Source organism: Streptomyces sp. NPDC033177 (assembly GCF_055577715.1).
Genome location: NZ_JBVIPS010000002.1, coordinates 966035 through 1020489 on the forward strand (window position 1 = coordinate 966035; position 54455 = coordinate 1020489).

Annotated in this window: 58 protein-coding genes, 1 tRNA gene and 2 riboswitches (2 of these 61 running past the window's edge); of the genes, 21 read left to right on the forward strand and 38 right to left on the reverse strand. The window is 69.3% G+C overall.

Translation table 11 applies throughout. From position 1 onward, the window contains the following. The 4 genes from ACZ5U5_RS10320 to ACZ5U5_RS10335 all read right to left on the reverse strand — a co-directional run. Positions 1 to 343, reverse strand: the 5' portion of a protein-coding gene (locus tag ACZ5U5_RS10320) for a hypothetical protein (protein ID WP_469018919.1). Its footprint begins 194 nt before the window's first position; 343 of the gene's 537 nt are visible here — the first part of the coding sequence; the start codon lies at positions 341 to 343; its stop codon lies off the left edge, out of view. Positions 344 to 458: 115 nt separating this feature from the next. Further along, positions 459 to 1460 carry a GlxA family transcriptional regulator gene (locus ACZ5U5_RS10325; RefSeq protein ID WP_469018921.1) on the reverse strand — a complete coding sequence of 334 codons (1002 nt, stop codon included), beginning with the start codon at positions 1458 to 1460 and terminating at the stop codon, positions 459 to 461. 22 nt (positions 1461 to 1482) lie between these two features. Continuing rightward, positions 1483 to 2985 (reverse strand): MFS transporter, encoded by a 1503-nt coding sequence (locus ACZ5U5_RS10330; protein ID WP_469018924.1) that lies wholly within the window; start codon positions 2983 to 2985, stop codon positions 1483 to 1485. Positions 2986 to 3188: 203 nt separating this feature from the next. Next, positions 3189 to 4400: a DUF445 domain-containing protein gene (locus tag ACZ5U5_RS10335; RefSeq protein WP_469019408.1), complete on the reverse strand. Its 1212-nt coding sequence runs from the start codon at positions 4398 to 4400 to the stop codon at positions 3189 to 3191. Positions 4401 to 4857: 457 nt separating this feature from the next. On the opposite strand from ACZ5U5_RS10335, the gene ACZ5U5_RS10340 reads away from it, so the two are divergent. Continuing rightward, a complete protein-coding gene (locus ACZ5U5_RS10340) occupies positions 4858 to 6177 on the forward strand; it encodes an SGNH/GDSL hydrolase family protein (protein ID WP_469018926.1) in 1320 nt (439 codons plus the stop codon). 45 nt (positions 6178 to 6222) lie between these two features. Here ACZ5U5_RS10340 and ACZ5U5_RS10345 read toward each other — a convergent pair whose 3' ends face one another. From ACZ5U5_RS10345 to ACZ5U5_RS10360, 4 genes are read right to left on the reverse strand one after another with little or no spacing between them, the layout of a single operon-like run. Then, positions 6223 to 7032, reverse strand: coding sequence for a DUF1707 SHOCT-like domain-containing protein (locus ACZ5U5_RS10345; protein ID WP_469018929.1), 810 nt, complete (start codon positions 7030 to 7032; stop codon positions 6223 to 6225). 10 nt (positions 7033 to 7042) lie between these two features. Beyond that, positions 7043 to 8008 carry an ABC transporter ATP-binding protein gene (locus tag ACZ5U5_RS10350; protein ID WP_469018932.1) on the reverse strand — a complete coding sequence of 322 codons (966 nt, stop codon included), beginning with the start codon at positions 8006 to 8008 and terminating at the stop codon, positions 7043 to 7045. 6 nt (positions 8009 to 8014) lie between these two features. Continuing rightward, positions 8015 to 8857 carry an ABC transporter permease gene (locus ACZ5U5_RS10355; RefSeq protein WP_469018934.1) on the reverse strand — a complete coding sequence of 281 codons (843 nt, stop codon included), beginning with the start codon at positions 8855 to 8857 and terminating at the stop codon, positions 8015 to 8017. Further along, on the reverse strand, positions 8850 to 9671 hold the full coding sequence (locus tag ACZ5U5_RS10360) for an ABC transporter permease (protein ID WP_469018937.1): 822 nt from the start codon (positions 9669 to 9671) through the stop codon (positions 8850 to 8852). The genes ACZ5U5_RS10355 and ACZ5U5_RS10360 overlap by 8 nt, the downstream gene beginning before the upstream one ends. Positions 9672 to 9889: 218 nt before the next feature. Here ACZ5U5_RS10360 and ACZ5U5_RS10365 point away from each other — a divergent pair, with 218 nt between their 5' ends. Further along, a complete protein-coding gene (locus ACZ5U5_RS10365) occupies positions 9890 to 12427 on the forward strand; it encodes a transglycosylase domain-containing protein (RefSeq protein WP_469018940.1) in 2538 nt (845 codons plus the stop codon). Positions 12428 to 12471: 44 nt separating this feature from the next. Here ACZ5U5_RS10365 and ACZ5U5_RS10370 read toward each other — a convergent pair whose 3' ends face one another. From ACZ5U5_RS10370 to ACZ5U5_RS10380, 3 genes are all read right to left on the reverse strand, one after another. After that, positions 12472 to 12792 (reverse strand): DMT family transporter, encoded by a 321-nt coding sequence (locus ACZ5U5_RS10370; protein WP_190080238.1) that lies wholly within the window; start codon positions 12790 to 12792, stop codon positions 12472 to 12474. A gap of 47 nt (positions 12793 to 12839) precedes the next feature. Beyond that, positions 12840 to 12901: riboswitch (guanidine-III (ykkC-III) riboswitch) on the reverse strand. 63 nt (positions 12902 to 12964) lie between these two features. Further along, a complete protein-coding gene (locus ACZ5U5_RS10375; protein ID WP_363309366.1) occupies positions 12965 to 13321 on the reverse strand; it encodes a GroES family chaperonin in 357 nt (118 codons plus the stop codon). Between the two features lie 43 nt (positions 13322 to 13364). Continuing rightward, entirely contained in the window at positions 13365 to 13694 is a 330-nt protein-coding gene (locus ACZ5U5_RS10380) for a DUF3618 domain-containing protein (RefSeq protein WP_365816567.1), read from the reverse strand. Positions 13695 to 13866: 172 nt separating this feature from the next. Here ACZ5U5_RS10380 and bcp point away from each other — a divergent pair, with 172 nt between their 5' ends. The 5 genes from bcp (at position 13867) to ACZ5U5_RS10405 (ending at position 17556) form a co-directional block, all read left to right on the forward strand. Next, complete coding sequence (gene bcp, locus ACZ5U5_RS10385; protein ID WP_469018949.1) at positions 13867 to 14334, forward strand: thioredoxin-dependent thiol peroxidase; 468 nt, start codon at positions 13867 to 13869, stop codon at positions 14332 to 14334. A 147-nt stretch (positions 14335 to 14481) separates the two neighbouring features. Then, entirely contained in the window at positions 14482 to 15978 is a 1497-nt protein-coding gene (gene proP, locus ACZ5U5_RS10390) for a glycine betaine/L-proline transporter ProP (RefSeq protein ID WP_469018951.1), read from the forward strand. A gap of 144 nt (positions 15979 to 16122) precedes the next feature. Beyond that, entirely contained in the window at positions 16123 to 16770 is a 648-nt protein-coding gene (locus ACZ5U5_RS10395; protein ID WP_469018953.1) for an HNH endonuclease signature motif containing protein, read from the forward strand. After that, on the forward strand, positions 16767 to 17459 hold the full coding sequence (locus ACZ5U5_RS10400) for an HNH endonuclease signature motif containing protein (RefSeq protein ID WP_469018956.1): 693 nt from the start codon (positions 16767 to 16769) through the stop codon (positions 17457 to 17459). Before ACZ5U5_RS10395 ends, ACZ5U5_RS10400 begins: the two co-directional genes overlap by 4 nt. 13 nt (positions 17460 to 17472) lie before the next feature. Further along, positions 17473 to 17556, forward strand: a tRNA-Leu gene (locus ACZ5U5_RS10405). Between the two features lie 66 nt (positions 17557 to 17622). Here ACZ5U5_RS10405 and rdgB read toward each other — a convergent pair. From rdgB to ACZ5U5_RS10425, 4 genes are all read right to left on the reverse strand, one after another. After that, complete coding sequence (rdgB, locus tag ACZ5U5_RS10410; RefSeq protein ID WP_469018958.1) at positions 17623 to 18228, reverse strand: RdgB/HAM1 family non-canonical purine NTP pyrophosphatase; 606 nt, start codon at positions 18226 to 18228, stop codon at positions 17623 to 17625. A 37-nt stretch (positions 18229 to 18265) separates the two neighbouring features. After that, a complete protein-coding gene (locus tag ACZ5U5_RS10415) occupies positions 18266 to 18661 on the reverse strand; it encodes a hypothetical protein (RefSeq protein ID WP_469018960.1) in 396 nt (131 codons plus the stop codon). Positions 18662 to 18794: 133 nt separating this feature from the next. Further along, a complete protein-coding gene (rph, locus tag ACZ5U5_RS10420; RefSeq protein WP_469018963.1) occupies positions 18795 to 19571 on the reverse strand; it encodes a ribonuclease PH in 777 nt (258 codons plus the stop codon). Between the two features lie 107 nt (positions 19572 to 19678). Continuing rightward, a complete protein-coding gene (locus tag ACZ5U5_RS10425) occupies positions 19679 to 19981 on the reverse strand; it encodes a PTS sugar transporter subunit IIB (RefSeq protein ID WP_469018965.1) in 303 nt (100 codons plus the stop codon). Between the two features lie 178 nt (positions 19982 to 20159). On the opposite strand from ACZ5U5_RS10425, the gene ACZ5U5_RS10430 reads away from it, so the two are divergent. Both ACZ5U5_RS10430 and ACZ5U5_RS10435 read left to right on the forward strand, forming a co-directional pair. Beyond that, a complete protein-coding gene (locus tag ACZ5U5_RS10430) occupies positions 20160 to 21473 on the forward strand; it encodes a PTS transporter subunit EIIC (RefSeq protein WP_469018967.1) in 1314 nt (437 codons plus the stop codon). A 265-nt stretch (positions 21474 to 21738) separates the two neighbouring features. Further along, complete coding sequence (locus ACZ5U5_RS10435) at positions 21739 to 23004, forward strand: PTS transporter subunit EIIC (RefSeq protein ID WP_451204089.1); 1266 nt, start codon at positions 21739 to 21741, stop codon at positions 23002 to 23004. Positions 23005 to 23072: 68 nt separating this feature from the next. Here the strand turns inward: ACZ5U5_RS10435 and ACZ5U5_RS10440 are convergent, their stop codons facing one another. Then, positions 23073 to 23825, reverse strand: coding sequence for an MBL fold metallo-hydrolase (locus ACZ5U5_RS10440; RefSeq protein WP_469018970.1), 753 nt, complete (start codon positions 23823 to 23825; stop codon positions 23073 to 23075). A gap of 224 nt (positions 23826 to 24049) precedes the next feature. On the opposite strand from ACZ5U5_RS10440, the gene ACZ5U5_RS10445 reads away from it, so the two are divergent. Further along, positions 24050 to 24511 carry a type II toxin-antitoxin system PemK/MazF family toxin gene (locus ACZ5U5_RS10445; RefSeq protein WP_469018973.1) on the forward strand — a complete coding sequence of 154 codons (462 nt, stop codon included), beginning with the start codon at positions 24050 to 24052 and terminating at the stop codon, positions 24509 to 24511. An 85-nt stretch (positions 24512 to 24596) separates the two neighbouring features. Here ACZ5U5_RS10445 and ACZ5U5_RS10450 read toward each other — a convergent pair whose 3' ends face one another. The 10 genes from ACZ5U5_RS10450 to clpS form a co-directional block, all read right to left on the reverse strand. Continuing rightward, entirely contained in the window at positions 24597 to 25550 is a 954-nt protein-coding gene (locus tag ACZ5U5_RS10450; protein ID WP_469018976.1) for a PLP-dependent cysteine synthase family protein, read from the reverse strand. A 6-nt stretch (positions 25551 to 25556) separates the two neighbouring features. Next, positions 25557 to 25835 (reverse strand): MoaD/ThiS family protein, encoded by a 279-nt coding sequence (locus ACZ5U5_RS10455; protein ID WP_363211437.1) that lies wholly within the window; start codon positions 25833 to 25835, stop codon positions 25557 to 25559. Between the two features lie 145 nt (positions 25836 to 25980). Then, a complete protein-coding gene (locus tag ACZ5U5_RS10460) occupies positions 25981 to 26082 on the reverse strand; it encodes a putative leader peptide (RefSeq protein WP_336605789.1) in 102 nt (33 codons plus the stop codon). Between the two features lie 69 nt (positions 26083 to 26151). Then, a complete protein-coding gene (locus tag ACZ5U5_RS10465) occupies positions 26152 to 26934 on the reverse strand; it encodes an ABC transporter ATP-binding protein (protein ID WP_469018979.1) in 783 nt (260 codons plus the stop codon). After that, positions 26931 to 27950 carry a FecCD family ABC transporter permease gene (locus tag ACZ5U5_RS10470; RefSeq protein WP_469019410.1) on the reverse strand — a complete coding sequence of 340 codons (1020 nt, stop codon included), beginning with the start codon at positions 27948 to 27950 and terminating at the stop codon, positions 26931 to 26933. The genes ACZ5U5_RS10465 and ACZ5U5_RS10470 overlap by 4 nt, the downstream gene beginning before the upstream one ends. Before the next feature lie 89 nt (positions 27951 to 28039). Then, a complete protein-coding gene (locus ACZ5U5_RS10475; protein ID WP_469018982.1) occupies positions 28040 to 28999 on the reverse strand; it encodes an ABC transporter substrate-binding protein in 960 nt (319 codons plus the stop codon). A gap of 44 nt (positions 29000 to 29043) precedes the next feature. Further along, a riboswitch (cobalamin riboswitch) is annotated at positions 29044 to 29161 on the reverse strand. 2 nt (positions 29162 to 29163) lie between these two features. Further along, the gene (locus tag ACZ5U5_RS10480) at positions 29164 to 29586 is read right to left on the reverse strand and encodes a M67 family metallopeptidase (protein ID WP_361836495.1); all 423 of its coding nucleotides are present in this window, start codon (positions 29584 to 29586) and stop codon (positions 29164 to 29166) included. Between the two features lie 102 nt (positions 29587 to 29688). Next, positions 29689 to 31164 carry an amino acid permease gene (locus ACZ5U5_RS10485; RefSeq protein WP_469018985.1) on the reverse strand — a complete coding sequence of 492 codons (1476 nt, stop codon included), beginning with the start codon at positions 31162 to 31164 and terminating at the stop codon, positions 29689 to 29691. A 395-nt stretch (positions 31165 to 31559) separates the two neighbouring features. Continuing rightward, positions 31560 to 32156, reverse strand: coding sequence for a DUF2017 domain-containing protein (locus tag ACZ5U5_RS10490; RefSeq protein WP_451204106.1), 597 nt, complete (start codon positions 32154 to 32156; stop codon positions 31560 to 31562). 11 nt (positions 32157 to 32167) lie between these two features. Continuing rightward, positions 32168 to 32482, reverse strand: coding sequence for an ATP-dependent Clp protease adapter ClpS (gene clpS / locus ACZ5U5_RS10495; protein WP_160505277.1), 315 nt, complete (start codon positions 32480 to 32482; stop codon positions 32168 to 32170). An 80-nt stretch (positions 32483 to 32562) separates the two neighbouring features. Between clpS and ACZ5U5_RS10500 the strand changes: the two genes are divergently transcribed. Together ACZ5U5_RS10500 and ACZ5U5_RS10505 are read left to right on the forward strand one after the other, a co-directional pair. Continuing rightward, on the forward strand, positions 32563 to 33891 hold the full coding sequence (locus ACZ5U5_RS10500) for a nicotinate phosphoribosyltransferase (RefSeq protein ID WP_469018989.1): 1329 nt from the start codon (positions 32563 to 32565) through the stop codon (positions 33889 to 33891). A gap of 127 nt (positions 33892 to 34018) precedes the next feature. Beyond that, positions 34019 to 34603, forward strand: coding sequence for an isochorismatase family protein (locus ACZ5U5_RS10505; protein ID WP_469018992.1), 585 nt, complete (start codon positions 34019 to 34021; stop codon positions 34601 to 34603). 65 nt (positions 34604 to 34668) lie between these two features. Here the strand turns inward: ACZ5U5_RS10505 and ACZ5U5_RS10510 are convergent, their stop codons facing one another. Continuing rightward, positions 34669 to 34998 carry a hypothetical protein gene (locus tag ACZ5U5_RS10510; RefSeq protein ID WP_469018995.1) on the reverse strand — a complete coding sequence of 110 codons (330 nt, stop codon included), beginning with the start codon at positions 34996 to 34998 and terminating at the stop codon, positions 34669 to 34671. A 147-nt stretch (positions 34999 to 35145) separates the two neighbouring features. Next, the gene (locus ACZ5U5_RS10515) at positions 35146 to 37560 is read right to left on the reverse strand and encodes an immune inhibitor A domain-containing protein (protein ID WP_469018998.1); all 2415 of its coding nucleotides are present in this window, start codon (positions 37558 to 37560) and stop codon (positions 35146 to 35148) included. Between the two features lie 497 nt (positions 37561 to 38057). Between ACZ5U5_RS10515 and ACZ5U5_RS10520 the strand changes: the two genes are divergently transcribed. After that, on the forward strand, positions 38058 to 38351 hold the full coding sequence (locus ACZ5U5_RS10520; protein ID WP_469019412.1) for a hypothetical protein: 294 nt from the start codon (positions 38058 to 38060) through the stop codon (positions 38349 to 38351). 57 nt (positions 38352 to 38408) lie between these two features. Here ACZ5U5_RS10520 and ACZ5U5_RS10525 read toward each other — a convergent pair whose 3' ends face one another. Both ACZ5U5_RS10525 and ACZ5U5_RS10530 read right to left on the reverse strand, forming a co-directional pair. Next, a complete protein-coding gene (locus ACZ5U5_RS10525; protein ID WP_469019001.1) occupies positions 38409 to 39089 on the reverse strand; it encodes an RDD family protein in 681 nt (226 codons plus the stop codon). 75 nt (positions 39090 to 39164) lie between these two features. Further along, entirely contained in the window at positions 39165 to 40658 is a 1494-nt protein-coding gene (locus ACZ5U5_RS10530; protein WP_469019004.1) for an RDD family protein, read from the reverse strand. Between the two features lie 221 nt (positions 40659 to 40879). On the opposite strand from ACZ5U5_RS10530, the gene ACZ5U5_RS10535 reads away from it, so the two are divergent. Next, positions 40880 to 41359 carry an SsgA family sporulation/cell division regulator gene (locus tag ACZ5U5_RS10535; protein ID WP_469019007.1) on the forward strand — a complete coding sequence of 160 codons (480 nt, stop codon included), beginning with the start codon at positions 40880 to 40882 and terminating at the stop codon, positions 41357 to 41359. Positions 41360 to 41413: 54 nt separating this feature from the next. On the opposite strand, the gene ACZ5U5_RS10540 is transcribed toward ACZ5U5_RS10535, so the two are convergent. Then, positions 41414 to 42793, reverse strand: a complete 1380-nt coding sequence (locus tag ACZ5U5_RS10540; protein WP_469019010.1) for an FAD-binding oxidoreductase — start codon at positions 42791 to 42793, stop codon at positions 41414 to 41416. 97 nt (positions 42794 to 42890) lie between these two features. Between ACZ5U5_RS10540 and ACZ5U5_RS10545 the strand changes: the two genes are divergently transcribed. Then, on the forward strand, positions 42891 to 44450 hold the full coding sequence (locus ACZ5U5_RS10545; protein ID WP_469019013.1) for a tetratricopeptide repeat protein: 1560 nt from the start codon (positions 42891 to 42893) through the stop codon (positions 44448 to 44450). Positions 44451 to 44458: 8 nt separating this feature from the next. Here ACZ5U5_RS10545 and nthA read toward each other — a convergent pair whose 3' ends face one another. The 4 genes from nthA to hppD are packed head-to-tail and all read right to left on the reverse strand — an operon-like array spanning position 44459 to position 46845. Further along, positions 44459 to 45046 carry a nitrile hydratase subunit alpha gene (gene nthA / locus ACZ5U5_RS10550; protein ID WP_469019015.1) on the reverse strand — a complete coding sequence of 196 codons (588 nt, stop codon included), beginning with the start codon at positions 45044 to 45046 and terminating at the stop codon, positions 44459 to 44461. Continuing rightward, positions 45046 to 45333: an SH3-like domain-containing protein gene (locus tag ACZ5U5_RS10555; protein WP_469019414.1), complete on the reverse strand. Its 288-nt coding sequence runs from the start codon at positions 45331 to 45333 to the stop codon at positions 45046 to 45048. The genes nthA and ACZ5U5_RS10555 overlap by 1 nt, the downstream gene beginning before the upstream one ends. Next, positions 45326 to 45625 (reverse strand): hypothetical protein, encoded by a 300-nt coding sequence (locus tag ACZ5U5_RS10560; protein WP_469019017.1) that lies wholly within the window; start codon positions 45623 to 45625, stop codon positions 45326 to 45328. Before ACZ5U5_RS10560 ends, ACZ5U5_RS10555 begins: the two co-directional genes overlap by 8 nt. A 50-nt stretch (positions 45626 to 45675) precedes the next feature. Beyond that, entirely contained in the window at positions 45676 to 46845 is a 1170-nt protein-coding gene (hppD, locus tag ACZ5U5_RS10565; RefSeq protein ID WP_469019020.1) for a 4-hydroxyphenylpyruvate dioxygenase, read from the reverse strand. A gap of 133 nt (positions 46846 to 46978) precedes the next feature. Here hppD and ACZ5U5_RS10570 point away from each other — a divergent pair, with 133 nt between their 5' ends. From ACZ5U5_RS10570 to ACZ5U5_RS10595, 6 genes are all read left to right on the forward strand, one after another. Then, positions 46979 to 47449 (forward strand): Lrp/AsnC family transcriptional regulator, encoded by a 471-nt coding sequence (locus ACZ5U5_RS10570; protein WP_399387004.1) that lies wholly within the window; start codon positions 46979 to 46981, stop codon positions 47447 to 47449. Between the two features lie 37 nt (positions 47450 to 47486). Then, complete coding sequence (locus ACZ5U5_RS10575; RefSeq protein WP_469019416.1) at positions 47487 to 48134, forward strand: ABC transporter permease; 648 nt, start codon at positions 47487 to 47489, stop codon at positions 48132 to 48134. Next, complete coding sequence (locus tag ACZ5U5_RS10580; protein ID WP_469019023.1) at positions 48127 to 49392, forward strand: betaine/proline/choline family ABC transporter ATP-binding protein; 1266 nt, start codon at positions 48127 to 48129, stop codon at positions 49390 to 49392. Before ACZ5U5_RS10575 ends, ACZ5U5_RS10580 begins: the two co-directional genes overlap by 8 nt. A 5-nt stretch (positions 49393 to 49397) precedes the next feature. Beyond that, positions 49398 to 50297: an ABC transporter permease gene (locus tag ACZ5U5_RS10585; protein ID WP_469019419.1), complete on the forward strand. Its 900-nt coding sequence runs from the start codon at positions 49398 to 49400 to the stop codon at positions 50295 to 50297. Beyond that, on the forward strand, positions 50294 to 51265 hold the full coding sequence (locus tag ACZ5U5_RS10590; RefSeq protein WP_469019026.1) for a glycine betaine ABC transporter substrate-binding protein: 972 nt from the start codon (positions 50294 to 50296) through the stop codon (positions 51263 to 51265). Before ACZ5U5_RS10585 ends, ACZ5U5_RS10590 begins: the two co-directional genes overlap by 4 nt. 85 nt (positions 51266 to 51350) lie before the next feature. Further along, a complete protein-coding gene (locus tag ACZ5U5_RS10595) occupies positions 51351 to 51950 on the forward strand; it encodes an ArsR/SmtB family transcription factor (protein ID WP_469019028.1) in 600 nt (199 codons plus the stop codon). A gap of 148 nt (positions 51951 to 52098) precedes the next feature. Here the strand turns inward: ACZ5U5_RS10595 and ACZ5U5_RS10600 are convergent, their stop codons facing one another. From ACZ5U5_RS10600 to ACZ5U5_RS10610, 3 genes are all read right to left on the reverse strand, one after another. Further along, entirely contained in the window at positions 52099 to 52905 is an 807-nt protein-coding gene (locus ACZ5U5_RS10600) for a S16 family serine protease (RefSeq protein WP_469019031.1), read from the reverse strand. Positions 52906 to 53054: 149 nt separating this feature from the next. Further along, on the reverse strand, positions 53055 to 53696 hold the full coding sequence (locus tag ACZ5U5_RS10605; RefSeq protein ID WP_249589655.1) for an IclR family transcriptional regulator: 642 nt from the start codon (positions 53694 to 53696) through the stop codon (positions 53055 to 53057). Between the two features lie 312 nt (positions 53697 to 54008). Next, on the reverse strand, positions 54009 to 54455 hold the final stretch of the coding sequence (locus ACZ5U5_RS10610; RefSeq protein ID WP_469019033.1) for a DEAD/DEAH box helicase. 1353 nt of this gene lie beyond the right edge of the window; the window shows 447 of its 1800 coding nt (coding positions 1354–1800); its start codon lies off the right edge, out of view — the gene reads right to left on this strand; its stop codon occupies positions 54009 to 54011.

Here is a 54455-nt window from a genome sequence, read left to right on the forward strand (position 1 = left end):
GGAAGCCGAAGTAGGCCGCCAGGGCCAGCATCGAGACGGTCAGGGCGGCTATCCCGAGCCCCGTCACCGGTGACGTCTCGTTGATCGCGCCGGGCGTCTCGGGGCGGTTGCGCAGGTCCCAGGGCAGGCACAGGAGGTACGCCGCCACCGCGAGGCCCGCGCCCAGCAAGCGCGTCATCCAGCGCCGCAGCGGCGGGCTGCCGGGCAGGGACGTCAGCAGGTTCCGCGGATTCATGAAGCTCAGCCCATGGCGCGGGCTCATCCTCATGCCCGTACGCGGGCTCATCCGCACGCCCATGCGTCGGCTCATCCGCGGGCTCATGTTCATCGACTTTGCCGTCATGCGTACGAGCCTGCCGACCTCCCCAGGGGCGCGACAGAGTACGCGTACTCATACCGAGCACACGTACTAAGACCGAGTACGCGTACCCAGACCGGTCCCTGGGGACGTCCGCCCCTCAGGCCGACCCATCCCGCTGTGCCCGCCCCCTGAACGTCACCCGATAAGCCCCCGGCGACACCCCGAGCCCCGCCTGGAAGTGCTGTCTCAGCGACGCTCCCGTGCCGAAGCCCGCCTCCGTCGCGATGCGGTCGACCGTGCGGTCCGTCTCCTCCAGGAGCTCGCGGGCCCGGTCCACGCGGCGCTGCGTCAGCCACTGCATCGGCGTCAGGCCCGTCTCCTCGCGGAAGCGGCGGCTGAAGGTGCGGACGCTCATCGCCTCTTGCCCGGCAAGATCGGCCAGCGTCAGGGGCTCCTCCAGACGCTCCTGGGCCCACTCCCTGGCCCGGCCCGTCGATGTCAGGCGTGGCTCCGCCACCGGGCGGCGGATGTACTGGGCCTGGCCGCCCTCGCGATGCGGGGGTACGACGGTGCGGCGGGCCACCTCCGCCGCCACCGCCGCGCCGTGGTCTCCGCGGATCATGTGCAGGCAGAGGTCGATGCCCGCGGCCTCGCCCGCGGAGGTGAGGACCGGGCCCTCGTCCACATACAGGACATCCGGATCGACCGTCACGGCAGGAAACGTACGGGCGAAGAGGTCCGCCGACAGCCAGTGCGTCGTCGCCCTGCGGCCGTCCAGGAGGCCCGCTGCCGCGAGGACGAAGGCGCCGGTGCAGATGGAGGCGATACGGGCGCCGGCGGCGGACCGCAGCGCGTCCGCCAGGGCCGGCGGCAGCTCGCCCGGCCCCAGCGACTCGTCCTCCTCGTGGGAAGCCGGGACGATCACCGTGTCCGCGGCGGCCAGCACTTCGGGGCCGTGCTCGGCCTGGACGGGGAAGTCGGCGTCCGTGCGGATGAGACCGGGGGTCAGGGCACAGGTCGTCAGGTCGTAGAGGCGCGCGCCCTGTGCCGAGCGTGCGCTGCCGAACAGCTGGTGGACCAGGCCGAGTTCCATGGGCAGCACGCCGTCGCGCACGAGGACGGCCACCCGGTGGCCGCCCACTGCTTCCTCTCCGCTCATGCCCCGGATCTTCCCATCCGCGTCACCCGGAGGCCTTCGCCTCCGACAACGGCCTCGCGATGTCCTCCAACGACCGCCGCTCCGCCTTCACCGCGAACACCGCCGCGACGAGCCCCGCCGCGCACATCAGCCCCGCGCCGATCTGGAAGGCGAGGACCGTGTCGCCGACGACGCCCGACTCGGTCAGCTTGGCGAAGATCAGCGGGCCGCTGATGCCGCCGGCCGCCGTGCCGATGGCGTAGAAGAAGGCGATGGCCATGGCACGGGTCTCCATGGGGAAGATCTCGGAGACCGTCAGGTAGGCGCTGCTCGCGCCCGCCGACGCGAAGAACAGGACCACGCACCAGCAGGCCGTGAGCGTCGCCGCGCTGAGCGAACCGCGGCCGAAGAGCCAGGCCGTGCCGAAGAGCAGGACACCCGACACGATGTACGTCGACGAGATCATGATCCGGCGGCCGACCGTGTCGAAGAGCTTGCCGAGGAAGAGCGGGCCGAGGAAGTTGCCCGCGGCGATGACCGCGAAGTAGTAACCCGTGCTGCCCGAGGGGATGTCGAAGAACTTGGTGAGGATCGCGCCGAAGCCGAAGGTGATCGCGTTGTAGAGGAACGCCTGGCCGATGAAGAGCGACAGGCCGAGCACCGCGCGCTTGGGGTAGTCGCGGAAGACGGTTTTGGCGATGAGCCCGAAGCCGATGCTCTTGCGCTGGTGGATGGTGATCTCGCGCGCGGGCGGCGGCAGGCGTTCGCCCTTCTCCTCCTCGATCTCCCGCTCCACCGCCGTGACGAGGGCGTCCGCCTCCTCGCCGCGGCCGTGGATGAACTGCCAGCGCGGGCTCTCCGGGACGTGGCGGCGTACGAGGAGGATCACCAGGCCGAGTACGACGCCGAGGGCGAAGGTGAGCCGCCAGCCGAGGTCCTTGGGAAAGATGCTGGTGTTCAGCATGACGACGGAGAGCAGCGAACCGCCGATCGCACCCAGCCAGTAGCTGCCGTTGATGATCAGGTCCACGCGCCCGCGGTACTTGGACGGGATGAGTTCGTCGATGGCCGAGTTGATGGCCGCGTACTCGCCGCCGATGCCGAAGCCGGTGAGGAAGCGGAAGAGGAAGAACCACCAGGCGTCGAAGGAGAGCGCGGTGAGGGCGGTGGCGCCGAGGTACACCGCGAGGGTGACCATGAAGAGCTTTTTCCGGCCGTACTTGTCGGTGAGGCGGCCGAAGAAGAGGGCGCCCGCGCAGGCTCCCGCGACGTACAGGGCCGCCGCGGTGCCGGTGATCTGGGCGGAGCTGATGGCGAGGCCGCTGCCCTCCTCGGAGATGCGGCTCGCGATGTTGCCGACGGTGGTGACTTCCAGGCCGTCGAGGATCCAGACCGTGCCGAGGCCGATCACGATCATCCAGTGCCAGCGGGACCAGGGCAGCCGGTCCAGGCGGGCGGGCACGGCCGTGGTGACGGTGCCGGTCTCGCCGTCGGTGTGCTTCCGGTCGGGCGGCGGTGGCGGGGCGGGCGCGGGCGACGCGGTCATGGCGGGCGGCTCCTTCCGCTGCTCCCACGTCGCCGGGCTCCGGCTCCCCGCTGCTGGCGGATCGCAGCTCACGGCTCGGGCGACGGCTCTCTCGGCATCGGGAGAGCTCCTCCAGAGTGCCCGCCAATGGCGCACTCACGCGCGCTGAAACCGCGGCAGGGCCCCCTCGGCCCCGTAAACCCCGTAAACCCCGCAGACCGCCCTTACGCCCCCAGCAGCCGCGACACCGAGTAGATCGCGAGGCCCGCCAGCGCCCCCACCACCGTGCCGTTGATCCGGATGAACTGGAGGTCGCGGCCGATGTGGGCCTCGATCTTCTTCGACGTCTGCTCGGCGTCCCAGCCCGCGACCGTGTCGGTGATCAGGGAGGTGATCTCGTCGCGGTACGTCGTCACCACGTACACCGCGGCGCCCTCGACCCAGCCGTCGACCTTCTGCTGCAGCCGGCCGTCCGTAGCCATCCGCGAGCCGAGCGAGAGCAGCGCGGCCCGGACCCGAAGGCGCAGCTCGCTGCGTTCGTCCTCGGCGGCGGCCACGATCATTCCGCGTACGGCCGACCAGGCGGAGGCGATCAGGTCCTGCACCTCGCCGCGGCCGAGCACCTCGCGCTTGAGGCGCTCCACGCGCTCGCGGGTGTCCGAGTCGGACTGGAGGTCGTTGGCGAAGTCCGCGAGGAAGCGGTCGACCGCTCCGCGCGCGGGGTGCTCGGGCATGTCCCGCATCTCGGTGAGGAAGCGCAGGAGTTCCTTGTAGACCCGCTCGCCGACCTTCTTGTCGACGAACCGCGGGGTCCAGCCGGGGGCGCCGCCCTGCACGGCGTCCATGACCGACTCGTCGTGCTCGACCAGCCAGTCGTGGGCGCGTACGCAGATCAGGTCGACGACCCGCTTGTGGCCGCCGTCCGCGACGACCTTCTCCAGCATCTTGCCGATGCCGGGGGCGATCTCCTGGGCGTCGGCGCGGCGCGTGATGGCCTCGCCCACGACCGCCTGGACGTCGGAGTCGCGCAGGACCGTCAGGGCGCCGCGCAGGGCCGTGGCCAGCTCGGCGGTCACCCGGTCGGCGTGATCGGGGTCCGCGAGCCAGGTGCCGAGGCGGCTGCCGATGCCCACGGCGCGCAGCCGACCGCGTACGACATCGGAGGAGAGGAAATTCTCACCCACGAAGTCGCCGAGGGACGCTCCCAGTTGGTCCTTCTTGTTCGGGATGATCGCCGTGTGCGGGATGGGCAGGCCAAGCGGGTGGCGGAAGAGCGCCGTCACGGCGAACCAGTCGGCGAGCGCGCCGACCATGCCGGCCTCGGCCGCCGCGGCGACATAGCCCGCCCAGGCTCCGGCGCCGGAGTTCTGGGCCCACTTGGCGAGGACGTAGACAAGGGCGACGAAGACGAGGAGGCCCGTCGCGGTGATCTTCATCCGGCGGACGCCGCGCCGCTTCTCCTCGTCGGCGGGGCTGTACGTGAAACCGCCCCCACCGCCGACCGGAGCGGAGCCGGAGCCTCCCGTTCCGGAGTCCGCGCCGGAGCCCGCGCCGGGACCTGCGCCGGAGCCCGTCAGGACGCCGCTTGAAGGGCCCGGCTCACGGGAATGCTGCCCGGAAGCAACCCCTTCGGACGCATCCTCCGGAATTGAACGATTCGTACGTTCCACTCACTCCACCTGACCCGTTCGCGTGGTTCGCGGCGTCCTCATACGTATTGTCCCCGCCGCTCTGCGTCCCTTCCTGACCGACTCCTGGAACGGACCACAAGTTCCCGGCGTCTGAATGGTCGGAGGGGGGCAGTGTCGGCCGCCTCACGGCCCATGACGCATCATGGGGTGATCACATCGGAGCCTCGATCAGGCTCCCCCTGCTCGAGGAGACACAGCCCGCATGACCAAGCGTCACGGTTATGCCCTGCTTGCCGCGGTCCTCGCGGTAATAGTGGTGATTTCCGCCGCCATATACCTCGGTGTATCCACCGACGACGGATCTCAGGACACCATCAGCGCGGGGCCCCGCGGCCCGCGCAACTCCGCGGCGCCCGCCTCGGCCGGCACCTGGGTCGGCTCTTGGGCCGCATCCCCCGCGGCGGCCGAACCAAACACGCACCGCAACGGCTTCGCGGGCCGCTCCATCCGCAATGTCGTGCACACCAGCGTCGGCGGCGACAGCGCCCGCATCACCCTGTCGAACCTGTACGGACAGCAGCCGCTGAGCATCACCCACGCCTCCATCGCCGTCGCCGTGGGGTCGAACAACCCGGCGGCCGCCCCCGGCACCCTGCGCCGCCTGGCCTTCAACGGCAACACCTCCGTGGTGATCCCCGCGGGCCAGCAGGTCATGAGCGACGCGGTCAGGCTGCGCGTGCCGCACGACGGCGACCTCCTGGTCTCGACGTACTCGCCGACCCCTTCGGGGCCGGTCACCTTCCACCCGCACGCCCGCCAGGTCAGCTACGTCGCCGAGGGCGACCGCACCGAGGACCAGAACGGCACCGCGTACACCCAGCAGAGCACCTCCTGGCGCTACCTCTCGGCCGTGGACGTCCTGAGCAACGAGTCGGACGGCACCGTCGTCGTCTTCGGTGACTCGCTCACCGACGGCATCTCCTCCACGATGGGCGCCAACGCCCGCTGGACCGACAACCTGGCCGACCGCCTGCGCGAGGAGTCCGGCGCCCCGCGCTACGGCGTCGTGAACGAGGGGATCAGCGGCAACCGCGTCCTCTCGGACGGCAACGGCACCCCCGCCGACAATCCGAGCGGCCTCTCGCGCTTCGACCGCGACGTGCTCGACCGGACGGGCGTCAAGGCCGTCGTCGTCGCGCTCGGCGTGAACGACATCCTGCGCAACCCGCACCAGAACGACCCCGACCGCATCGTGGAGGGCCTGCGCGAACTGACGCGCCAGGCACACACACGCGGCCTGCGGGTCGTCGGGGCGACCCTGATGCCGTTCGGCGGCCACCGGGGGTACGAGCCGCAGCTGGAGAACGTGCGCCAGGCGGTGAACGAGCAGATCCGCGACGGCAAGGTCTTCGACGAGTTCGTCGACTTCGACAAGGCCCTGCGCGACCCGTACGACCCCCGCAAGCTGCGCGGCGCGTACGACTCGGGCGACCACCTGCACCCGAGCGACCTGGGCTACCGCAAGATGGCCGAGACGTTCAACCTGGCGCACCTGCGGGGCTCCGCGGCCGCCGAGCTGTAGCGGCAGAGGTAGCAGTAGCGGTAGCCCGCAGCGCTGTGGGCGGCGCTAGTCGCCGCTCCCGGGGCCGTAGTCCCCCGGCGCCGGGTGCGAGGAATCCGACCCCCGGTGGTGGCCCCCGTGCTGCCCCCGGCGCCGCTCCTTGTGCCGCTCCCCGCGCTCCAGCTGCGCCGCACGCCGTTCCTCGCGCCGCTCAAGACGCTCACGGCGGCGCTCCTCCTTCAGACGCAGCTTCTCCATCCGGCGCATCTTGCGGTCCACGCCGACGCCGCCCATCAGGGCGAAGCCCTTGACCACGACGCGGGGCGAGCCGGGGGTTCCCTCCCCGGTCGCCTTGTCCTCGAAGCCGCCCATGAAGCCGAAGCCCTTGACCACGACGGTCATCTCGGGCGGGACGATGACCTGCATGCCGCCCATGATGGTCCAGCAGCGGATCTCCACGTCGCGTTCCGTGAAGCGCGCCTCGCGCAGGTCGATCTCGCCGCCGCCCCACATCGCGAACCCGTCGAACTGCCGGCCGACCACCCAGCCGCCCTTGCGGCTGAACCCGCCCCAGAACGCGAAGCCGAGGGTCGACGACGGCTCGCCCCTCACCATCCGCTCGGCCCAGTCGATGGCGGCGGGATCGTCCACCGGGCCCTTCACCATGGACACCTTGGCGCCCACCGTCGGCAGATCCCGCGTGATCGGCTCCAGCTCGCCGTACGTACGCGCCTTGTACGTCGCGTCCAGCCGCTCCTCGAACTCCTCCATGTCCAGGCGGCCCTCGGCCACGGCGTCACGGAGTCGTTCGGCGACGCGTTCACGGTCGGCGTCGGCGGCCCGGAGATCCGGGAGATGAGGTTGCTCGTCGGTCATACGCAGCAGCCTACGAGGTCGCCTTCTCCGCGTACATCTTGGCGATGACCGCCTCGATGTCGGGCTCCCTGACCGACAGGTCGACCATCGGATATCGGGCCGCGACCCGGGCGACAAGCGGAGCTGCCGACTCCGCCGCGGGGAAGGCGAGCCACTGCCGCGGGCCCTCCACCTTCACCACCCGCGCCGACTCCACCTCGATGGGCGGCAGTTCGCGCTCCAGGTCGACGACCAGGGTCCGCTCGCTCTCACCCACCTCGTGCAGCCCCGCCAGCGGCCCGTCGTACATCAGACGGCCGTGGTCGATGACCATCACCCGCTTGCAGAGCTGCTCGATGTCGGTCAGGTCGTGCGTGGTGAGCAGGACCGTCGTGCCCGCCTCGGCGTTCAAGTCCCGCAGGAACCCCCGGACCTTGGCCTTGCTGATCACGTCCAGGCCGATCGTCGGCTCGTCCAGGTAGAGCACCTCCGGATCGTGCAGGAGCGCCGCCGCGATGTCGCCGCGCATCCGCTGGCCGAGCGAGAGCTGGCGTACGGGGACGTCCAACAGGGCGCCCAGTTCGAGGAGTTCGACGCAGCGCTCCAGGTTCTCCTTGAAGCGGGCGTCCGGAATCCGGTACATGCGGTGCATCAGACGGTACGAGTCGATCAGCGGCAGGTCCCACCACAGCGTCGTGCGCTGCCCGAAGACCACACCGATGCGCCGCGCGAGGCGGGTGCGCTCACGGGAGGGATCGATCCCCGCGACCCGCAGCCGGCCTCCGCTCGGCGTCAGGATGCCCGTCAGCATCTTGATCGTCGTCGACTTGCCGGCGCCGTTCGGGCCGATGTAGCCGACCATCTCGCCGCGCGGCACGGTGAAGCTGATGCCGTCGACGGCACGCACCTCGTGCTTCTCGCGCCGCATGAAGCCGGTCTTCTTGCGTACGTCGAAGACCTTCTCGACGCGGTCCAGCTCAATGAGGTCGGTCTCCACGGCGGTTCAGCTCCCTGTGCTGCGGTACGAACGAAGGCCCGCGCGCCAGACGAGGCCCGCGAGCGCGAGAAGAAGGGCGGCCACGATCGGCGGCGTGAACGCCACCCACGTCGGCAGGTCCAGCGGATAGGGACGCCCCAGGACGTACAGCGCGGGGATCCAGTTCACGAAGGCCAGCGGCAGGATGAAGGTGACGCCCCGCACCAAATCCTTGGCGAAGACCGTCGGCGGGAACTGGAGCAGCGTGGTCCCGCCGTACGTGAAGGCGTTCTGCACCTCCGCCGCGTCCTGCGCCACGAACTGGAAGGCCGCGCCCCCCACGAACACGGCCGCGAAGATGCCCGCGCCGCAGAGCAGCATCAGCGGGACCATCAGCACCTTCAACGGGGTCCAGTCGATGTCCAGGACCACCAGGGCGTACACGAGGACGAGCGCGCCCTGCAGCAGGCGCCCGACCCGGTGCAGCCCGAAGCGGTCGGCGGCGACCTGCGCGATCACCGGGGCGGGCCGCACCAGGAGCGTGTCGAGCGTGCCGTCACGCACCCGCTTCCCGAGCCGGTCCATGGACCCGAGCGAGAGGTCGGCGAGCCCGAACGAGGTGCACGTGGCCCCGTACAGGAAGGCGATCTCGGACAACGAGTAGCCGCCGAGCCGGTCCACCTGGGAGAACATCAGCAGGATCGCCGCGAAGTCGAAGGCGGTCACCGCGAAGTTGCCGAACGCGGTCATCACGAAGGACAGCCGGTAGGCCATCAGGGAGCGGATCCACATGGCGGAGATCAGCCGGTAGGCCCGCAGCCCGTCCCGCACCTGCGAAAGCCCTCCCCGCACGCGCGTCAGCTCAGCCACCCTGCACCACCACCCGACGCGTGGCCACGGCCTGAAGAAGCCGCCCAGCAGTGAGCAGCGCCGCCGCCCAGCCGATCTGGAAGGCGTACGTCCGCCACAGGTCCACGCCCGTGTGCTTGCCGAGGAACACATCCGCCGGCACCTGGAGCAGCGCCGACCAGGGCAGCGCGCGGGCGAACTCACCGAGCGCGCCCGGGAAGACGTTCAACGGGAGCAGCATCCCGGAGAAGAACGTGCCCGCGAGCATCGCCACCTGCGTGGTGCCCGCCCCGTCCATCAGCCAGAACGCGGAGAGCGCCACCAGGAAGCGGATCGCGAAGCTGACCAGCGCGCCCAGGACCACGGCGAGCACGAAGGCCAGCCAAAGCAGCGGTTCGGCGGGCAGGGCCAGGTCGAAGATGAGCGCGCCGACCACCATCGGCACGACACCGCGCCCGAGCAGCTGGAACAAGGCGCGGCCCAGGTCGGTCGCCAGCCACCAGAGCTGCAGGTCGGCGGGGCGGTACAGGTCGACGGCGATGTCCCCGGTGCGGATCCGCTCGATCAGCTCGCCCTCGAAGCCGCCGCCCATCAGCGCCATCACCGTGAGCAGCGCCTGCCCCAGCCAGACGAACGTCAACGCCTGCGACTGGTCGTACCCGCCGAGCCCCGGCCGCTCGTCCCACAGCGCGATGTAGGTGTACGCGAGGATCAGCCCGAAACAGGTGTTGGTGAACACTCCCGCCAGGGTCGCCGTCCGGTAGGTCGCGTACCGTCTGAAGCCTCCCCGGGCGACGGCCGCGTACAAGCGGAACCGTCCTGTACGCACACGCATCCCCTTTAACGAGAGCCTTGACGAATTTGCGAGAGCCTTGACCGAAGCCCCTGCCCGGCCTGGGCCAAAGGGACGGAGCCTAGTGCGGACGTCATCGCTCGTGCCAGGCATTTTCCGCACGCGGCGCGTGCCTGGCGGGGAACGCATGAAGCGACAGTGTGCAATGGGTCGTACGAGGCGTACGTGACGTACGACGCGAACCGGGAGTTCCACGAGACATGAGCAGCGACGAGCCGCAGCAGCAGGGCGCCAAGAAACCCGAGGGATGGGCGCCCCGCGAACCCGTGGAGACTCCGGCCGATCCCCCGGCTGCCGCATCGGCCGACACTCCGGAGGCCGCCCCGGCCGCCGCATCGGAGGCGCCGGACGCCGAAGGCACCGGCAAGAAGGGCAAGAAGAAGCGCCCCAAGCGCAAGGGCTGGCGGCGGATCTTCCCCACCTGGCGCATGGTGCTCGGCGGTTTCATCCTGCTGATCCTGCTCTGCGTCGGCGGCTTCGTCGCCGGCTACATGATCGTCGAGATCCCGCCCGCCAACGCGGCGGCCACCGCCCAGAGCAACGTCTACCTCTACGCCGACGGCAGCCAACTGGCCCGCGACGGCGAGGTCAACCGCGAGAACGTCCCGCTGAGCCAGATCCCCAAGGAAGTCCAGCACGCCGCGCTCGCCGCCGAGGACCGCGACTTCTACAGCGAGTCGGCGGTCGACCCCAAGGCGATGATCCGCGCCGCCTACAACACCGTCACCGGCAAGGGAAAGCAGTCCGGTTCGACGATCACCCAGCAGTTCGTGAAGAACTACTACCTCGGCCAGGAACAGACGGTCACCCGCAAGGCCAAGGAGTTCTTCATCTCCATCAAGCTGGACCGCGAGGTGAGCAAGGACGACATCCTCGCCGGGTACCTGAACACCAGCTACTTCGGGCGCAACGCGTACGGCGTACAGGCCGCGGCCCAGGCCTACTTCGGCGAGGACGTCAAGGACCTGGACACCGCCCAGGGCGCCTACCTCGCGACACTCCTCAACTCCCCCAACGCCTACGACGTGGCGACCCACCCGGAGAACAAGAAGCGCGCCGAGGGCCGCTGGAACTACGTCCTCGACGGCATGGTCAAGGAGGGCTGGCTCAGCGCCGCCGAACGCGCGAAGACCAAGTTCCCCGCACCCAAGGAGGCCAAGGGCGCCTCCGGCCTCTCCGGCCAGCGCGGCTACCTCGTACAGGCCGTCGAGGACTACCTCACGGCCAACGACATCGTCGACGAGGACACCCTGGCCAAGGGCGGCTACCGCATCACCACCACCCTCCAGAAGGACCGCCAGGACGCCTTCAAGGAAGCCGTCGACGACCAGGTGATGTCCAAGATCGACAAGGACGCCCGCAAGGTCGACCGCAACGTACGCGCGGGCGGCGCCTCGATCGACCCCAAGACCGGCAAGGTCGTCGCGATGTACGGCGGCATCGACTACACCAAGCAGTACGTCAACAACGCCACCCGCCGCGACTACCAAGTGGGCTCCACCTTCAAGCCGTTCGTCTTCACCTCGGCCGTGGAGAACGGCTCCGTCACCCAGGACGGCCAGCTCATCACCCCCAACACGATCTACGACGGCACCAACAAGCGCCCCGTGCAGGGCTGGGACGGCGGGGCGTACGCCCCCGAGAACGAGGACGACGTCGACTACGGCGACATCACCGTCCGCACCGCCACCGACAAGTCCGTCAACTCCGTGTACGCGCAGATGGCCGTCGACGTCGGCTCGGACAAGGTCAAGGACACCGCCGTCGCCCTCGGCGTTCCCGAGAGCACCCCCGACCTGACCGCGTCCCCCTCCATCGCACTCGGCCCGTCCACGGCCTCCGTCCTGGACATGACGGAGGCGTACGCGACGCTCGCCAACCACGGCAAGCACCCCACGTACACGATGGTCGAGAAGGTCACCAAGGGCGGCCAGCAGGTCGAACTGCCCGAGCCGACGACCGCGCAGGCCGTCAGCCGCGAGGCCGCCGACACCACCACCTCGATCCTGCAGAGCGTCGTCGACGGCGGCACCGGCACGGCCGCCCAGGCCGCGGGCCGCCCCGCCGCCGGCAAGACCGGCACCGCCGAGGAGGACAAGGCGGCCTGGTTCGCGGGCTACACCCCCGAACTCGCCACCGTCGTCTCCGTGATGGGCCAGAACCCCGACACCGGCGCGCACACCCCGCTGTACGGGGCGCTCGGCCAGGCCCGCATCAACGGCGGCGGCTACCCCGCGCAGATCTGGGCCCAGTTCACCAGGGACGCCCTGGAGGGCAAGCCCGTGCAGGACTTCGACCTGGAGCTGGAGGACGGCGCCGACGTGCCGCCGGTCCCGGACCCCTCGGACGCCGAGGAGGACCCGGCCACCGGCGGGGCCGCCACGGGCGGCGACGACACCACGCAGGGCCAGGACCAGGGCCAGACCCAGGGGCAGGATCAGGGCCAGACCGAGGGCCAGGACCAAGGGCAGACCGAGGGCCAGGACCAGGGCCAGACGCAAGGCCAGGACCAAGGGCAGACACAGGGCGGTCCGACGGACGGCGGCACCACCGACGGCTCGACGGCCGACGGAGGCGCCACCGCCGACGGAGGCACCGCAGCCCAGGGCGGCCAGACCGACGGCTCCACCGCGGACGGCGGAACAGGCGCCGACGAAGGCGCCCTGGGCGGCGGCATCACGGAAGGCACAGCGGCCAGAAGGAAGGGCGAGGGCAACCAGGCGTACTACGACTACTAGTGCCCTGAAAGCCGGTAGTGCCCTGCAAGCCGGCGCCCCGCGTACTAGTGCCCCGAGGTCGCCTTCAGGCCCACGACGGCGACCAGCAGCAGCACCACGAAGAAGATCCGGGCGGCGGTGGCCGGCTCACCGAGCACCATCATCCCGACCACCGCCGCACCGGCAGCGCCGATACCGACCCACACGCCGTACGCCGTACCGATCGGCAGCGTCTTGGCGGCTTGCGAGAGCAGCATCATGCTCGCGACGATCCCGAGGCCGGTGAACACGCTCGGCCACAGCCGCGTGAACCCCTCGGTGAACTTCATCCCGATCGACCAGCCCACTTCGAGCAGACCGGCGACGATCAACAGAACCCAGGCCACGACGGCACCTCCGACACGTGAGACGCGAAATCGCGTCACTGAATGGGGGTGCGTCGTCTTTGCGGAAACCCGGTACGGCGCGTCTCGTCGGGGTCCTTCCAAGGTAGCAAACGACACGCGTAAGGGGCTGGTGACCATGGTCACCAGCCCCTTACCGACACCTTCTGAACGGCTACAGATAAAGCCCCGTCGAATCCTCGGAGCCCTCGAACCGGTCGGCGGCCACGGCATGCAGATCACGCTCGCGCATCAGCACGTACGCCACACCCCGCACCTCCACCTCGGCCCGGTCCTCCGGGTCGTACAGCACCCGGTCACCCGGCTCCACCGCCCGCACGTTCTGCCCCACCGCGACGACCTCCGCCCAGGCGAGACGCCTGCCGACGGCAGCGGTCGCGGGAATCAGGATGCCGCCGCCGGACTTGCGCTCACCCTCGGCGGTGTCCTGCCGCACGAGCACACGGTCGTGCAGCATCCGGATGGGCAGCTTGTCGTCGTGGGGGCTGTGTCCCCGGCTCTTGGCGCTCACGCCCCGAACCTACCTGCCGACGGCCCGCCCGGACGATGCCGGGTCAGCCCTTCCGGCGCCGTGTACTCACCGCGAGCATCCCCACGAGACCCACGACCACCAGCGCCACCGGCACGATGCGCTCCAGACGCGGCGCACCGTCCTCGCGCACCAGCTGGCCCCGCACATCGGACACCACGCGGTTCGCCCCCACGTACGCCCGCCCGAGGGAGTTGTCCACACTCGCGACGACCTTGGCCTTCGCGTCACCCACGATCGTCTTCGGGTGCACCCGCACCCCGATCTCGTCGAGCGTCTCGGCGAGCGTCACGCGACGGCGCTTGATGTCCGCCTCGATCTGCGCCGGGGTCCTGATATCCGACGTGTCCGACACCGCGCTGCCTCCGTGGTCGTATCCGGCTGTCTGATCCTTCTGTACGTGCTGCCGCCGACAGTCTGTCAGCTCCGGGCGCACAGCACCCCACGGCACCCCTATTACGCTCGACTCCGTCACCACACGTTTCACGAACATCCTGTTACGAGCACCCTGCGCGAGGAGACCGAAGATGAGCGAGCGACTCACCCCCGGCGACACGGCCCCGGCCTTCACCCTGCCGGACGCGGACGGCAACGAGATCTCCCTCGCCGACCACAAGGGCCGCAAAGTCATCGTCTACTTCTACCCGGCCGCCCTCACCCCCGGCTGCACCAAGCAGGCCTGCGACTTCACGGACAACCTCGACGCCCTCGCCACCGCCGGCTACGACGTCATCGGCGTGTCCCCCGACAAGCCCGAGAAGCTGGCCAAGTTCCGCGAGCAGGAGAACCTCAAGGTCACGCTCGTCGGCGACCCCTCCAAGGAGACCCTGGAGGCCTACGGCGCCTTCGGCGAGAAGAAGCTCTACGGCAAGACCGTGACCGGCGTCATCCGCTCCACGGTCGTCGTCGACGAGACCGGCAAGGTCGAGCACGCCTTCTACAACGTCAAGGCGACGGGTCACGTAGCCAAGATCATCAAGGACCTGGGCATCTGACCTGGACTTCTGACCTGGGCTTCTGGCAGCACCCCCACCTTCCCGACAACTGTGACGAACGCCCCCTTCAAGGGGGCGTTCGTTTGCGTCGGCCAAGTTCGAGCAAGTGATCCAAGGAGGATTGTTCGCAGAACGGAAGGACTACCCATGGCGGCCCACGACGAGGCACCGGCCGACGCCGATGCGGTCAAGCGGCACCGCAACCTTTTCCGGGCCGCCAAACGGCGCAAAGACCCCCCGCTGCGCCGCACCGACATCACGGTCACGGACGAAGCCGCAGTCAAGCGAGCGGTCAAAGCCGCATCGCTCGGCAACGCCATGGAATGGTTCGACTTCGGCATCTACAGCTACCTCGCCGTCACCATCGGCCACGTCTTCTTCCCTTCCGGGAACGACACGGTCCAGCTGATCTCGTCCTTCGCGACCTTCGCGGTGTCCTTCCTCGTCCGCCCCATCGGCGGCATGGTCTTCGGCCCCATGGGCGACAAGATCGGCCGCAAGAAGGTCCTCGCCCTGACGATGATCCTCATGGCCATCGGCACCCTCGCCATCGGCCTGATCCCGTCCTACGCCACCATCGGCTTCTGGGCCCCGGTCCTGCTGATCTTCTTCCGCCTCGTCCAGGGCTTCTCCACCGGCGGTGAGTACGGCGGCGCGTCCACCTTCATCGCCGAGTACGCCCCCGACAAGCGCCGCGGCTTCTTCGGCAGCTTCCTGGAGATGGGCACCCTGGCCGGCTACACCGGCGCGGCAGGCCTCGTCCTCATCCTGAACAGCGCGCTCGGCGCGGACACCATGGAGCAGTGGGGCTGGCGCGTCCCCTTCCTCGTCGCGGGCCCCCTCGGCCTCGTCGGCCTCTACCTGCGGCTGAAGCTCGACGAGACACCCGCGTTCCAGAAGATGGAGGACGCCACCTTCCACTCGGCGTCCGAAGGCGCATCCACCGTCGAGACGACGGCCAAGGGCGACCTCGCCAAGATCTTCCGCGAGCACTGGCCCACGCTGATCCTCTGCATCGCCCTGGTAGGCGCATACAACGTCACCGACTACATGCTCCTCTCCTACATGCCGACGTACCTCTCCGACGAACTCGGCTACGACGACTCGCACGGCCTGCTGATCCTCATCGGCACCATGATCGTTCTGATGCTGCTCATCACCCAGGTCGGCAAGCTGTCCGACCGCTTCGGCCGCAAGCCGCTCCTCATGACGGGCATGGTCAGCTTCTTCGTCATCTCCATCCCGGCGTTCCTCCTGATCAAGCAGGGCAGCCTGATCGCGGTCTCCGGCGGCATGCTCCTCCTGGGCCTCTCGCTGCTGTGCCTCCTGGGCACGATGTCGGCGACGCTCCCGGCCCTGTTCCCGACCTCGGTCCGCTACGGCTCCCTGTCGGTTGGCTACAACATCTCCGCCTCCCTCTTCGGCGGCACGGCTCCCCTGGTCATCACGTCCCTGATCAGCGTCACGGGCACGGACATGGTCCCGGCGTACTACTCGATGGCGGCGGCGCTGGTCGGCATCATCGCGGTGTCCTGCATGAAGGAAACGGCCCAGAAGCCGCTGTCGGGCTCGCCCCCCTCGGTGGGAACGAAGGAGGAAGCAGCGGAAATGGTCGAGGCCGCGGCCCCCACCCCGCGCTTCTGACTTCCCTCCCCCTCTCCGGTCCGGAACGGCCCGCCCCACGTGCAAGTGGGGCGGGCCGTTCCGCATTCCGGGCGTAACTGTCCGATAAGCGGTTCGTTAGCCCGTACGAGGCTGCGAACGCGTGGCCGGATGGGGAGGGGAACGATGCCGGTCAGTCCGTACACCAAGGAGCGCTTGGGGGAGGCCGCCATATCGTCACGGACACTGTCCGAGGCGTTGCGAAAACTGGGGGTGGACCCGAAGAGTTCGACGCGGCGGTACGTCCACGAGCGGATGAAGAAGCTGGGGGTGGATACGTCGCACTTCGAGCGGGAGACGGGTGCACGGTGGACGAGAGAGGTACTTGAGCCCGCGGTGGCCGCGTCGACCACCGTGAACGATGTTCTACGGTACTTGGGCATCGAAGTCGTGGGCGGCCATCACACGAACATCAGCCGCCGCATCAAGGCGTACGGGATCGATACCTCACATTTCCGGAGACCTTCACGGGCGGGCCTCCCCAGACAGCGCCGCTCTCCGGAGCAGCTCCTCGTCAGACAAGAGCCGACAAACGCCCGGCGCATGCAAAGTGACCGGCTCAAGCGCGCCATGGCCAAGTTGGGCATCGTCGAGCGCTGCGCCATGTGCGGAACGGAACCGTTGTGGCGAGGGCATCCACTTCCGCTGGAGGTCGACCACATCGACGGCGACTGGCGCAACAACCAGATCGAGAACCTACGGCTGCTGTGCCCGAACTGCCACTCCACCACGGGTACTTACCGAGGTCGTGCCAAGGGGCGGCAGTCGTCGTGAGCGAGCCGGTCCGCTATACGCCGGAGCTGCTCACGAAGGCTGCCGAGAGCTGTTCGAGCATCGACGAAGTCATCGCGTTCCTAGGTACGCGCCCATACGGCAACCTCGGCCGTCATTTGTTCCGGCGGTTCGACCAGTTCGGAATCGATGTCTCCCACTTTCCACGTCCACGGCGCGGCCCCGCGTGCCAGAGACCTTCTCCCGACGAACTGCGGCGGGTGGTCGCTCAGTCCTCGTCCATCGCACAAGCACTGCGCACCCTGGGCAAGGCGCCGACCGGCGGCCCGTACGCGCATTTCCACCGGTGGGTGGAAGAGGACGGACTCGACACGTCTCATTTCCTGGGCCAAGCCCACCAACGGGGCAAGCCGGGATCGACCCCCTTGAGGACGGCAGCGGATCTGCTCGTCAAACACGACGGTGAGCGCCGCACCAAAACCGTCCTCCTGCGCCGAGCCCTACGCGAGGTCGGCGTACCTGAGCACTGCGACAAGTGCGGGACCCCGCCCAGGTGGAACGGGAAACCCATGACGCTGGAGATCGACCACATCAATGGGGACTGGAGTGACGACCGCCGCGAGAATTTGCGACTGTTGTGTCCCAACTGCCATGCGGTCACGAACACCTGGTGTCGCGGCGGACGCCGTGCACCCTCAGGGGCCGGAGACGAAGCAGCGTCCGCCCGGTAACATGACTGGCCATGCGGCCGTGGCGGAATCGGCTTACGCGCAACACTTAGGATGTTGTGGGAGAAATCCCTTGAGGGTTCGAGTCCCTCCGGCCGCACGCCTTCGTTTCCAAGGCCCGCCTCGCGTACCCCGCGAGGCGGGCCTTCGGTGTACGTGCGGGGGCTCAGGCCAGTAGTTCCCGGACCACCGGTACCAGTGCTCGGAACGCCTTCCCCCGGTGGCTGATCGCGTTTTTCTCCGCTGCGGAGAGTTCCGCGCAAGTGCGCGACTCCCCCTCCGGCTGGAGGATCGGGTCGTAGCCGAAGCCGCCCGTGCCGGATGGGGTGTGGCGGAGGGTGCCGCGGAGTTGGCCCTCCACCACCCGCTCCGTGCCGTCCGGCAGGGCGAGGGCTGCCGCGCAGGCGAAGTGGGCTCCGCGGTGGGTGTCCGCGTCGATGTCGCCCAACTGGGCAAGCAACAGAGCCAGGTTCGCGGCGTCGTCGCCGTGCTTGCCTGCCCAGCGGGCGGAGAAGATGCCGGGGGCTCCGCCGAGGACGTCGACGCAGAGGCCGGAGTCGTCGGCGACGGCGGGGAGGCCGGTGGCCTTGGCGAGGGCGTGGGCCTTGAGGAGGGCGTTCTCGGCGAAGGTGACGCCGGTTTCCCTGACGTCGGGGATCTCGGGGTAGGCGTCCGCGCCGACGAGCTCATGGGTGAGGCCTGCGTCGGCGAGGATCGCCTTGAGTTCCGTGATCTTGCCGGCGTTGCGGGTGGCGAGGATGAGGCGGGTCATGGCGTCCAGTATCGACCAGCGTCCCGGCCCCCGGACGTCACGGGGTGCAGACCTTGGTCAGCTCGCTCGTCGCGTCCACGATCGGCTTGAGGTCGGGTGTCGCGTCGCCGTTGTTGACGGAGTCGCGGACGTTGCCGACGGCCTTGTCGAGGTCGTCGACGGCCTTGTTCACGTCGGTGTTGTCGGTCTTGTCACCGATCTCGTCGATGTTCTTGTCGATCTTGTCGAGTGCTTCGTCGGCCTGCGTGGGGTCGTCCCCGGCCTTTTCGAGGGCCTGCTGCAGGTCGGTGACGCTGTCGGCGATGGCGTCGGCGGTCTGGACGCAGTCGAGGGCCTTGTTGACGGCGTCGCAGCCGACGAGGCCGATGCCCGCCGGTACGGCGATCAGAATTGCGGTGATGGCGGTGGCTGTACGGCGGTGACGCGCGGCCATGCTTGAGTCCCTCCCCGGGTGCTGTCACGGGCGCACGGCTTTGCCCGTGCGCCCGTATCCGTAAGAACGCTTGTGGAGGGCTTGATGGTTGCTTGCCGCGCCGTCCGGTTGGCGGCCTCGCCGGGGGGCTGTCCTACTTGGTTGCTTCGAGTGCTTCGCGCTGGAACGCGGCGAGGTCCTCGCAGCCGCCGACGGCGAGGTCGAGGAGTGCGTTGAGTTCCTTGCGGTCGAAGGGCTCGGCCTCGGCGGTGCCCTGGACCTCGACAAAGCGGTCGTCGCCGGTGCAGACGACGTTCATGTCGGTGTCGGCCTTGACGTCTTCCTCGTAGCGGAGGTCGAGGAGGGGTACGCCGCCGACGATGCCGACGGAGACGGCGGAGACGGTGTCGGTGAGGGGCTTGCGGCCGGCCTTGATGAGCTTCTTGCCCTGGGCCCAGGCGACGGCGTCGGCGAGGGCGACGTAGGCGCCGGTGATGGCGGCGGTGCGGGTGCCGCCGTCGGCCTGGAGGACGTCGCAGTCGAGGACGATGGTGTTCTCGCCGAGTGCCTTGTAGTCGATGACGGCGCGCAGTGAGCGTCCGATGAGGCGGCTGATTTCGTGGGTGCGGCCGCCGATCTTGCCGCGTACGGATTCGCGGTCGCCGCGGGTGTTGGTGGAGCGGGGGAGCATGGAGTATTCGGCGGTGACCCAGCCTTCGCCGCTGCCCTTGCGCCAGCGGGGGACGCCTTCGGTGACGGAGGCGGTGCAGAAGACCTTGGTGTCGCCGAAGGAGATGAGGACGGAGCCTTCGGCGTGCTTGCTCCAGCCGCGTTCGATGGTGATCGGGCGGAGCTGTTGGGGGGTGCGGCCGTCGATTCGGGGCGCGGTGAGTGGCGTGGTGAGCGGCGTGGAGAGAGGCGTGGAGGACATGCGGTCGAGCCTATCGGCACATGGCTGAGGGCCCTGACCGGTTGTCGGCAGGGCCCTCGGCGCGGTGAATCCAGCTGGTTCAGCTGAGTTCAGTTGAGTTCAGCTGTTCACATCATGTCTTCGATGTCGGCGGCGATGGGGTCGGCGTCGGTGCCGATGACGACCTGGATCGCGGTGCCCATCTTGACGACGCCGTGGGCGCCGGCGGCCTTCAGCGCGGCGTCGTCGACCAGGCCCGGGTCCTTGACCTCGGTGCGGAGGCGGGTGATGCAGCCCTCGACCTCTTCGATGTTGTCGATGCCGCCGAGCCCGGCGACGATCTTCTCAGCCTTGCTGGCCATGGTGTTCTCCCTGTTCTTAAAGGACGCGGCCTCACCACACCGTAGGTCCGCTTCGTCACGGTAACGCACGGTTGGAGCATCTTCGCGGGCGGCTACGGCACTCGTACCCAATGATGGCGATCAAGGTGCCTTCCCCCACGGCGATCCTCATGCCACTCCTGCCGGGACGGCACCGCACTCGTTCCGCAACTGGTCTACACCAGTTTTCAACGCCCGCCAAACCTGGCTTGTTCCGGAGGGGACGCCGATGAGTACCGACGCCGCAGCGGTGCCGCAGAAGAAGTGGTGGAACGGCCTGTTCCAGGGCCTGCAGAAGATGGGCCGCAGCCTCCAGCTCCCCATCGCCGTACTCCCCGCCGCCGGCATCCTCAACCGCCTCGGGCAGCCGGACGTCTTCGGCGCGGACGGCCTCGGCTGGGACAACGTCGCGAAGGTCTTCGCGGCGGCGGGCGGTTCCCTCCTGGATTCCACGCTCGGTCTGCCCCTGCTGTTCTGCATCGGTGTCGCGATCGGCATGGCCAAGAAGTCGGACGGTTCCACGGCGCTCGCCGCGGTGGTGGGTTTCCTCGTGTACTACGCGGTGCTTCGTGCCTTCCCCGACGACTGTCCGGCGGACACCACGTTCGGGGCGGCGGGCATGTGGAGCGGGGTCTGCATCGCGGAGGACGGGACGCCCGCGCAGGCGGCGTACCAGAATCCGGGGGTGTTCGGCGGCATCGTGATGGGTCTGCTCGCCGCGTGGTTCTGGCAGCGCTATCACCGCGTGAAGCTGGTCGACTGGCTGGGCTTCTTCAACGGCCGCCGTCTGGTGCCGATCATCATGGCGTTCGTCGGTCTGGTCTTCGCCGGGCTGTGCGTGTGGGTCTGGCCGCCCGTCGGTGACGCGCTGACGAGCTTCTCCAAGTGGCTCGTGGACCTGGGGTGGCTGGGCTCCGGGATCTTCGGCGTGGCCAACCGTGCGCTGCTCACGATCGGTCTGCACCAGTTCCTGAACACGTTCGTCTGGTTCCAGTTCGGTGACTACGAGAAGCCCGACGGCACGATGGTCCACGGTGACATCAACCGGTTCCTTGCGGGTGATCCGACGGCGGGGCAGTTCACGTCGGGCTTCTTCCCGATCATGATGTTCGCGCTGCCCGCGGCGGCCCTGGCGATCACCCATGCGGCCCGGCCGGAGCGGCGCAAGGTGGTCGGCGGTCTGATGCTGTCGGTCGGTCTGACGTCGTTCGTCACCGGCATCACCGAGCCGATCGAGTACTCGTTCCTCTTCATCGCGCCCGCGCTGTACGCGATCCACGCGGTGCTCACCGGCGTCTCGATGGCGGTGACGTGGGCGCTGGGGGTCAAGGACGGCTTCAGCTTCTCGGCGGGTCTCATCGACTACGTCATCAACTGGAGTCTGGCGACCAAACCCTGGCTGATCATTCCCATCGGGCTCGTCTTCGCCGTCGTGTACTACGTCCTGTTCAGCTTCGTGATCCGCAAGTTCGACCTGCATACGCCGGGTCGTGAGCCGGAGGAGGAAGCGGAAGCGCAGGACGCGGAGCAGACGAAGGCTTAGCCGCTGGCTGGGCCGTCGCGCCGGCCCGTTCCCGCGTCTCACCGGAAGGCCCCAGGACCCGTTGGTCCTGGGGTCTTTGAGTGTTGATTTCGCGTTATGGCGGACCCCACAAAACTCGTGGGTTCCTTACGTCACCTTCACCGTGCTACAACAGGTCTACACCACTAATGGTGTAGACCACGCGGCCGTCCGCCGCGACCCCCGGAGACGCCGCCGTCACCCACTTCCCTGTCCCCAGGCGGCGCCTTGCCCACTGGAGGAAGTTGTGTCCACGGCCAGTGCCGCCCCCGCGGCCGACAAGAAGAAGGGCTCCGGCGCGATGGCTGTCATGCAGCGCATCGGCCGCAGCCTCATGCTGCCGGTCGCCGTGCTGCCCGCAGGCGCCCTGCTCGTCCGACTCGGCAACCCCGACATGCTCGGACGCCCGTCGTTCCCGGACTTCATCACGAAGATCGCCGGCTTCATGGCCGCGGGTGGCAACGCCATTCTCGACAACATGGCGCTGCTGTTCGCCGTCGGCATCGCGATCGGCTTCGCCAAGAAGTCGGACGGCTCGACGGCCCTGGCCGCCGTCACCGGCTACCTGGTCTTCAAGAACGTGCTCGCCACGTTCACCGACCCGAACCTCGACAAGATCGCCAAGGTCGTCGACGGCAAGATAGTCATGACCGAGGCCCCGGTGGACGCCAAGGTCCTCGGCGGTGTCGTGATGGGCATCGTCGTCGCCCTGCTCTACCAGAAGTTCTACCGGACCAAGCTGCCCGACTGGGCGGGCTTCTTCGGTGGCCGCCGTCTGGTCCCGATCCTCTCGGCCTTCGCGGGTCTGGTCCTTGGCATCGTCTTCGGTTACATCTGGCCGATCCTCGGCACGGGCCTGCACAACTTCGGTGAGTGGCTCGTCGGTTCCGGTGCCGTGGGCGCGGGCATCTTCGGTGTCGCCAACCGTGCTCTGATCCCGGTCGGCATGCACCACCTCCTGAACTCGTTCCCGTGGTTCCAGGCCGGTTCGTACGAGGGCAAGAGCGGCGACATCAACCGCTTCCTCGCGGGTGACCCGACCGCCGGACAGTTCATGACCGGCTTCTTCCCGATCATGATGTTCGCGCTTCCCGCGGCCTGCCTCGCGATCGTGCACTGCGCCCGTCCCGAGCGCCGCAAGGTCGTCGGCGGCATGATGTTCTCGCTCGCGCTCACCGCCTTCGTGACCGGTGTGACCGAGCCGATCGAGTTCACGTTCATGTTCATCGCCCCGGTCCTGTACGCGATCCACGCGGTGCTCACCGGTGTCTCCATGGCGCTGACCTGGGCGCTCGGCATGAAGGACGGCTTCGGCTTCTCGGCGGGAGCGGTCGACTTCTTCCTCAACCTCGGCATCGCGAGCAACCCGTGGGGCCTGGCCCTGGTGGGCCTCTGCTTCGCGGCGGTGTACTACGTGGTCTTCCGCTTCGCGATCACCAAGTGGAACCTCCCGACGCCGGGCCGCGAGTCCGACGAGGAGCTCGCCGAGATCCTCAAGGCCGAGGCGAAGTAGCCTCCCGCCCCATTGCATGACGAAGCCCCGCACCATCACGACCAACGGTGCGGGGCTTCGTCATGTCCCTAGATCTCGTACGTCCGGCCGGGCGCGGCGAGTTCGGTGGGGCCGTCGTACACCGAGCGCGCGTCCGCCAGGTTCACCTGCGGGTCCGTCCACGGCGGGATGTGGGTGAGGACCAGGCGCCCGGCGCCCGCGCGCCGGGCGGACTCGCCCGCCTCGCGGCCGTTGAGGTGCAGGTCGGGGATGTTCTCCTTGCCGTGCGTGAAGGCCGCCTCGCAGAGGAACAGGTCGGTGTCGGCGGCCAGTTCGTCGAGCGCGCCGCACGCCCCGGTGTCTCCCGAGTAGGTGAGGGACCTGCCGCCGTGCTCGACGCGGATGCCGTACGCCTCGACGGGGTGGTGGACCTTCTCCGTGCGGACCGAGAACGGGCCGATGTCGAAGGAGGCCGGCTTGACGGTGTGGAAGTCGAAGACCTCGCTCATCGAGGATGCCGAGGGGGTGTCGGCGTACGCGGTGGTCAGGCGCTGTTCCGTGCCCTCGGGTCCGTAGACCGGGATGGGGGCGCAGCGGCCGCCTTCGTGCCGGTAGTAGCGCGCCACGAAGTAGGCGCACATGTCGATGCAGTGGTCGGCGTGCAGGTGGCTGAGGAAGATCGCGTCCAGGTCGTACAGACCGACGTGGCGCTGCAGCTCGCCGAGGGCGCCATTGCCCATGTCGAGCAGCAGCCGGAAGCCGTCGGCCTCTACGAGGTAGCTCGAACAGGCCGAGTCCGCGGACGGAAACGACCCCGAGCAGCCGACGACGGTGAGCTTCATGGAGCGGAAACCTCCGGGGGCGAAACGGGGGTTGTGCGGGGGCCTTGCGGGGGCTCGCGAAGGGTCTGCGACAGGCTCTTCGCGGAGTTCTGCGGTTCGTCGAGCGTAAGGCGCAAAAGGTCCGGTCGCTCCTCCGTCGTGGGCCGTTGTGGGAGAACTCACCTGCGCTGTCACCGGTTCGGGGGGGCGCGCGGGGCGGGGAGCGCCCCGGTACGGTCTGCGGTATGGATACGTCGTGGTGGCTCGCTCTGGCCGCTGTGGTGGTGCTGGCTGCGGTCGCCGCGGTGGTGGACGGCCGGGGTCGCAGCGACCGCGGACCGCGCGGCCGGACCACCCGGCCGCCGGGCCGTCCGCGCGGCCCGCGGCGGCGGCTGCCCGCGCCGAGACCGGCGGAGATCTGGTGGGCGCGGGTGCCGTACGAGGACGGCCCGGGGGCGAAGGACCGGCCGTGTCTGGTGCTTTCGGTGCGGGGTGAGAGCGCGGTCGTCGCGAAGATCACCAGCAGGTACCACGACGAGCGGGCCGGGGTGATTCCGCTGCCGCCCGGGTCGGTGGGGGACGCGCGGGGCCGCCCGAGCTTCCTGGAGACGGACGAGCTGCGGGACGTGCCGGTGTGGGAGTTCCGCAGGCGGGCGGGGACCGTGGATCCGGCGTTGTGGGATCAGATCAGGTATTTGGCGGGCTGAGCGGCGGAGAATCCGGGCTGAACAGCGAAAACGCCGGTCGGGCTGGAGGTGTCCAGTCCGGCCGGCGTTGTCTTTGCGGCTGCCTCTAAGCCCACAGCTGTCCCTGCACCGTTTCGATGGCCTCCTCGGTCGTCGCCGCGGTGTAGACGCCGGTCGAGAGGTATTTCCAGCCACCGTCGGCCACCACGAAAGCGATGTCGGCGGACTCCCCCGCGGCCAGGGCCTTCTTGCCGACGCCGATCGCCGCGTGCAGCGCGGCGCCGGTGGAGACGCCCGCGAAGATGCCCTCCTCCTTGAGGAGCTCACGGGTGCGTGTCACCGCGTCGGCCGAGCCGACCGAGAAGCGGGTGGTCAGGACCGACGCGTCGTACAGCTCGGGGACGAAGCCCTCGTCGAGGTTGCGCAGGCCGTACACGAGGTCGTCGTAGCGGGGCTCCGCGGCGACGATTTTGATGTCCGGCTTCTGCTCGCGCAGGAAGCGGCCCACGCCCATGAGCGTGCCCGTCGTGCCGAGGCCCGCCACGAAGTGGGTGATGGAGGGCAGGTCGGTGAGGATCTCGGGGCCGGTCGTCGCGTAGTGGGCGCCCGCGTTGTCCGGGTTGCCGTACTGGTAGAGCATGACCCAGTCCGGGTGCTCGGCGGAGAGCTCCTTGGCGACGCGTACCGCCGTGTTGGAGCCTCCGGCCGCCGGGGACGAGATGATCTCCGCGCCCCACATGGCGAGGAGGTCGCGCCGCTCCTGCGAGGTGTTCTCCGGCATGACGCACACGATGCGGTAGCCCTTGAGCTTGGCCGCCATCGCGAGCGAGATGCCCGTGTTGCCGGACGTCGGCTCCAGGATCGTGCAGCCGGGCGTCAACCGCCCGTCCTTCTCCGCCTGTTCGACCATGTGCAGCGCCGGGCGGTCCTTGATGGAGCCGGTGGGGTTACGGTCCTCCAGCTTCGCCCAGATGCGGACGTCGTCGGACGGGGAGAGCCGCGGCAGGCGGACGAGGGGCGTGTTGCCCACGGCCGCCAGCGGGGAGTCGTAGCGAGGCATCCGCGATCAGACCATGCCGCCGGCCACGGCCGGGAGGATCGTGACGTTGTCGCCGTCCGTGAGCTTGGTGGAGATGCCGTCCAGGAAGCGGACGTCCTCGTCGTTCAGGTACACGTTCACGAAGCGGCGCAGCTTGTCGCCGTCCACGATGCGCTCGGCGATGCCCGCGTGCCGCGAGTCGAGGTCGCTGAAGAGCTCGGCGAGGTTGTCGCCGCTGCCCTCGACGGCCTTGGCGCCGTCGGTGTAGGTGCGGAGGATGGTCGGGATGCGGACCTCGATGGCCATGGCTTGGGCTCCTGTCGGGAGAAGTCACGTGGGTGGGCGCGCGGCGGCCCGGTCGTGCGGGTGCGTACGTGCGGGTGCATGTATGCGGGTGCGTAGGCGTTACGCGGGGATGGCGCCGCGGCTCACGGCCGTACGGCGGCGGCTGTCAGCGCGAACAGATCGCGCTGGAGAGCCTGCACAAATCGACGTGCAGACGCGCAACGAGCAGCATGCCCGGCATCTTGTCGCTCACGTCGTGGGGAACCATGCGGTCATCGTATCGATTCCCGGTCCGGGTTCTGGAATGTGATCTCACATCGTGGATGGTTTGCGTCCATCACGTGGATGGGGGGAGGTACGTGACCGTCGGCGCCCCGGTCGCGGGGTGCACCGAGACCTCTGCCGTGACCCCGTACACCTCGGTGAGGAGCTCGCTGGTCAGGACTTCTTTGGGCGGTCCCGACGCGACGAGAGTGCCGGCGTCGAGGACGTACAGGCGGTCGCAGTAGTAGGCCGCCAGATTGAGGTCGTGCAGGGCCAGCAGATTCGTCGTGCCGAGGTCGCGGACCAGGGCGAGGATCTCCAGCTGGTAGCGGATGTCCAGGTGATTGGTCGGCTCGTCGAGGACGAGGACCGCGGGCTCCTGCACCAGCGCCCTGGCCACCAGGGCGCGCTGGCGTTCGCCGCCGGAGAGCCCGGCGAAGGTGCGGTGCGCGAGGTCCGCGGCGCCGACCCGCTCCAGCGCCTCGCCTACCAGGACGTCGTCCCGCGCGGTGTCGGCCTCCCAGAAGCGTTTGTGCGGGGAGCGGCCCATGGCGACGATCTGCCGGACGGTGAGCTCGAAGCCGGTGTGCCCGTCCTGCGGGACGGTGGCGATGCGGCGGGCGCGGTCCTTGGCCGAGCGGCCCGCCAGGTCGTCGCCGTCCAGGAGCACGCGGCCGCCGGTGGGCGCGAGGGTGCCGTAGACGCAGCGCAGGAGGGTGGTCTTGCCGCTGCCGTTGGGGCCCACGAGCCCGATGGTCTCGCCCTGGCCGGCGTGCAGGGTGACGTCGTCGACGAGGGTCTTCTCCCCTGTGCGGTACGTGAGGGACTCGGTGCGGAGAACCGCCGGGTGGCTCATGCCGTCGCCTCCGTACGGTTCTTGCGCAGCATCCACAGGAAGAACGGGCCGCCCGTCAGCGCGGTGAGGACGCCGACCGGGATGTCCTGCGGCGCCGCGACCGTGCGCGCGGCGAGGTCGGCGGCCACCAGGAACACCGCGCCCATCAGGGCCACCACCGGCAGGAGCGTCCGGTGGGCGGCGCCGACCAGCATCCGGGCCGCGTGCGGCACCATCAGGCCGACGAAGCCGATGGCCCCGCTGTACGCGACGAGTACGCCGGTCAGGAGCGAGGCGAGGACGAAGACGGCGGCGCGGAAGCGGGCCGTGTCGAGGCCGAGGACGGTGGCGCCTTCCTCGCCGACCAGGAGGAGGTCCAGGGGGCGGGCGAGGGCGACGAGCAGTGCCGTGCCCGCGATCAGGGCTGCGGCGGGCAGGGCGAGCATGTCCCAGCGGGCGCTGCCGAGGCCGCCGAGGGTCCAGTACAGGACTTCCTTGAGGTGGTCGGTGCTGTCGGCGGTGATCAGGATCAGGCTGGTCAGGGCGGAGAGGATGTACGAGACGGCCACTCCGGCCAGGATCAGGCGGCCGGTGGCGAAGCCTCCGCCGCCTGACCTTGCCAGGGTGTAGACGACGATCAGCGAGAGCAGCGCTCCGGCGAAGGCCGCGGCGGGGATCGTGACGGTGGTGGCGAGGCCCGCGCCTATGCCGAAGACGCTGCCGAGGACGATGACGGCCACGGCTCCCGCGGAGGCGCCGGAGGAGACTCCGAGGAGGAACGGGTCGGCCAGGGGGTTCCTCACCAGGGCCTGGAGGACGGTGCCGATGACTGCCAGGCCTGCGCCTACGGCTGCGCCGAGCAGGACCCTGGGGAGTCTTACGTCCAGCACGATCGTGCGGAACGGGGAGGGGTCCGCGCCGCCCGTCAGGATCTCCAGGACGTCGGCCGTGGGGATGCGGACGGAGCCGAGTGCCAGGCCGGCCATGACCACCGCGGCGAGAGCGAGAAGGAGCCCGGCGACGACGGCGCCGTACATCACCGGCTCCGCCGAGTTCGTCCTCAAACGCCGGACGGGCTGAAAGCGGCTCCGCGCGGGCTGGACAGACCGGCCGTCAGGCTGGAACCTCACAGCTGATCCGCCAGCTTCCCCACCGCCGCCGGGGCCCGTACCCCCGCCACCGTGTCCGACAGGGGCAGTACCGCGAAGCGCTTGTGCTTGATGGCGGGGACGTCCTTCAGGACCGGGTCGTCGAGGAGGCGCTTCTTCTTCTGGGCGACCGTCGTGCCGCCGTAGTCGAGGATCACGATCACCTCGGGCTTGCGGTCGACCACCGACTCCCAGGACGCGTCGCCGAAGGACTTGTCCAGGTCGGCGAAGACGTTGCGGCCGCCCGCCCGCGCGATGATGTCGTTGCCGATGCCCCGGCCGCCCGCGGTGAAGGCGGACTTGTCGCCGCTGTCGTAGACGAAGACGGGGACGGGCTTCCCGGACTTCGACTCCTTTGCTGTGGCGGCCAGTTCGCGCTTGGCCGCGGTCACCCACTTCTCCGCCCTCGTCCGCACCCCGAACGTGCTGCCGACCTCGCGGACCTCCCTGTAGACGTCGTCCATCGACACGGCTCGCTTCGCGCAGCCCTCGACGTTCAGGCGGCTCTCGATGCCGGACTTGGCGAGGGCGCCGCGGCTGCGGCCCTCGCCCGCCTGGAAGGCGCTCGCGTAGCCGCCGTAGACGAAGTCGGGGTTCGCGGCCAGGAGCTTCTCGTAGGAGGGGTACTCCTTGGCGAGGACCGGGGTGTCCGCGTACGCCTTCGCGTACTTCGGCAGGACCTTGTCGTCCAGGTACGCCGTGCCCGCGATGCGGTCCTTCAGGCCCAGCTCCAGCATCACCTCGGTGACGTGCTGGTTCATCGTCACGGCACGCTTCGGGGGTGCTTCGTACGTCGTCTTCACGCCGCAGTTCGTGACCGTGTACGGGAAGCCGGGGGCCTTGGACTCCGGCTTCGCGTCGGTGCCGTCGGAGGACGAGCACGCGGCGAGCGGGAGCAGCAGGGCCGCGGTCATGAGCACGCGTATGGGGCGGGGCATGGCTGAACGCCTCCTCCAGGGGATTTCCGCGTCCCCTGCGTCGTGGGAGAAGAAGGCGGCAGGTCAGTTCCTGACTGCCCCGCCCGCGAGGGGTGGGGTCACAGTGGCGGGACCGTGCCGGACTCGCACCGGCTTCCTGGGTCCTGCCGCCTCAAAGGTGAAGCTCAGTATGCCTGGACGACCTTCACCTCTTCTTCGGTGACCTCGCCGTCCACGATCCGGTAGGAGCGGAACTGGAATTCGCCCGCGTCGTCGGTGTCGGCCGTGGAGACCAGGACGTAGTGGGCGCCCGGCTCGTTGGCGTACGTGATGTCGGTGCGCGAGGGGTAGGCCTCGGTCGCCGTGTGCGAGTGGTAGACGATCACCGGCTCCTCGTCGCGGTCGTCCATCTCGCGGTAGAGCTTGAGGAGGTCGCCCGAGTCGAACTCGTAGAACGTGGGCGAGCGTGCCGCGTTCAGCATCGGGATGAAGCGCTCGGGGCGGCCGGTTCCCTCCGGGCCCGCGACCACACCGCAGGCCTCGTCGGGGTGGTCCTGGCGCGCGTGCGCGACGATCTGGTCGTGGAGGGCCTGGGTCAGGGTCAGCATGGCAGCCAGGATAAGCAGAAGGGCCGGTCCGTACCGAAGAGTGGTACGGACCGGCCCACATGCTGGGATCAGGCAGGTGAAACGAGGTGCGTCAGCCGGCGATCAGGACTTCGCGAGGTCCTTCTGGCCCGCCTCGCCGCCACCCGTCGACTGCGTGTCGTTGCGCTTCTGCATGACCAGGTAGCCGATGCCCAGGATCAGGGCCCAGACCGGAGCCGCGTAGAGCGAGATCCGTGCGTCCTCGTCGATGCCCATCATGACGATGACCATCGCGATGAAGGCGAGCGCGAACCAGCTCGTGTACGGGGCGCCCGGTGCCCGGAAGGTGGACTGCGGGAGCTCGCCGCGGTCGGCCTTGCGGCGGTACTTGATCTGGCAGATCAGGATCATGATCCAGGCCCACATGCCGGAGATGGTCGCGAAGGAGACGACGTAGTTGAACGCCTCGCCCGGCCACTGGTAGTTGATCCAGACGCCGACCAGCATCAGGGTCGCGGAGAAGGTGGTGCCGACCAGCGGGAGGCCGTTCTTCGTCAGCTTGGTGAAGAACTTCGGGCCCTGACCGTTGAGCGCGAGGTCGCGCAGCATGCGGCCGGTGGAGTACATGCCCGAGTTGCAGGAGGAGAGCGCGGCCGTCAGGACGACGAAGTTGACGATCGCGGCCCCGATGCCGAGGCCCATCTCCTGGAAGGCCGCCACGAACGGCGAGACGCCCGGCTGGAAGGAGGTCCACGGCACGACCGAGAGGATCATGACGAGGGCGCCGACGTAGAAGACGGCGATGCGCCACGGCACGGTGTTGATGGCCTTGGGCAGGACGGTCTTCGGGTCCTTGGACTCGCCCGCGGTGACGCCGACGAGCTCGACGGCGAGGAAGGCGAACATCACGATCTGCAGCGTCATCAGCGTGGAGCCGATGCCGTTCGGGAAGAACCCGCCCTGGTCCCACAGGTGGGAGACGGACGCGGTGTCACCGGCGTCGGAGAAGCCGATGGTGAGGATGCCGGCGCAGATGAGGATCATGCCGATGATCGCGGTGACCTTGACCATCGAGAACCAGAACTCGAGCTCACCGAAGAGCTTCACCGAGATCAGGTTGGCGCCGTACAGGATGACCGTGAAGATCAGCGCGTACGCCCATTGTGGGATGGCGTCGTGTGTCCAGTACTGCATGTACTGGGCCGCGGCCGTGACTTCCGTGATGCCGGTGACGACCCAGAAGAGCCAGTACGTCCAGCCGGTCACGTACCCGAAGAACGGGCCGATGAATTCACGCGCGTACTCCGAGAAGGAGCCCGACACGGCGCGGTACATGAGCAGCTCGCCCAGGGCGCGCATGATGAAGAAGATGACGAGGCCGGCGATGGCGTACGCCAGGATGAGGCTCGGACCGGCCTTGTGAATGGCCTTGCCCGCGCCGAGGAACAGGCCGGTGCCGATGGCACCGCCGATCGCGATCATCTGGATCTGCCGGGCGCCGAGCCCGCGCTGATAACCCTCGCCTGACGTGCCGGACGAACCGCCCGTTCCGCCGGCCTCATTGCCGTCGTGATGCTCTTCGACCTGCACTGAGGTCATGGTGACGCCTTTCTCCACGCTGATCCGTGCCCGCAGTCGCGTTAATGGCCACGGATCAGGTCCTGATCCCCCCGGATATGGATGGAGTGCTACCGGCGGTCTGCCGGCCCGAGCGCCATCGGTGACATGGGTGGCGTCACCGAGTGGTCGTGAAGATTTATCACGGCCGTGACAGTGATCGGCCGTGGCGCGTGTGGTCCATGCCACGAGAAGAACCGGACAAAATTCCCTTGGCGCGTCAAAAGCGGGCATTGAAGTGACGCGATCGTTATCCGGATTTGAGCGTCCGATGAGCGAACGAGGGGTAACCGCTGCTCTATACATCGACTTTGCGGGTGCACCGGTCGGCTCACGTGTGAATCGCGCGACTCCCAGACGCAGCCCTCGCGGGACTTCTAGCCGATCAGCGTGGACACGAGGGTCTCCTGAAGGCCGCCGAGCCAGAGGTAGGCCATCACCATCGGTTTGCGGGCGTCGGAGTCCGGCAGCTGGTAGAGCAGGTCCGTGTCGTCCTCGTCGGTCACCTCCAGGCGGGCGCCGATCGCCAGGCGCAGGTCGTTGAGCGCGCCGAGCCAGTGCCGCGACTCGTCGGCGGACAGCTTCAGGACGGCGCCGCCCTCACCCTTCGACGTCATGGCGTCCAGGGAGCGGATCACCACCAGGGCGTCGTCGCGCTTCTTGGCCCGCAGGTCGTTCTCGGTGAAGCGCCTGAACTCCGATGAGTACGCACGCAGTTCGTTCTCATCGGCCTTCTCGCTGCCGGGGCCGCCGTAGGCGTCCGGCAGCAACCGCTGGAGGACAGGGTCGGTGGGCGGCTCGCTCGGGCCCTCGGCGAACAGCTCCGCGAGGGGGTCGTCGGAGGCGTCCTCAGCCGGACCCGGACCGATCAGCTCCAGGAGCTGCACGGCGAGGGAGCGGATGATCGAGATCTCGACCTCGTCGAGCGCGACGGCCGCGCCGCCCCCGGGGATGGCTTCGAATTGTCCTGGCATCAGATGTGTCGCTACTTCCGGTCCTGCTGGAGGGTGGCCCAAAGACCGTATCCGTGCATGGCCTGTACGTCGCGCTCCATCTCCTCACGGGAGCCGGTGGAGACGACCGCGCGGCCCTTGTGGTGCACGTCCATCATCAGCTTCGTGGCCTTCTCCTTCGAGTACCCGAAGTAGGACTGGAACACGTAGGTCACGTAACTCATCAAGTTGACCGGGTCGTTGTGGACGAGCGTGATCCAGGGGACGTCGGGCTCCGGGACGGCGAAGGTTTCTTCGTCGGATTCCGGGCGGGTGATCTCTGCGGGAGCCGTACTCACTTGCCCCATGCTGCCACCCGCGGGGGGCTCTCGCACAAATGGACCCGGGAAATCGTCAGAGTGACGAGATGCGGGGTAGCATCCTTCGTATGAACACAGCGGACCTTGGGTTGCCGGTGGATGTTCCGTCGACCGCGCTCTTCACGGATCACTACGAGCTCACGATGCTGCAGGCCGCGCTGAAGGCCGGCACCGCCGACCGGCGCTCCGTCTTCGAGGTCTTCACGCGCAGACTCCCCGAGGGGCGCCGCTACGGAGTGGTGGCCGGGACGGGCCGGGTCCTGGACGCCGTGGAGAACTTCCGCTTCGACGCCGACGTCATCGGCTTCCTGCGCGAGCGCCGCGTCGTCGACGAGGAGACCCTCGACTGGCTCTCCTCGTACCGCTTCAGCGGCGACATCTGGGGCTATCCGGAGGGCGAGGTCTACTTCCCCGGCTCGCCGATCCTGCGCGTCGAGGGCTCCTTCGCGGAGTGCGTGCTCCTGGAGACGGTGATCCTCTCCATCCTCAACCACGACTCGGCGATCGCGGCCGCCGCCTCCCGGATGGCCTCGGCCGCCGGTGAGCGCCCGCTGATCGAGATGGGCGCACGGCGCACGCACGAGCTGGCGGCCGTGGCCGCCTCGCGCGCCGCGTACGTCGGCGGTTTCACCACCACGTCCGACCTCGCGGCCGGTTTCCGCTACGACATCCCCACGGTCGGCACGTCGGCCCACGCCTTCACCCTGCTGCACGACAACGAACGGGACGCCTTCCAGGCCCAGGTCGACTCGCTCGGCCCCGGCACGACCCTGCTCGTCGACACGTACGACGTGACCGAGGCCGTCCGCACCGCCGTCGACGTCGCCGGGCCCGAGCTCGGCGCCGTGCGCATCGACTCCGGTGACCTGCTCCTGGTCGCCCACCGGGTGCGCGACCAGCTGGACGAGCTCGGTGCGACCAACACGAAGATCGTCGTCACCTCCGACCTCGACGAGTACGCCATCGCCTCGCTGGCCGCGGCGCCCGTGGACGCGTACGGGGTGGGCACGCAGCTCGTCACAGGGTCCGGGCACCCGACCTGTTCGATGGTCTACAAGCTGGTGGCCCGCGCCCACTCGGCGGACCCGAAGGCCGCGCTGGAGCCGGTGGCCAAGAAGTCGCTCGGCGCCAAGTCGTCGGTGGGCGGCCGCAAGTGGGCCGCGCGGCGGCCCGACGAACACGGGGTCGCCGAGGCCGAGGTGATCGGCACGGGAGCGGTGCCGGTGGAGCTCGCCGACCACCAGCTCCTGGTCGAGCTGGTCAAGGGCGGTGAGGTGGTGGCCCGCGAGCCGCTGGACACCGTGCGCGAGCGGCACGCGGCGGCGCGGGGCCGGCTGCCCCTGTCGGCCACGCAGCTGTCGAAGGGTGAGGCCGTCATCCCGACGGAATACATCTGAATTGTGCGCCGGAGCGGAAAAGGGGCGTTCGAACGCCCTCTCCCGCTGCGCGTGCGAAGTCTCTACGCTCGGTTCATCCGGCCGAGTCCCCCACTCCCCCGAGCCTTGCCGAGCCGAAGGACACCCGATGCGCCGCGCCCTGATCGTCGTCGATGTGCAGAACGACTTCTGCGAGGGCGGCAGCCTCGCGGTCGCCGGGGGAGCCGATGTGGCCGCCGCGATCACCGAGCTGATCGGCCAGGCGCCCGCGGGCTACCGGCACGTGGTGGCCACCCGTGACCACCACATCGAGCCGGGCGACCACTTTTCCGACCGGCCGGACTTCGTCCGCTCCTGGCCGCCGCACTGCGTGGCGGGCACGGAGGGGATCGGCTTCCACCCGAACTTCGCGCCGGCCGTGGCCTCCGGGGCCATCGAAGCGGTCTTCGACAAGGGGGCCTACTCGGCCGCGTACAGCGGCTTCGAGGGGGCCGACGAGAACGGCGTCCCGCTGGCGGACTGGCTGCGGGCCCGGAAGATCAACGAGGTGGACGTGGTGGGGATCGCCACGGACCACTGTGTGCGCGCCACGGCCCTCGACGCGGCCCGTGAGGGCTTCGGCACGACGGTCCTGCTCGACCTGACGGCGGGCGTCTCCAAGGAGACGACAGAGCGTGCTCTGGACGAGCTCCGGGCAGCGGGCGTCGAGCTGACGGGCAAGCCGGTGGGCTAGCTCACATTTTCAGCCCGTCCGGCGTTTGAGGACGAACTCGGCGAAGCCGGTGATGGGCGGTGCTCTCATACCTCGGAGGGGCTGACGCCCGGTCTCTGCCGCTTCAGGGCACGAATAGGATGCCAAAGCTCAGCGACAGCGTCCGGCGCCGTACGCCATATGAGCCCGTCCGGGTGATGCAGCACCGCCGTGATCTCGTCCGGCGTCGGCGGCTCCGCGTTGCCCCGCAGATAGACGGCCCGCAGGCCGAGGTTCCGCAGGCGTGTCAGCGCCCTCGCGCGGTTCACCGCATGGACGATCATGCGGACGCTGCCGCCGCCCATGGCCGGGTTCGGCAAGGTCAGGGCCACCACCACGCTGCCGTTCGGCAGCTTGCTGAAACCTCCTGCGGACATGGCTGGTCACACCCCCGTGAGACGTCGCACGGAGCTCCTGGCCGAGCCCCGTGTCAATAAGAAATCCACAGGACGCACCTAAACACGATCGGCCGCCGCCCGCTAGAGGGCGACGGCCGATCATGGCTTGACCTGCGGAAATGCTGATTACTTCTTGGAGGGGCCGACCTGGACCGTGATCGATGAGCCGTCCTTCGGCTGCTTCACGATCTTGATCTGGGTGTTGGTGTCAGTGACCTTGACACTTCCCGTGGGGTTCTCCTTGAACCAGTAGGTGCCCTTGCGGTCGTCGAAGACCGGGACACCCTTCTGGGACTTGATCTTCAGCGCGACGTCCGCGTTGTGGAGCGTGAACTTGTCGGTCGCGTACTTGCTGAAGGGCGCGTCGAAGGGCTGGATCTTGTTCCGCAGCAGGGTGCCGTCCGCCCACTTGAGCGGCTTGGCGTGCGCGTCCACCGGAAGGATCAGGCCCTCACCGGGGTGCGCGCTGGTGTTGTTGTCCTTCTGCGAGGTGTCCCACTGCCAGACCATGAGGCCGGTCTGGTACGCGTAGTGCTCGACCCAGTCCGGACGGGACTTGGAGAAGCCGAAGTTGTACGGGCCGACCTTGAGGGTCTTGTCGTACGACACGTACTGGCGGTTCTCGGCGAGGTAGTACTGGTCGTACTTCTTGGTGAAGGACTCGCCGATGCGCGAAAAGCCCTTCGCCGTCCAGCCGTTGTCGTCGCCCTCGGCGCCGTCCTCGAAGACCTTGGTGCCGTCCGCGGTGATCGCGAGGGCGTCGGCCACGAAGCCCTTGCCGCCCGCGCCGCCGTCCGTCGAGTAACGGAAACGGACGTCGATCTTCTTGCCGGCGTACGCGTCGAGCGAGAACGCGAGCTTCTTGTACGCGCCCGAAGCACCGGTCAACGCGGGCTTGTCACCGGCGTCGCGCGTGATGGGCTTGCCGTCCGCGGTGCCGTCCACCGGCGTCCAGTTGGCGCCGCCGTCCGTCGACACCTCGGTGTAGAGGTAGTCGTAGTTGGCCTCGATGTCCCACCAACCGTCGAGCGAGAGCGCGGCCTTGGACTTGCCGGTCAGGTCGACCGAGCGCGTCAGGGTGTTCTTGAGGTCGTCGCCCTGGTCGCTCCACCACTGCTTGGATCCCTCGGTCGGCTTGGTCACCGTGGTGGTGACGGCCTTCTTCGGCAGGTCGACGACGAGCGCCTGGCGGTGGCGCGTGTTGTACTCCGAGACGCCCAGCTTGTGCTCGGACGTCGTCGCGGCCTTGGCCTTGGCGTAGTCGAGCCAGCCCAGCTGGAACTTGTCCCAGGCGGTCATGTCGCCGGGCAGGTCACCGATGGCGTCCTTGCCGGTGCCCAGCCAGGAACCGGCCGACATCAGCGACCAGAAGCCGACCGAGTTCTCGCCCTTGCCCGTGGTGTCGTACAGGTCGGGCAGGCCCAGGTCGTGGCCGTACTCGTGGGCGAAGACGCCGAGGCCGCCGTTCTCCGGCTGCATCGTGTAGTCGCCGACCCAGATGCCCGAGTCGCCGATCTGCGTGCCGCCCGCCTTGTTGTTCGAGGGGCCGGTGTTGCCCGCGTCGTTGCCGTACGCGTACCAGCGGTGGGCCCACAGGGCGTTCTCGCCCTCGGCGCCGCCGCCGGCGGACTCGTCCTCGCCCGCGTGGACGATCTGGAAGTGGTCGATGTACCCGTCGGGCTCGTTGAACTCGCCGTCGCCGTCGAAGTCGTAACGGTCCCAGAGGTCGTACTTGGCGAGGTCCGCCTTGATCTGGGCGTCCGTGCGGCCCTGGGCCTTCTGGTCCTTGGTCCAGGCGGTGACGCCGTCCTTCACCGCGTCCCAGACGTTGGCGCAGTTGCTGTCGCCGCAGTAGTTGGAGCCGTACCGCGCCTCGTTGTAGTCGACCTTGACCCAGTCGGAGACCTCACCGTCGACCGAGTAACGGCCGGACGAGGTCTTCTCGTAGTAGGTCTTCAGGGACTCCTTCTTCTTGCCCTTGGAGTCCTTGCCCTCACCGAAGTACAGGTCCTGGAAGTGCTTCTGGTTGTAGTCCTTCTGCCAGGCCGTGCTGTTGTCCTTCGCACGGTCCGGCTTGGCTATCTTGTTGTGCGCGGGGCCCGGCTTGCCGCCGTACTTCTTGACCGGCGCCTCGGGTCCTTCCGGACCGTCCGGGTCGAACATGGTGGTGTCGTCCACCTTGTCCCCGAACTCGACGAGGATCGTGAAGATCTTGTCGGTCTTCTCCCGGCCGAGCTCGACGTACTTCTTGTCGTCGAGCTTCACCACCTGGGAGCCGCCGCGCTTCTGCACCTTGGCGTCGCCCTCGATGACCTGCTGAAGGGCGGCCTTGCGCTGCTGGGCCTGCTGCTTGCTGAAGGGGCCCTCGAGGTCGTGGTCGACCTGCGCCTTGGCCCTGCTCGGGTCCTGCCGGTCGATGGCGGGAGCCCCGCTCGGCCCACTCTCCTCGGCCGATGCGGTGGCTGCCGAGAACGTGGCGGCTGCCGCGGCCAACGCCACGGCAGCCGCGGTGGCTCTGAACGTCCGTCTGCTGACTGTCACTTGATGCTGTCCTCCCCCGCGTCCGCGCGAAGGCGGGCCGAGGTCCCGGTCGGAGGAGGTCCGCGCGCGATACGCGTCACAAGTGACGACATTGGACCGGAGATACGGAAGAAAAGACAGACCTTGACTTGAACAGGCCAAGTACATTATGCAGACCCGGGAATCCGCTATCCGGACGCGTACGCCCGCCCGTCCGCATGGTCAACAGGCGCGTCCCACCGTCCACTTGATGGACGTCATGAACCCGTGCGCCCCCTGTGCTGCCGCACCGTGGGTTAGGTCACGCTTACCGCCCGTTCCTGTCGGGCATGCAGCGGAATAGAGTCAATCGACGGTGCGCTACTGCGCGAGGCGGCACTTCTCAAGTCGCCGCAGCCAGGCATCCTTTGATTCGTATACAGCACCACATTGGGCTCGACCACAGCTTCACACTGGGCACGACCACCCCCGCATCCGCTGTCCCGAGGACGGATTACGCCATGCCTCGTCCCATGCCGCTGCCTCGTCCGACCCCTGCTCAGGTCACCTACGGCACGGTGACGGTCATCTTCTCGACGCTCGCCATGCTGCTGCTGTCCCAGACGACTTCGGGCCTCGCGGTCGCGGTGATAGCCGTCGCCGCCCTCGGCCTCGGCTTACTGGTGGCGATGACGGTCCCCCAGCCGAAACCCGTGGCCTCACCGGCCGCACGTGTCGCTCCCGCCGCCAGGACCACCGAGGAGCGCGTCCCCGTCCAGCGCGCCTCCGCTCCCGTGCTCGCCGAGTCCGTACGCGAGCCGGCGGGCCCGTGAGGATCACGAGCCCGCCCGAACCGCCGATGTCCCTGCCGCCGCGGCGGTCTGCCGCGGTCAGCCGGTGCTGACCACCACCGTCTTGGCCGCCTTGTCGTGCAGGCCCTGCTTGTAGGGCTTGTCGAAGAAGCTCCAGCCGCCGCAGATCGCCGTCCAGATGCAGGCGCAGCAGAAGGCGAACGGCAGCCAGAGGACGGCCGCGCGGACGAGCGCGGTCTGCAGGGTGGGGGTCGCCCCGTCGTTGAGGTTCGCGACCCGCAGCCCCAGCCACTTCTTGCCCAGGGTCTGGCCCGTCCTGGAGATCATGAAGCTGTCGTACGCGATGTAGAGCACGGCGGCCAGCAGCGACTGCCCGAAGCTCTTCCCGTACTGGACCTCGTCCGGGTCGACGTCGAACTCGCTCGTGCCGAAGCCCCACGAGAGCAGCCAGACGACCACGCCGACGAGGATCATGTCGATGATGCGGGCCAGGACACGCTTGCCGCTCTCCGCCAGGGGCGGCATCCCGGCGAGAGGGTCGTTGCCTCCGCCGTACGCGCCTCCGCCGCCGCTCCCCCCGTAGGGATCTCCACCGCCGCCGTACGGCGGGGGCGGCGGCGGTGTGCCATAGGGCGAGCCGGAGCCGCTGCCGGGCGGGGGCGCGTCGTAGGGAGAGCCGCCGCCGTCCTGCGGGGGCTGCTTCCTGAACGGGTCGTTGTCGTCGGGGGGCGGCGGGTACTGCGGCGGTTCGGTGCTCATGGGGCGAGTCGACCGCGAGTGCGCCGGGGGCGCATCCGGCGAGCGGCTGTCCGGGTTAAGGGGGCGCCCGGTGGCCTAGCCCGCCACAAACGTTCCCGCAGCCTTGTCGTGCCAGCACTGGCGCCACGGGCGGTCGAACACGCACCACAGGACGCCGACGACTCCCACCACCAGGACCCCCGGCACCGCGTAGACGAGCCAGCGCTTCAGCGCCGAACCGAACGACGGCGTCTCGTGCTCCTCCATGTCCCGCACCTGGAGCCCGAGGACCTTCTTGCCGAGCGTCCGCCCCCACTTGGCCGTGGGCAGCACCTCGTAGAGCACACCGAAGAGGAGCAGCACGGCCAGGACCATCCCCAGATATCCCGCCGTGGTGCCGTCGAGCAGCCACACGGTGACCTTCTCGCCGGACATCTTCGCCGCGTCGATCTTGCTGTCGACGTGGTCGGCGGCCTTCGTGCCGAGCGGCAACGCCGCGGCGCCCGTCACGGCCACCAGGACGATGGTGTCGATGAACCGTGCGGCGAACCGCTTGCCGAGCCCGGCGGGCCGTCCCGCGGCCTGGTTCTGCGCCATCGCGAGGAACGGGTCGCTGGCCACCGGCTTCCACGGCACGACCGGCTGCTGCTGCCCGTCGCCCTCGGCGAGCCGGTGCACCTGCTGCGCCCACGAGGGCGAGCCGCCACCGGGCCCCGAGGTCACGGGCGAGGCCGCGCCGCCGGGCGCACCGCCCTGCTGCGGGACGGTGGGCTGTACGGGCGCGGGCGCCGGAGCGGGGGCGGACGCCGGGGCGGGCGCGGCGGCCTGCGGGGGTACGGCGGCTTGCGGAGGCACGGCGGTCTGCGCGGGCGCCGGGGTCTGCGCCGCCGCACCGGAGGACTTCGGGCGCAGGGCCCGGATCGCCATGGTGCCTTCGGTGGCGGGCGAGGCCGCGGTGGGCCGCACCGGTCCCGTGGGCCTGCGGAACGTCACGGTGCCCTCCGTCGAGGGCTGCTCCTGCTGGGGCGGTGCGCTCGCCCCCGGCTTGATCGCGCGGATCTGCACGGTGCCGGGCCCGTTCGCCTCCGGGGAGGGGGACGGAGAAGAAGGGGCGGAGGCGGACGGCGTTTCCGTCGGGGCCGAACCGCTCGACACCCGCGGGTCCCGCGGACCACCGGCCGCCCCCGAAGCGTCCCGCCGCTCGGGCTCGGGCTCGCCCCAGGAGACCCGCCGGTCCTGCTCACCGCCGAGCCCCGTCTGCCGGCCCGCGTCCGCCTGCCACGCGGAGGCGGGCTCGGGCCTGGCCCCGTGCTGCGAGACCTCGGCGTCGACCGCACCGCCCGTCGCCTCGGGCGCCGGCATGGGCTCCTCGTCGAAGAAGTGCGGCCCGGTCTCCTCCGCGGGCGCGGGCGCCGCGGCCCCGGCCCCCGGAGGTGCCGGGAGCGATTCGCCGTCGGTCGGGGCGGGACGACTGGTCCCGGGCACCCAGGCCGCGCCGTTCCAGTACCGGACATATCCGGGAATGGACGGATCGGGGTAGTAGCCTTCGCGGGGCCTGTCGTCGCCTGCGGCCGGAGTTGGGGCGCTCATGTCCGTCGTCCCGTATCTGCTCGGGGGTCTTTTTGAGGCTCCACATCTATCAGACCCTCGCGTCCGCCTGTGCTGGTCCTGCCCGACAGACCACTTTCCGGGCACAGTTCAACCACGTACGGAAAAAGATTCCGGAACCCGCGTAATGCTGTCCGCCCACCGCGCTCTCTCCTTGCACGGGCCCGCTCCAGGGCCCGGGACAAGGAAGGAACAGCACCGACATGCACACCGTGGTGGAACGCGAGCTCGAGCTCAAACTCGTCCTGTCCCCGGAACGCGCGATCGCCGTCCCGGCCCGTCTCAGCTACCGCACCGACGATCCCTACGCCATCCACATCGCCTTTCACATCGGCTCCGAGCACCCCGTGAACTGGACGTTCGCCCGCGAGCTCCTGGTCGAGGGGGTGTTCAGGCCCTGCGGGCACGGCGACGTACGGGTCTGGCCGACCAAGGTCGAGGGGCGCAGCGTCGTCCTGATGGCGCTGAGTTCACCCGACGGAGACGCCCTCCTGGAGGCGCCGGCGCCCGCCGTGTCCGCCTGGCTGGAGCGCACCCTGCGGGTGGTCCCTCCGGGCTCTGAGGCTGAGCGGCTCGGCATCGACGACGGCCTCGCCGAGCTGCTCACGCCGACCACGGGCCGTGCCGACGACCTGTGGCTGCGCGACCCCTGGCCCTCGGACGAGTCCACGGACGGTGAGTGATCCGACGTACGGGGGCCGGTACGGGGGCCGATGTCAGAGCAACGTGCCGGAGCGTCAGAAGAGCTTGCCGGGGTTGAGGAGGGAGAGCGGGTCGAACGCGGCCTTGATGGCGCGCTGCATCTCCACGCCCACCGGGCCGATTTCACGCGCCAGCCACTCCTTCTTCAGGACGCCCACGCCGTGCTCACCGGTGATCGTGCCGCCGAGTTCCAGACCGAGGGCCATGATCTCGTCGAAGGACTCGCGGGCCCGGCGGCCCTCGTCGGCGTCGGCCGCGTCGAAGCAGACGGTGGGGTGGGTGTTGCCGTCGCCGGCGTGGGCGCAGACCCCGATCGTGAGGCTGTACTTGTCGGCGATGCGGTCCACGCCTTCGAGCATGTCGGCGAGCTTCGAGCGCGGCACGCACACGTCGTCGATCATCGTCGTGCCCTTGACGGCTTCGAGCGCGGTGAGGGACAACCGCCTTGCTTGGAGCAGCAGTTCGGACTCCGCCGCGTCCTCGGCCGGTACCACCTGGGTGGCGCCCGCGGCCTCGCAGAGCGCGCCGACGGCCGTGAGGTCCGCGGTGGGGTCCGGGGTGTCGAAGGCGGCGAGGAGCAGTGCCTCGGTGGTCTCCGGGAGACCCATGTGGGCCAGCGCGTTGACGGCCCTTATGGTCGTGCGGTCCATCAATTCCAGGAGTGAGGGGACGTGCCCGCCCTCCATGATCTTGCACACGGCGTCGCAGGCGGCCTTCGCCGAGCCGAACTCGGCGGCCAGGACGAGCTGTTGGGGCGGTTGCGGCTTCAGGGCGAGGGTGGCGCGGACGACGATACCGAGGCTGCCCTCGGAGCCGACGAAGAGACGGGTGAGGTCGTAGCCCGCGACGCCCTTGGCGGTGCGCTTACCGGTGCTCATGAGCCGGCCGTCGGCGAGGACGACGTCGAGGCCGAGCACGTACTCCGCCGTCACCCCGTACTTCACGCAGCACAGGCCGCCCGAGGCCGTGCCGATGTTCCCGCCGATGGTGCAGGTCTCCCAACTGGACGGGTCCGGCGGGTAGTAGAGGCCGTGCTCGTTCACGGCGCGGGAGAGGGCGGCGTTGACGACGCCGGGTTCGACCACCGCGATCCGGTCGACGGGGTTGATCTCCAGGATGCGGTCCATCTTGACCAGCGAGAGGACGATGCAGCCCTCGCTGGCGTTCGCGCCGCCGGACAGGCCCGTGCGGGCGCCCTGCGGGACCACCGGGATCCGTAGCTCGGTCGCGGTGCGCATGACGTGCTGGACCTGTTCGACGGTGCGTGGCAGGACGACGACGGCCGGGGTGCCCGCGTCGCAGAAGCTCGCCATGTCGTTCGCGTACGAGGACGTGATGTCGGGGTCCGTGAGGACGGCGTCGGCGGGGAGTGCCTCGCGACCGACACAGAGACGTTCGATGAGTGTGCGGCTCATGATCACAGCCTCGCACCCGGGGCCATCGGTGTGAACCCGTGCGCGACGCCCGTCCCCGTGCCGTGATGTGCTCTTCGTATTGACGCACAGTGACGCCATGGAGATCGAGACCGGGTCCGCGTCCGTGGAGGAGAAGGCCGGGAAGTCCGCGAAGGCGCAGCCGGCGGCCGTGCCCCGCCTCTGGAGCGAGTCGCCGCGGGGCGCGCGCCGCTCCCCCGCCGTGCGGCGGGTCCTGGTCGCCTCCGTCGCCGGGTGTGTGGTGCTCGGCGGTGTGGTGGTGCTGCTGCCCGGCTCGGGCGGGAAGGCGGCGCCGCCCGCTCTGGGGCCTGCCGGGCGGGCGATGGCCGCCGCGGGGGCCGGGGCTCCGGCGGCGCTGCCCGATCTGACCGTCCTGATCGGGGAGCGGGAGGCGCATCTGCGCAAGCATCCGGGGGACGACGAGTCGTGGGCGGTGCTCGGGGCCGCCTACGTCGAGCGGGGCCTTCGGACCGCGGACTCCGCGTACTACCCCAAGGCGGAGGAGGCGCTGCGCACGTCCCTGAAGACCCGCCCGGAGGGGAACGCGGAGGCGCTGACGGGCATGGCGGCGCTCGCGAACGCGCGGCACGACTTCCGCGGGGCCAAGAAGTGGGCCGAGGGCGCGGTCAGGCTCGCGCCGAAGCGGTGGTCGACGTATCCGGCCCTGATCGAGGCGTACAGCGGTCTGGGTGACGCGAAGGGCGTGGGGAAGGCCCTGGAGACGCTCCAGGAGCTGAACGCGGACATCCCTTCGGTGATGGTGCGGTCCGGGCAGGTCTACCGGGACCGCGGCTGGCGCGAGGACGCGGCGGCGAAGCTGACGGACGCGGCGGCGCTCGCGGAGGGTCCCGCGGAGAAGGCGGTGTGCTTGTACCGGGTGGGCGAGCTCGCGTGGGAACGGGGCGATCCGGCGGAGGCCCTGCGCTACTACGATGCGGCGCTGGTCGCGGACCCGGACCACCACCCTTCCCTCGCCGGAAAGGGCCGCGCGCTCGCCGCCCTGGGCCGCACGTCGGAGGCCCTGCGTTCCTACCAGAGCGCGCTGGTCAAGCAGCCCGCTCCGGAGTACGCCCTGGAGCTGGGCGAGTTGTACGAGTCGCTGCGGCTCGCCCCGGCCGCTCGGGCGCAGTACGACGTGCTGCGGGCCCGGGTGAAGCAGGAAGGGGTCAACGGCGTCAACGACGAGCGGATCCTCGGCCTCTTCGAGGCGGACCACGGGGACGCGGACGCGGCGGTGGAGCGCCTGCGTGCGGAGTTCAAGCGGCACGCGAGCCCGCAGGTGGCGGACGCGCTGGGCTGGGCGCTGCATCGGTCAGGTAAGGACAGGGAGGCCCTGAAGTACGCCAAGCGGGCGACGGACAAGGGCCCGCTGGTCGCGGTGTACGCCTATCACCGGGGCCAGATCGAGAGGGACCTGGGCAAGTACGGTGCGGCTCGCCGTCACATCGGCGAGGCCATGCGTCGCAACCCCTACTTCTCCCCGCTGCTCGCCCCTGCGGCGCGGGCCGCCCTGACCCGCCTGGGCGATCCCCCCTCGGGCGGCCCGGCGCAGATGTACGCCCCCCGTGGCGAGCGCCCGGCTCCTCTGCCGTCCCCGTCCCCGAAGCCTCGCTCCAGCAAGCCGGCCGCCGAGAGCTGACCCGGGGGTCAGAGCTGGGCCGTGCCGATCAGGGCGTTGCGGGTGACGAGCCCGACGAGGTCCGCCTCGGGGAGGGAGGCCGCGCAGTCGGGGCGGCGGGGCAAAACCATGTAGCGGGTCTCCGCACTGGAGTCCCAGACGGTGATCTCCGTGTCGGCAGGCAGCGTGAGGCCGAACTCCGCGAGCACCGCCCGCGGCTCCCGCACCACCCGGGAGCGGTACGCCTCGCTCTTGTACCAGCTGGGGGACGGGCCGAGGAGCCGGACCGGATAGCAGGAGCACAGCGTGCAGACGACGACGTTGTGGACGTGCGCGGTGTTCTCCACCACCCGCAGCCGCTGCGGCTGGACCCCGCCCGCCGCGTAACCCAGCTCCGCCACCGCCGACGCTCCGTCCGCGAGCAGACGCTCCTTGAACGCGGGGTCCGTCCACGCCCGCGCCACCACCCGCGCCCCGTTCAGCGGGGACGACCCCGCGAGGAACGCGTCCAGGGCCTCGTCGAGGGCGGCCCCCGCGACGATTCCCCGCTCCTCCAACAGAGCCTCCAGGCCGCGTACTTGGCGGGAGATCACCGCGTCATCGTGTGTGCCGGACATCAGCCGCCCTCCGAAGGTTCCGGTTCCAGGTAGCTCTCCCACAGGTCGAGGACCACCCCGTGCTCCCCCTCGCCCCACAGCTCCCGCGCGGCGAACCGCACCGCGTACACCTGCTCCACCGGGGCGTCCTCCCGCCCCTGCGAGCTGACGTCCGCCAGCGGATGGCGCCCCTCGGGTTCGATCACCACGCCCGACTTGCCGCGGGCGTAACGCGGCAGGCGGGTGTGGTAGGGCGGGTCGTGGCGGACGGTGCGGACGCGGGCGCCCGCGGCGAAGCGGTCACCCATCGCGCTCACCCAGCCGACTCACCTCGGCGGCCGTCAGCACGCCCGTGCGCACCAGCAGCACGCGGATCGCGTGGAGCCACCGCTCGTAGTACGACGCCGCCAGGTACGCACCCGGCGGCATCGTCTCCACGGCGTCCCTGAACTCGTCCAGGTTGTAGACGCCTTCACGCAACAGCGCACTGTTGAGCGCGAACACCCGCGCCTCCCAGTCCGCGTGGAAGGGCTCCGTGTCGTCGGTGGTATCGATGGGCCCGAAGCCCGTCATCCCGCCGACGTCATTGATCCTGGCCATGCCCGCACCCTAATGCGGAACCCTTCCGGCACCCTGCTCATGGCCACCCTCTACAGATTGCCGCGCTTCTCCTGCTCCCGCTCGATCGCCTCGAACAGCGCCTTGAAGTTGCCCTTGCCGAAGCCCATCGAGCCGTGCCGCTCGATCATCTCGAAGAAGACCGTCGGACGGTCCTGGACCGGCTTGGTGAAGATCTGGAGCAGGTAGCCGTCCTCGTCACGGTCGACCAGGATCTTCAGCTCGCGCAGGGTCTCCACCGGGACCCGCGTCTCGCCGGCCCACTCCCCCAGCGTGTCGTAGTACGAGTCGGGGGTGTCAAGGAACTTCACCCCGGCCGCGCGCATGGTGCGTACGGACTCCACGATGTCGTTCGTGGCGAGCGCGATGTGCTGGACGCCCGCGCCGCCGTAGAACTCCAGGTACTCGTCGATCTGGGACTTCTTCTTGGCGATGGCGGGCTCGTTGATGGGGAACTTCACCTTGAGGGTGCCGTCCGCGACCACCTTCGACATCAGCGCGCTGTACTCCGTCGCGATGTCGTCGCCCACGAACTCCTTCATGTTCGTGAAGCCCATGACCTTGTTGTAGAAGGCCACCCACTCGTTCATCTTGCCGAGCTCGACGTTGCCGACGCAGTGGTCGATCGCCTGGAAGGTGCGCTTGGCGGGCGGCTCGACGATCGGGGACGCGGCCTCGAAGCCGGGCAGGTAGGGGCCGTCGTAGCCGCTGCGGTCGACCAGCGTGTGGCGGGTCTTGCCGTACGTGGCGATGGCGGCGAGGACGACCGTGCCGTGCTCGTCCTTGACCTCGTAGGGCTCGGTGAGGCCGCGGGCGCCGTGCTCGACGGCGTAGGCGTACGCGGCGCGCGCGTCCGGCACCTCGATGGCGAGGTCGACGACGCCGTCACCGTGCTCGGCGACGTGGCCCTCAATGAAGTTGCCCCAGTCCGTGGACGCCTTGATGACGGAGGTGAGGACGAAGCGGGCGCCGCCGTTGGTGAGGACATACGAGGCGGTCTCGCGACTGCCGGTCTCCGGGCCCGAGTAGGCCACGAGTTTCATGCCGAAGGCCGTGGAGTAGTAGTGGGCCGCCTGCTTGGCGTTGCCCACGGCGAAGACGACCGCGTCCATTCCCTTGACCGGGAAGGGATCGGCCTCGCGCGCGGTGTGGGGGGTGCCGGAGAGGGCCGACGTGGGCTGGGTGTTCGCGGTAGCTGCCATGTCCGCAGGCTCCCGCCGTATCGCAAGGTGCGCAATAGTTCGCGTATTCAGTGGGCAAATTGTATGGCGGGGGCCCAGGATGGGCGGGCTATCTGTACATGATGACCACCCCGGAAGTGGAGCTGAGCGCACCATGGCGATCGATCATCTGGACGGCAGGCTCATCGTGCTGCTCGCCCGCGAGCCCCGTATCGGCGTCCTGGAGGCGTCCCGCAGGCTCGGTGTCGCGCGCGGGACCGTGCAGGCCCGGATGGACCGCCTTCAGTCGAACGGAGTCATCCGCGGATTCGGTCCGGAGGTCGACCCGGCGGCCCTGGGCTACCCCGTCACCGCCTTCGCGACGCTGGAGATCAAACAAGGCCAGGGCGCTGACGTACGGGCGCATTTGGCGACCGTCGCCGAGGTGCTCGAACTGCACACCATCACCGGTCACGGCGACATGCTCTGCCGTCTGGTGGCCCGTTCGAACGCGGATCTTCAACGTGTGATCGACCGGGTGGTGGGTTTTGATGGCATCGTCCGGGCCTCCACGGCGATCGTCATGGAGAACCCTGTTCCGCTGCGGATCATCCCGTTGGTCGAACAGGCGTCGGAGGACACCTGACGCGGGCAGCCGGCGAGACGGGCAGGTGAGCAGTTCAGTGAACTTCTGGGACTACCTCGGCAACCGCCACCAGCAACTGCTGACGGACGCGTACCAGCACGCCAGCGCGGTCTTCCAGTGCATGGTCGTGGCCACCGTCATCGGAGTGCTGATCGGCGTCGTCACGTACCGCAGCGACTGGGCGGGCAATCTGGCCACGACCGCGACCTCCACGATCCTGACCGTCCCCTCGCTCGCCATGATCGGTCTGCTGATCCCCGTCGTCGGCCTCGGAGTCGCCCCGACGGTCATCGCCCTGACCCTCTACGGCCTGCTCCCCATCGTGCGCAACGCCATCGTCGGCCTGCGCGGCGTCGACCCCTCGCTGGTCGACGCGGCGAAGGGCATCGGGATGTCGCGTGCCGCACGCCTCGTCAGGGTGGAGCTGCCGCTCGCCTGGCCGCCGATCCTCACCGGTATCCGCGTCTCCACGCAGATGCTGATGGGCATCGCGGCCATCGCCGCGTACGCGTCGGGACCGGGCCTCGGCAACGAGATCTTCCGCGGCATCGGCTCCCTCGGCAGCAAGAACGCGCTCAACCAGGTGCTCGCCGGCACGCTCGGGATCATCGTCCTTGCCCTGCTCTTCGACGCCGCGTACGTCCTGATCGGCCGCCTGACCATTTCGAGGGGTATCCGTGTCTGAGTCCGTGCCCACGTCCGTGTCCGAGTCCGGGACCACGGGCGCGACGATCGAGCTGGAACACCTCACCAAGCGGTACGCGGGCAGCGGCGACCCGGCGGTGGACAGCGTCAGCATGGAGATCAAGGCGGGCGAGATCGTCATCCTCGTCGGCCCTTCGGGCTGCGGTAAGTCGACCACGCTGAAAATGATCAACCGGCTGATCGAGCCGACCGGCGGCCGTATCCGCATCGGCGGCGAGGACGTCACCGACATGGACCCGGTGAAGCTGCGCCGCAAGATCGGCTACGCGATCCAGTCCTCCGGGCTCTTCCCGCACATGACGGTTGCCCAGAACATCGCCATCGTGCCGAAGATGATCGGCTGGGGGAAGGCGAAGATCAAGTCCCGGGTCGAGGAGATGCTCGACCTCGTCGGGCTCGACCCGGCCGAGTTCCACGGCCGCTATCCGCGCCAGCTCTCCGGCGGCCAGCAGCAACGCGTCGGCGTGGCACGGGCGTTGGCCGCCGACCCGCCCGTCCTCCTGATGGACGAGCCGTTCGGCGCGGTCGACCCGATCACCCGCGACCACCTCCAGGACGAGCTGATCCGGCTCCAGCACGAGCTGCACAAGACGATCGTCTTCGTCACGCATGACTTCGACGAGGCCATCAAGCTCGGCGACCGCATCGCGGTGCTGCGGGAGCGCTCGCACATCGCGCAGTTCGACACCCCGGAAGCCATCCTCACCAACCCCGCCGACGACTTCGTCTCCGGTTTCGTGGGTGCGGGCGCGGCCCTGAAGCGGCTCAACCTCACCCGCGTACGCGACGTGGAGATCGCCGACTTCGCGACGGTGACGGTCGACGACCCGCTGCAGGACATCTTCGACAAGCTGCGGGCCAGCGGTACGAACGAGTTGCTGCTCCTCGACAAACGCGGCCGCCCCTACAAGTGGCTGCGGCGCGGTGACCTGATGCGGGCCAAGGGCTCGCTGGCCCGCGCGGGCACGCTCGTCCACGACACGGTCACCCGGGACGCCACCCTGCGCGACGCGCTCGAAGCGGTGCTCACGGACAACGCGGGGCGGGTCGCGGTCACCGGGCGGCGCGGTGAGTACACCGGCGTGGTGGACATGGAGACGCTGATGAACTCCGTCCACGAAATGCTGGAGGCCGACCGGCTCGACGCGATGGAGCACCAGCACGAACTTGAGCAGCAGCGAGCCGAGTTGACCCATCACGAGCAGGAAGGCCCCGGAGGGGAGGCGGCGAAGGCGTGACAGGCATCCCCGGGAACAACCCCCGGATCCCCGACCGCACACCGGCTCCCGACGGCGGACCAGGGCCGCGGCCCGACGGCGAGCACGAGGTCAAGGGCCATCTCTACCGCGACACGGGCGAGGCCGAGCAGGAGCCGCCTCCCTCGGGCGCGGCCACGGGCGGGCGGCGGCGGATCGGCTGGCAGAAGCTCACCGTCCTGCCCGCCTTCCTCGCCCTGGTCCTGCTGCTCACCTGGTGGTGGTTCGAGCAGGCCGACCTGGACTCGATCTCCACGAACGCCCTGGCGGACGGCAACGTCTGGCTCAGGCTCCGCCAGCACATCCAGCTGACGGTGATCTCCACCTTCTTCGTGCTGATCATCGCGATCCCGCTGGGCATCCTGCTGACCCGCAAGAAACTCCGCAAGGCGGCGCCCGGCGCGATGGCCCTGGCCAACATCGGCCAGGCGACACCGGCGATCGGCCTGCTCGCCCTCCTGGTGATCTGGATCGGCATCGGCGAGAAGGCCGCCCTGATCGGCATCATCATCTACGCCGTCCTGCCGGTCCTCTCCAACACGATCGCGGGCCTGAACGCCAACGACCCGACGCTCCTGGAAGCCGCGCGCGGCATCGGCATGTCGCCGTGGGGAGTCCTCGGCAAGGTGGAGCTGCCGTTGGCCGTTCCGCTGATCCTGGCGGGTGTGCGCACCGCGCTCGTCCTGAACGTCGGCACGGCGACGCTCGCCACCTTCGGCGGAGGCGGCGGGCTCGGCGACCTCATCACCACCGGCATCACCAACCAGCGGATGCCGGTGCTCATGCTCGGCTCGATCCTGACGATCGCGCTCGCGCTCCTGGTGGACTGGCTGGCCTCGCTGGCCGAACTGTTCCTGCGTCCGCGCGGGTTGGAGGCCGGCTCATGAGGGTCACGTTGCGTACGGCAGCGGTCGGCTTGGTGGGCGGGGCCCTGCTCGTGAGCTGCGGTCTCACCAGCGGCAGCCCGATGGTGGACGACGTGAAGCCGGGCACGATCGGCAAGGGCCTGCCCCTGAAGGGCGTCGACCTCACCGTCACATCCAAGGAGTTCACCGAGCAGCTGGTCCTGGGCGCGATCATGGGCATCGCCTTCGAGGCGGCCGGCGCGGACGTCCTCGACCGGACGGGCATCCAGGGCTCGATCGGCGCCCGCGAGGCCGTCAAGAGCGGTGACGCGGACGCCATGTACGAGTACACGGGCACCGCCTGGATCACGTACCTCGGCAACTCCGAGCCCATCGACGACCCGCAGAAGCAGTGGGAGGCGGTGCGCGACGCGGACGCGAAGAACGGCGTCACGTGGCTGCCGCCCGCCGAGCTCAACAACACGTACTCCCTGGCCATCAACCGGAAGAACGAGGCCAAGTACAAGCCGAAGACGCTCTCGGACGTGGCGGCCCTCTCGAAGTCGGACCCGGACGCGGTCACGCTGTGCGTCGAGAGCGAGTTCTCCTCGCGCGAGGACGGGCTGCCGGGCATGCAGAAGGAGTACGGGATGAAGATCCCCACCTCCAACATCACCAAGATGGACACCGGGATCATCTACACCCAGGTCTCCAAGGGGTCGTGCGTGTTCGGCGAGGTCTTCACCACCGACGGCCGCATCAAGGCGATGGACCTGTCGCTGACGGAGGACGACAAGCACTTCTTCCCCAACTACAACGTCGCCCCGGAGATCAACAGCAAGGCGCTCAAGAAGTACCCGAAGATGGCGGAGATCCTGGACCCCATCACGAAGAAGCTGAACAACACGGTGGCCCAGGAGCTGAACTCCAAGGTGGACGTGCAGGGTCAGGATCCGCATGAGGTGGCGCTGGACTGGTTGGTGCAGGAGGGGTTCGTGAAGGAGGGGTAGGTCTTGGCCGCGGGTCGCCGAGAGTTGCAAAGACTTCGTTGCAAAAAGCGTTGCAACGGAGTCTTTGCATGTCTACGGTGAAGGCATGACGGACGGCACGACAGATCCCGAGGGCCGGAAGGTCCATACGCTCACCCCTCGCTCCCTGCGGGGGCTCGCGCATCCCCTGCGCATGCAGCTGCTGATCTCGCTGCGGCGCGAAGGACCAGCGACCGCCTCCCAACTGGCTTCCCGCCTGGGCGAGTCCAGCGGCGCGACGAGCTATCACCTGCGTCAGCTCGCGGCGCACGGATTCGTCGAGGATGCTCCGGACCGCGGCAAGGGGCGGGAGCGCTGGTGGCAGTCGGCGCACCAGGGGACACGCCTGGACGAGTCCCTCATGAACGACCGTGACCCGGCGGTGCGCGGCGCCGTCGCGGTGTACCTCCACGAGGTCGCGACGTTCCATGCCACGGAGACGTCGACGTGGATCGGCACCCAGCACGACTGGCCCACGGAGTGGAGGGAGAGCTCCGACCTCAGCGACTACACCCTGCGCCTGACGCCTGAGCTCACCGTCGAACTGGCCGGCAAGATCAGCGAACTCATCGAGAGCTACCGCCCGTCGGAGGTCGCCGACACCACCCCGGGCTCCGCCCGGGTGCGCCTGCACACCCACGTCTTCCCGACGCACTACACAGCCTGAGAGGACACAGCCATGCACCCCGACGTACATCTCCTGCTGCACCACACCCGCGCCGAAGAGCTTCACCGCGCCGCGCCCTTACGCGGCAACCGACCCCCGCTCCGCACTCAACTCGGCTGGACCATGGTCGAGTTGGGCCTGCGCCTGGTCAACAGCTCGGGACCTTACCGCCCCGGTCCAGGGAACGCAGCGCGTCAACCGTGCCCTTCAGCGTCGTGATCGGGACAAGGCGCAGGCCCTTCGGCAGCTCCGCCTGAGCGTCCGAGCACTCGTCCTCCGGGACCAGGAAGACGGTCGCGCCGTCCCGCTTGGCGGCCTGCGTCTTCAGCGCCACACCGCCGACCGGGCCGACCTTCCCGTCCTCGGAGATCGTGCCGGTGCCCGCGATCTTCCGGCCGCCCGTGAGGTCCCCACCGCTGCCGTTGCCGTCGATCAGATCGATGATGCCGAGCGAGAGGAAGAGGCCCGCGCTGGGGCCCCCGACCTTGCCGAGGTCGACCTTCACCTTCACCTTGCCGGTGCCGTCCACGCCGTTCGCCTTGAGATACGAGAGCGCTGCCTGCGTGGCCGTGTCCTGCGACTTCTTCATGTCGCCGAGGTTGTGCTCCTCGACTTCCTTGACGTTGTCGCCGGTGGGGTAGACCGAGTCCTTGGGCATCACCGCACGGTCCGTACGGAACCAGCCGTCCACCACGTCGCCCAGGCTCGCGTCCATGTCGGGCCCGGTGGCCACGATGGTCGTCATCCGCAGCTGCCCCTGCGTCTCGCGGGTGGGCGTACCGGTGATCGTGATGACCGGCTTGCCCTCGCTCTTGCCGAGTACGTTCGCCGTCGACCCCGGCTGGGCCACGGCGAACGGCAAGGGCGCGAGGCAGGCGACGGCGAGCAGGGCGACCACGGGGGCGGCACAGACAGCGAGGGCCTTGGGGCGCGTGAGGCTGGAGAGGGAGAACACGGGATCAATCTAACGGACGGGGTTTCCCTTCCGGCCGGTCAGCTGACGACGGACGAGGAGGGCACATTCAGCCCGTCCGGCGCTTGAGGACGAACTCGGCGGAGCCGGTGATCGACGGCGCCCAGGAGAACCCGCTCGCCCGCGCGGCCTCAGCGCAACGCGTCAGCCACCTCACGCGCCGCGTCCACCACCCGTGGTCCCACCCGCTCCGGCACCGAATCCGACAGCATGACGACGCCGACGCTGCCCTCTATGCCGGTCACGCCGACCAGAGGCGCCGCGGCCCCGCTCGCGCCGGCCTCGAGCTCGCCGTGCGTCAGCGCGTAGCCGGGGTCGGTGGCGAGGCCCTGCCGGGCGGCGAGGATCGCGCGGCCCGCGGCGCCCCGGTCAAGGGGATGCCGGAAGCCGGTCCGGTAGGCCACGTGGTAATCCGTCCAGGTCGGCTCGACGACGGCGACGGCGAGGGCCTCGCTGCCGTCGACCAGCGTCAGGTGCGCCGTCGCGCCTATGTCCTCGGCCAGCGAGCGAAGAGCGGGCAGCGCGGCCTCGCGCACCAGCGGATGCACCTGGCGGCCCAGGCGCAGCACCCCGAGGCCGACCCTGGCCCGGCCGCCCAGGTCACGGCGGACCAGGGCATGCTGCTCAAGGGTGGCGAGGAGGCGGTACACCACGGTGCGGTTCACGCCGAGCTTGTTCGACAGCTCGGTGACGGTGAGCCCATGGTCGGTGTCGGCCAACAGCTTGAGGACACGCAGTCCTCGGTCGAGCGTCTGGGAAGTCTCCGCGGTCACGACGCCCACTCCTTAGGTGAGGGTCGACGGCCTCTTTACGCAGCGGTTGCGTCGCCGGTCCCGTGGGCGACGCGCGTCAGAGGCCGCCGGTCGGAACTCCGGCTGCGCTCCGCGGCGGCGCTGCCACGGGGCGTGTACGTTGCGGGGACATTAGCGAGGCCGTCCCGCTCAGCGGAAGACTCCGTCCAGAATCCGGGCACGAGACCGACTGTTAGGGGCGCAATGCCCCATACGCGGGGCACGTCAGCGGGGGTGCGCACGACTCCCGCACACGTGGAACACACCCCTCCTCTCATATAGGAGAGGGCGCGCTCACTTCATACGGGTGGCCCACTCGCCGATCTTCGCGATCCGCTGCCGCAGCTGCCCGGCGGTGGCCTCCGCGCTCGGCGGGCCGCCGCAGGTGCGGCGCAGCTCGGTGTGGATCACGCCGTGCGGCTTCCCGCTCTGGTGGGAGTACGCGCCGACCATCGTGTTGAGCTGCTTCCTCAGCTCCAGCATCTCCTTGTGGGAGACCACGGGCCGCCGCTCGGCGGGCAGTTCGAGCAGGTCGGCTTGCTCGTCGGGCCGCTTCTTGCTGTGCGCGATCTGCCGGGCCTGCCGCTTCTGGAGCAGCATCTGCACCTGGTCGGGTTCGAGGAGGCCGGGGATGCCCAGATAGTCCTGCTCCTCCTCGCTCCCCGGATGCGCCTGCATCCCGAATTCGGCGCCGTCGAAAAGAACCCGGTCGAAGACGGCGTCGGACTCCAGCGCCTCGAA

What these genes read in the sequence shown, in the direction of transcription:
- ACZ5U5_RS10465 (WP_469018979.1), bottom strand. Translation starts at nt 26,934, where the DNA reads ATGAGCCACCCGGCGGTTCTCCGCACCGAGTCCCTCACGTACCGCACA.
- ACZ5U5_RS10570 (WP_399387004.1), top strand. Translation starts at nt 46,979, where the DNA reads ATGGCGATCGATCATCTGGACGGCAGGCTCATCGTGCTGCTCGCCCGC.
- ACZ5U5_RS10440 (WP_469018970.1), bottom strand. Translation starts at nt 23,825, where the DNA reads ATGAAGCTCACCGTCGTCGGCTGCTCGGGGTCGTTTCCGTCCGCGGAC.
- ACZ5U5_RS10560 (WP_469019017.1), bottom strand. Translation starts at nt 45,625, where the DNA reads ATGGCCAGGATCAATGACGTCGGCGGGATGACGGGCTTCGGGCCCATC.
- ACZ5U5_RS10415 (WP_469018960.1), bottom strand. Translation starts at nt 18,661, where the DNA reads ATGGCCGCGCGTCACCGCCGTACAGCCACCGCCATCACCGCAATTCTG.
- ACZ5U5_RS10365 (WP_469018940.1), top strand. Translation starts at nt 9,890, where the DNA reads ATGAGCAGCGACGAGCCGCAGCAGCAGGGCGCCAAGAAACCCGAGGGA.
- ACZ5U5_RS10455 (WP_363211437.1), bottom strand. Translation starts at nt 25,835, where the DNA reads ATGGCCATCGAGGTCCGCATCCCGACCATCCTCCGCACCTACACCGAC.
- proP (WP_469018951.1), top strand. Translation starts at nt 14,482, where the DNA reads ATGGCGGCCCACGACGAGGCACCGGCCGACGCCGATGCGGTCAAGCGG.
- bcp (WP_469018949.1), top strand. Translation starts at nt 13,867, where the DNA reads ATGAGCGAGCGACTCACCCCCGGCGACACGGCCCCGGCCTTCACCCTG.
- ACZ5U5_RS10545 (WP_469019013.1), top strand. Translation starts at nt 42,891, where the DNA reads ATGGAGATCGAGACCGGGTCCGCGTCCGTGGAGGAGAAGGCCGGGAAG.
- ACZ5U5_RS10535 (WP_469019007.1), top strand. Translation starts at nt 40,880, where the DNA reads ATGCACACCGTGGTGGAACGCGAGCTCGAGCTCAAACTCGTCCTGTCC.
- ACZ5U5_RS10590 (WP_469019026.1), top strand. Translation starts at nt 50,294, where the DNA reads ATGAGGGTCACGTTGCGTACGGCAGCGGTCGGCTTGGTGGGCGGGGCC.
- hppD (WP_469019020.1), bottom strand. Translation starts at nt 46,845, where the DNA reads ATGGCAGCTACCGCGAACACCCAGCCCACGTCGGCCCTCTCCGGCACC.
- ACZ5U5_RS10340 (WP_469018926.1), top strand. Translation starts at nt 4,858, where the DNA reads ATGACCAAGCGTCACGGTTATGCCCTGCTTGCCGCGGTCCTCGCGGTA.
- ACZ5U5_RS10540 (WP_469019010.1), bottom strand. Translation starts at nt 42,793, where the DNA reads ATGAGCCGCACACTCATCGAACGTCTCTGTGTCGGTCGCGAGGCACTC.
- ACZ5U5_RS10450 (WP_469018976.1), bottom strand. Translation starts at nt 25,550, where the DNA reads ATGCCTCGCTACGACTCCCCGCTGGCGGCCGTGGGCAACACGCCCCTC.
- ACZ5U5_RS10525 (WP_469019001.1), bottom strand. Translation starts at nt 39,089, where the DNA reads ATGAGCACCGAACCGCCGCAGTACCCGCCGCCCCCCGACGACAACGAC.
- ACZ5U5_RS10510 (WP_469018995.1), bottom strand. Translation starts at nt 34,998, where the DNA reads ATGTCCGCAGGAGGTTTCAGCAAGCTGCCGAACGGCAGCGTGGTGGTG.
- ACZ5U5_RS10395 (WP_469018953.1), top strand. Translation starts at nt 16,123, where the DNA reads ATGCCGGTCAGTCCGTACACCAAGGAGCGCTTGGGGGAGGCCGCCATA.
- ACZ5U5_RS10460 (WP_336605789.1), bottom strand. Translation starts at nt 26,082, where the DNA reads ATGGTTCCCCACGACGTGAGCGACAAGATGCCGGGCATGCTGCTCGTT.
- ACZ5U5_RS10530 (WP_469019004.1), bottom strand. Translation starts at nt 40,658, where the DNA reads ATGAGCGCCCCAACTCCGGCCGCAGGCGACGACAGGCCCCGCGAAGGC.
- ACZ5U5_RS10360 (WP_469018937.1), bottom strand. Translation starts at nt 9,671, where the DNA reads ATGCGTGTGCGTACAGGACGGTTCCGCTTGTACGCGGCCGTCGCCCGG.
- ACZ5U5_RS10475 (WP_469018982.1), bottom strand. Translation starts at nt 28,999, where the DNA reads ATGCCCCGCCCCATACGCGTGCTCATGACCGCGGCCCTGCTGCTCCCG.
- ACZ5U5_RS10595 (WP_469019028.1), top strand. Translation starts at nt 51,351, where the DNA reads ATGACGGACGGCACGACAGATCCCGAGGGCCGGAAGGTCCATACGCTC.
- ACZ5U5_RS10345 (WP_469018929.1), bottom strand. Translation starts at nt 7,032, where the DNA reads ATGACCGACGAGCAACCTCATCTCCCGGATCTCCGGGCCGCCGACGCC.
- ACZ5U5_RS10325 (WP_469018921.1), bottom strand. Translation starts at nt 1,460, where the DNA reads ATGAGCGGAGAGGAAGCAGTGGGCGGCCACCGGGTGGCCGTCCTCGTG.
- rph (WP_469018963.1), bottom strand. Translation starts at nt 19,571, where the DNA reads ATGTCCTCCACGCCTCTCTCCACGCCGCTCACCACGCCACTCACCGCG.
- ACZ5U5_RS10430 (WP_469018967.1), top strand. Translation starts at nt 20,160, where the DNA reads ATGAGTACCGACGCCGCAGCGGTGCCGCAGAAGAAGTGGTGGAACGGC.
- ACZ5U5_RS10505 (WP_469018992.1), top strand. Translation starts at nt 34,019, where the DNA reads ATGCGCCGCGCCCTGATCGTCGTCGATGTGCAGAACGACTTCTGCGAG.
- ACZ5U5_RS10500 (WP_469018989.1), top strand. Translation starts at nt 32,563, where the DNA reads ATGAACACAGCGGACCTTGGGTTGCCGGTGGATGTTCCGTCGACCGCG.
- ACZ5U5_RS10335 (WP_469019408.1), bottom strand. Translation starts at nt 4,400, where the DNA reads ATGAAGATCACCGCGACGGGCCTCCTCGTCTTCGTCGCCCTTGTCTAC.
- ACZ5U5_RS10445 (WP_469018973.1), top strand. Translation starts at nt 24,050, where the DNA reads ATGGATACGTCGTGGTGGCTCGCTCTGGCCGCTGTGGTGGTGCTGGCT.
- clpS (WP_160505277.1), bottom strand. Translation starts at nt 32,482, where the DNA reads ATGGGGCAAGTGAGTACGGCTCCCGCAGAGATCACCCGCCCGGAATCC.
- ACZ5U5_RS10485 (WP_469018985.1), bottom strand. Translation starts at nt 31,164, where the DNA reads ATGACCTCAGTGCAGGTCGAAGAGCATCACGACGGCAATGAGGCCGGC.
- ACZ5U5_RS10490 (WP_451204106.1), bottom strand. Translation starts at nt 32,156, where the DNA reads ATGCCAGGACAATTCGAAGCCATCCCCGGGGGCGGCGCGGCCGTCGCG.
- ACZ5U5_RS10480 (WP_361836495.1), bottom strand. Translation starts at nt 29,586, where the DNA reads ATGCTGACCCTGACCCAGGCCCTCCACGACCAGATCGTCGCGCACGCG.
- ACZ5U5_RS10330 (WP_469018924.1), bottom strand. Translation starts at nt 2,985, where the DNA reads ATGACCGCGTCGCCCGCGCCCGCCCCGCCACCGCCGCCCGACCGGAAG.
- nthA (WP_469019015.1), bottom strand. Translation starts at nt 45,046, where the DNA reads ATGTCCGGCACACACGATGACGCGGTGATCTCCCGCCAAGTACGCGGC.
- rdgB (WP_469018958.1), bottom strand. Translation starts at nt 18,228, where the DNA reads ATGACCCGCCTCATCCTCGCCACCCGCAACGCCGGCAAGATCACGGAA.
- ACZ5U5_RS10470 (WP_469019410.1), bottom strand. Translation starts at nt 27,950, where the DNA reads ATGTACGGCGCCGTCGTCGCCGGGCTCCTTCTCGCTCTCGCCGCGGTG.
- ACZ5U5_RS10555 (WP_469019414.1), bottom strand. Translation starts at nt 45,333, where the DNA reads ATGGGTGACCGCTTCGCCGCGGGCGCCCGCGTCCGCACCGTCCGCCAC.